At 65.2% G+C, this 49,311-nt stretch carries 48 protein-coding genes and 1 pseudogene; 24 read left to right on the plus strand and 25 right to left on the minus strand.

The window, feature by feature from the left end:
- The coding region (locus tag MLGJGCBP_RS52150) for a hypothetical protein (RefSeq protein WP_160100623.1) at positions 1 to 215 on the minus strand (215 nt) is incomplete at its 3' end.
- Between MLGJGCBP_RS52150 and MLGJGCBP_RS32060 the strand changes: the two genes are divergently transcribed.
- Together MLGJGCBP_RS32060 and MLGJGCBP_RS32065 are read left to right on the plus strand one after the other, a co-directional pair.
- Positions 208 to 681: a MarR family winged helix-turn-helix transcriptional regulator gene (locus tag MLGJGCBP_RS32060; protein WP_087558282.1), complete on the plus strand. Its 474-nt coding sequence runs from the start codon at positions 208 to 210 to the stop codon at positions 679 to 681. The two genes, MLGJGCBP_RS52150 and MLGJGCBP_RS32060, sit on opposite strands and share 8 nt — an antisense overlap.
- The gene (locus MLGJGCBP_RS32065; protein WP_160100625.1) at positions 678 to 1,589 is read left to right on the plus strand and encodes a LysR family transcriptional regulator; all 912 of its coding nucleotides are present in this window, start codon (positions 678 to 680) and stop codon (positions 1,587 to 1,589) included. Before MLGJGCBP_RS32060 ends, MLGJGCBP_RS32065 begins: the two co-directional genes overlap by 4 nt.
- Positions 1,590 to 1,604: 15 nt before the next feature.
- Here MLGJGCBP_RS32065 and MLGJGCBP_RS32070 read toward each other — a convergent pair whose 3' ends face one another.
- The 5 genes from MLGJGCBP_RS32070 to MLGJGCBP_RS32090 all read right to left on the minus strand — a co-directional run bounded on the left by MLGJGCBP_RS32070 (position 1,605) and on the right by MLGJGCBP_RS32090 (position 6,606).
- Positions 1,605 to 2,819 carry a CaiB/BaiF CoA transferase family protein gene (locus MLGJGCBP_RS32070; protein ID WP_160100627.1) on the minus strand — a complete coding sequence of 405 codons (1,215 nt, stop codon included), beginning with the start codon at positions 2,817 to 2,819 and terminating at the stop codon, positions 1,605 to 1,607.
- A 14-nt stretch (positions 2,820 to 2,833) separates the two neighbouring features.
- Positions 2,834 to 4,336, minus strand: coding sequence for an aldehyde dehydrogenase family protein (locus tag MLGJGCBP_RS32075; protein WP_160100629.1), 1,503 nt, complete (start codon positions 4,334 to 4,336; stop codon positions 2,834 to 2,836).
- Positions 4,337 to 4,406: 70 nt separating this feature from the next.
- Positions 4,407 to 4,976 carry an adenylate kinase gene (locus MLGJGCBP_RS32080; RefSeq protein WP_087558278.1) on the minus strand — a complete coding sequence of 190 codons (570 nt, stop codon included), beginning with the start codon at positions 4,974 to 4,976 and terminating at the stop codon, positions 4,407 to 4,409.
- Between the two features lie 37 nt (positions 4,977 to 5,013).
- Positions 5,014 to 5,940: a 3-hydroxyisobutyrate dehydrogenase gene (mmsB, locus tag MLGJGCBP_RS32085; RefSeq protein WP_328799650.1), complete on the minus strand. Its 927-nt coding sequence runs from the start codon at positions 5,938 to 5,940 to the stop codon at positions 5,014 to 5,016.
- A 198-nt stretch (positions 5,941 to 6,138) separates the two neighbouring features.
- The gene (locus MLGJGCBP_RS32090) at positions 6,139 to 6,606 is read right to left on the minus strand and encodes an SRPBCC family protein (protein WP_160100633.1); all 468 of its coding nucleotides are present in this window, start codon (positions 6,604 to 6,606) and stop codon (positions 6,139 to 6,141) included.
- A gap of 273 nt (positions 6,607 to 6,879) precedes the next feature.
- Here MLGJGCBP_RS32090 and MLGJGCBP_RS52155 point away from each other — a divergent pair.
- Together MLGJGCBP_RS52155 and MLGJGCBP_RS32095 are read left to right on the plus strand one after the other, a co-directional pair.
- A pseudogene (locus MLGJGCBP_RS52155) lies at positions 6,880 to 7,638 on the plus strand (serine/threonine-protein kinase); the annotation flags it as partial.
- Positions 7,639 to 7,701: 63 nt separating this feature from the next.
- Positions 7,702 to 9,891, plus strand: coding sequence for an ATP-binding protein (locus tag MLGJGCBP_RS32095; RefSeq protein WP_236581492.1), 2,190 nt, complete (start codon positions 7,702 to 7,704; stop codon positions 9,889 to 9,891).
- Positions 9,892 to 9,910: 19 nt separating this feature from the next.
- Here the strand turns inward: MLGJGCBP_RS32095 and MLGJGCBP_RS32100 are convergent, their stop codons facing one another.
- Positions 9,911 to 10,789 carry a FadR/GntR family transcriptional regulator gene (locus MLGJGCBP_RS32100; RefSeq protein WP_160100637.1) on the minus strand — a complete coding sequence of 293 codons (879 nt, stop codon included), beginning with the start codon at positions 10,787 to 10,789 and terminating at the stop codon, positions 9,911 to 9,913.
- A 230-nt stretch (positions 10,790 to 11,019) separates the two neighbouring features.
- Here MLGJGCBP_RS32100 and MLGJGCBP_RS32105 point away from each other — a divergent pair, with 230 nt between their 5' ends.
- Entirely contained in the window at positions 11,020 to 11,901 is an 882-nt protein-coding gene (locus MLGJGCBP_RS32105) for an SDR family NAD(P)-dependent oxidoreductase (RefSeq protein WP_160100639.1), read from the plus strand.
- 97 nt (positions 11,902 to 11,998) lie between these two features.
- On the opposite strand, the gene MLGJGCBP_RS32110 is transcribed toward MLGJGCBP_RS32105, so the two are convergent.
- The 3 genes from MLGJGCBP_RS32110 to MLGJGCBP_RS32120 are packed head-to-tail and all read right to left on the minus strand — an operon-like array spanning position 11,999 to position 14,689.
- Entirely contained in the window at positions 11,999 to 13,063 is a 1,065-nt protein-coding gene (locus tag MLGJGCBP_RS32110; RefSeq protein WP_160100641.1) for an acyl-CoA dehydrogenase family protein, read from the minus strand.
- Entirely contained in the window at positions 13,063 to 14,220 is a 1,158-nt protein-coding gene (locus MLGJGCBP_RS32115) for an acyl-CoA dehydrogenase family protein (RefSeq protein ID WP_160100643.1), read from the minus strand. Before MLGJGCBP_RS32115 ends, MLGJGCBP_RS32110 begins: the two co-directional genes overlap by 1 nt.
- 52 nt (positions 14,221 to 14,272) lie before the next feature.
- Positions 14,273 to 14,689, minus strand: coding sequence for an SRPBCC family protein (locus MLGJGCBP_RS32120; RefSeq protein ID WP_160100645.1), 417 nt, complete (start codon positions 14,687 to 14,689; stop codon positions 14,273 to 14,275).
- Positions 14,690 to 14,913: 224 nt separating this feature from the next.
- On the opposite strand from MLGJGCBP_RS32120, the gene MLGJGCBP_RS32125 reads away from it, so the two are divergent.
- The 4 genes from MLGJGCBP_RS32125 (at position 14,914) to MLGJGCBP_RS32140 (ending at position 19,008) form a co-directional block, all read left to right on the plus strand.
- A complete protein-coding gene (locus tag MLGJGCBP_RS32125) occupies positions 14,914 to 15,663 on the plus strand; it encodes an SDR family NAD(P)-dependent oxidoreductase (protein WP_160100647.1) in 750 nt (249 codons plus the stop codon).
- 11 nt (positions 15,664 to 15,674) lie between these two features.
- On the plus strand, positions 15,675 to 16,463 hold the full coding sequence (locus tag MLGJGCBP_RS32130) for an amidohydrolase family protein (protein ID WP_160100649.1): 789 nt from the start codon (positions 15,675 to 15,677) through the stop codon (positions 16,461 to 16,463).
- Positions 16,464 to 16,730: 267 nt separating this feature from the next.
- Positions 16,731 to 17,930, plus strand: coding sequence for a cytochrome P450 (locus MLGJGCBP_RS32135; RefSeq protein WP_201453246.1), 1,200 nt, complete (start codon positions 16,731 to 16,733; stop codon positions 17,928 to 17,930).
- Positions 17,931 to 17,976: 46 nt separating this feature from the next.
- The gene (locus MLGJGCBP_RS32140) at positions 17,977 to 19,008 is read left to right on the plus strand and encodes an NAD(P)-dependent alcohol dehydrogenase (RefSeq protein WP_160100653.1); all 1,032 of its coding nucleotides are present in this window, start codon (positions 17,977 to 17,979) and stop codon (positions 19,006 to 19,008) included.
- 171 nt (positions 19,009 to 19,179) lie between these two features.
- On the opposite strand, the gene MLGJGCBP_RS32145 is transcribed toward MLGJGCBP_RS32140, so the two are convergent.
- The 5 genes from MLGJGCBP_RS32145 to MLGJGCBP_RS32165 all read right to left on the minus strand — a co-directional run bounded on the left by MLGJGCBP_RS32145 (position 19,180) and on the right by MLGJGCBP_RS32165 (position 24,146).
- Complete coding sequence (locus MLGJGCBP_RS32145; RefSeq protein ID WP_160100655.1) at positions 19,180 to 19,536, minus strand: Rieske (2Fe-2S) protein; 357 nt, start codon at positions 19,534 to 19,536, stop codon at positions 19,180 to 19,182.
- 61 nt (positions 19,537 to 19,597) lie between these two features.
- A complete protein-coding gene (locus MLGJGCBP_RS32150; protein WP_160100657.1) occupies positions 19,598 to 20,770 on the minus strand; it encodes a thiolase family protein in 1,173 nt (390 codons plus the stop codon).
- Positions 20,767 to 21,945, minus strand: coding sequence for an acyl-CoA dehydrogenase family protein (locus MLGJGCBP_RS32155; protein WP_160100659.1), 1,179 nt, complete (start codon positions 21,943 to 21,945; stop codon positions 20,767 to 20,769). The genes MLGJGCBP_RS32150 and MLGJGCBP_RS32155 overlap by 4 nt, the downstream gene beginning before the upstream one ends.
- Positions 21,946 to 22,024: 79 nt before the next feature.
- On the minus strand, positions 22,025 to 22,996 hold the full coding sequence (locus MLGJGCBP_RS32160; RefSeq protein WP_201453248.1) for a PDR/VanB family oxidoreductase: 972 nt from the start codon (positions 22,994 to 22,996) through the stop codon (positions 22,025 to 22,027).
- 16 nt (positions 22,997 to 23,012) lie between these two features.
- Positions 23,013 to 24,146 (minus strand): amidohydrolase family protein, encoded by a 1,134-nt coding sequence (locus MLGJGCBP_RS32165; RefSeq protein ID WP_160100661.1) that lies wholly within the window; start codon positions 24,144 to 24,146, stop codon positions 23,013 to 23,015.
- A gap of 214 nt (positions 24,147 to 24,360) precedes the next feature.
- On the opposite strand from MLGJGCBP_RS32165, the gene MLGJGCBP_RS32170 reads away from it, so the two are divergent.
- Positions 24,361 to 25,848, plus strand: a complete 1,488-nt coding sequence (locus MLGJGCBP_RS32170) for an aldehyde dehydrogenase family protein (protein ID WP_160100663.1) — start codon at positions 24,361 to 24,363, stop codon at positions 25,846 to 25,848.
- Between the two features lie 169 nt (positions 25,849 to 26,017).
- Here MLGJGCBP_RS32170 and MLGJGCBP_RS32175 read toward each other — a convergent pair whose 3' ends face one another.
- From MLGJGCBP_RS32175 to MLGJGCBP_RS32185, 3 genes are all read right to left on the minus strand, one after another.
- The gene (locus tag MLGJGCBP_RS32175; RefSeq protein WP_160100665.1) at positions 26,018 to 26,809 is read right to left on the minus strand and encodes a FadR/GntR family transcriptional regulator; all 792 of its coding nucleotides are present in this window, start codon (positions 26,807 to 26,809) and stop codon (positions 26,018 to 26,020) included.
- A 61-nt stretch (positions 26,810 to 26,870) separates the two neighbouring features.
- Positions 26,871 to 27,656: a crotonase/enoyl-CoA hydratase family protein gene (locus tag MLGJGCBP_RS32180; protein ID WP_160100667.1), complete on the minus strand. Its 786-nt coding sequence runs from the start codon at positions 27,654 to 27,656 to the stop codon at positions 26,871 to 26,873.
- Complete coding sequence (locus tag MLGJGCBP_RS32185) at positions 27,653 to 28,417, minus strand: SDR family NAD(P)-dependent oxidoreductase (protein ID WP_160100669.1); 765 nt, start codon at positions 28,415 to 28,417, stop codon at positions 27,653 to 27,655. Before MLGJGCBP_RS32185 ends, MLGJGCBP_RS32180 begins: the two co-directional genes overlap by 4 nt.
- Positions 28,418 to 28,680: 263 nt before the next feature.
- Between MLGJGCBP_RS32185 and MLGJGCBP_RS32190 the strand changes: the two genes are divergently transcribed.
- From MLGJGCBP_RS32190 to MLGJGCBP_RS32225, 8 genes are all read left to right on the plus strand, one after another.
- Positions 28,681 to 29,544 carry a hypothetical protein gene (locus MLGJGCBP_RS32190; RefSeq protein WP_201453247.1) on the plus strand — a complete coding sequence of 288 codons (864 nt, stop codon included), beginning with the start codon at positions 28,681 to 28,683 and terminating at the stop codon, positions 29,542 to 29,544.
- Positions 29,544 to 29,969, plus strand: coding sequence for a Zn-ribbon domain-containing OB-fold protein (locus MLGJGCBP_RS32195; RefSeq protein WP_160100673.1), 426 nt, complete (start codon positions 29,544 to 29,546; stop codon positions 29,967 to 29,969). Before MLGJGCBP_RS32190 ends, MLGJGCBP_RS32195 begins: the two co-directional genes overlap by 1 nt.
- Positions 29,966 to 31,507, plus strand: coding sequence for a class I adenylate-forming enzyme family protein (locus MLGJGCBP_RS32200; RefSeq protein WP_160100675.1), 1,542 nt, complete (start codon positions 29,966 to 29,968; stop codon positions 31,505 to 31,507). Before MLGJGCBP_RS32195 ends, MLGJGCBP_RS32200 begins: the two co-directional genes overlap by 4 nt.
- Positions 31,504 to 32,679 (plus strand): thiolase family protein, encoded by a 1,176-nt coding sequence (locus MLGJGCBP_RS32205; RefSeq protein WP_160100677.1) that lies wholly within the window; start codon positions 31,504 to 31,506, stop codon positions 32,677 to 32,679. Before MLGJGCBP_RS32200 ends, MLGJGCBP_RS32205 begins: the two co-directional genes overlap by 4 nt.
- A gap of 44 nt (positions 32,680 to 32,723) precedes the next feature.
- Positions 32,724 to 33,506 (plus strand): enoyl-CoA hydratase/isomerase family protein, encoded by a 783-nt coding sequence (locus tag MLGJGCBP_RS32210; protein WP_160100679.1) that lies wholly within the window; start codon positions 32,724 to 32,726, stop codon positions 33,504 to 33,506.
- A 66-nt stretch (positions 33,507 to 33,572) separates the two neighbouring features.
- Complete coding sequence (locus MLGJGCBP_RS32215) at positions 33,573 to 34,883, plus strand: MFS transporter (RefSeq protein WP_160100681.1); 1,311 nt, start codon at positions 33,573 to 33,575, stop codon at positions 34,881 to 34,883.
- A gap of 165 nt (positions 34,884 to 35,048) precedes the next feature.
- Positions 35,049 to 35,708: a TetR/AcrR family transcriptional regulator gene (locus tag MLGJGCBP_RS32220; RefSeq protein WP_160100683.1), complete on the plus strand. Its 660-nt coding sequence runs from the start codon at positions 35,049 to 35,051 to the stop codon at positions 35,706 to 35,708.
- Positions 35,701 to 36,669, plus strand: a complete 969-nt coding sequence (locus tag MLGJGCBP_RS32225) for a helix-turn-helix domain-containing protein (protein WP_160100685.1) — start codon at positions 35,701 to 35,703, stop codon at positions 36,667 to 36,669. The genes MLGJGCBP_RS32220 and MLGJGCBP_RS32225 overlap by 8 nt, the downstream gene beginning before the upstream one ends.
- A gap of 5 nt (positions 36,670 to 36,674) precedes the next feature.
- Here the strand turns inward: MLGJGCBP_RS32225 and MLGJGCBP_RS32230 are convergent, their stop codons facing one another.
- The 4 genes from MLGJGCBP_RS32230 to MLGJGCBP_RS32245 all read right to left on the minus strand — a co-directional run bounded on the left by MLGJGCBP_RS32230 (position 36,675) and on the right by MLGJGCBP_RS32245 (position 40,920).
- Positions 36,675 to 37,895 carry an MFS transporter gene (locus MLGJGCBP_RS32230; protein ID WP_160100687.1) on the minus strand — a complete coding sequence of 407 codons (1,221 nt, stop codon included), beginning with the start codon at positions 37,893 to 37,895 and terminating at the stop codon, positions 36,675 to 36,677.
- Between the two features lie 34 nt (positions 37,896 to 37,929).
- Entirely contained in the window at positions 37,930 to 38,352 is a 423-nt protein-coding gene (locus MLGJGCBP_RS32235; protein ID WP_160100689.1) for an ester cyclase, read from the minus strand.
- 46 nt (positions 38,353 to 38,398) lie between these two features.
- Positions 38,399 to 39,997: an amidohydrolase gene (locus MLGJGCBP_RS32240; protein WP_236581488.1), complete on the minus strand. Its 1,599-nt coding sequence runs from the start codon at positions 39,995 to 39,997 to the stop codon at positions 38,399 to 38,401.
- 65 nt (positions 39,998 to 40,062) lie between these two features.
- Positions 40,063 to 40,920, minus strand: a complete 858-nt coding sequence (locus MLGJGCBP_RS32245; protein WP_160100691.1) for an SDR family NAD(P)-dependent oxidoreductase — start codon at positions 40,918 to 40,920, stop codon at positions 40,063 to 40,065.
- A gap of 205 nt (positions 40,921 to 41,125) precedes the next feature.
- On the opposite strand from MLGJGCBP_RS32245, the gene MLGJGCBP_RS32250 reads away from it, so the two are divergent.
- From MLGJGCBP_RS32250 to MLGJGCBP_RS32265, 4 genes are all read left to right on the plus strand, one after another.
- A complete protein-coding gene (locus MLGJGCBP_RS32250) occupies positions 41,126 to 41,668 on the plus strand; it encodes a TetR/AcrR family transcriptional regulator (protein ID WP_236581490.1) in 543 nt (180 codons plus the stop codon).
- Between the two features lie 227 nt (positions 41,669 to 41,895).
- A complete protein-coding gene (locus MLGJGCBP_RS32255) occupies positions 41,896 to 43,344 on the plus strand; it encodes an aldehyde dehydrogenase family protein (RefSeq protein ID WP_160100695.1) in 1,449 nt (482 codons plus the stop codon).
- Between the two features lie 56 nt (positions 43,345 to 43,400).
- Positions 43,401 to 44,228: a MoaF C-terminal domain-containing protein gene (locus MLGJGCBP_RS32260; RefSeq protein ID WP_160100697.1), complete on the plus strand. Its 828-nt coding sequence runs from the start codon at positions 43,401 to 43,403 to the stop codon at positions 44,226 to 44,228.
- A gap of 86 nt (positions 44,229 to 44,314) precedes the next feature.
- Positions 44,315 to 45,775: an APC family permease gene (locus MLGJGCBP_RS32265; protein ID WP_160100699.1), complete on the plus strand. Its 1,461-nt coding sequence runs from the start codon at positions 44,315 to 44,317 to the stop codon at positions 45,773 to 45,775.
- 93 nt (positions 45,776 to 45,868) lie between these two features.
- Here the strand turns inward: MLGJGCBP_RS32265 and MLGJGCBP_RS32270 are convergent, their stop codons facing one another.
- From MLGJGCBP_RS32270 to MLGJGCBP_RS32280, 3 genes are all read right to left on the minus strand, one after another.
- Complete coding sequence (locus MLGJGCBP_RS32270; RefSeq protein ID WP_160100701.1) at positions 45,869 to 46,288, minus strand: hypothetical protein; 420 nt, start codon at positions 46,286 to 46,288, stop codon at positions 45,869 to 45,871.
- Positions 46,289 to 46,532: 244 nt separating this feature from the next.
- Positions 46,533 to 47,312 carry a nucleotidyl transferase AbiEii/AbiGii toxin family protein gene (locus MLGJGCBP_RS32275; RefSeq protein WP_160100703.1) on the minus strand — a complete coding sequence of 260 codons (780 nt, stop codon included), beginning with the start codon at positions 47,310 to 47,312 and terminating at the stop codon, positions 46,533 to 46,535.
- Complete coding sequence (locus tag MLGJGCBP_RS32280) at positions 47,309 to 47,959, minus strand: type IV toxin-antitoxin system AbiEi family antitoxin domain-containing protein (RefSeq protein ID WP_160100705.1); 651 nt, start codon at positions 47,957 to 47,959, stop codon at positions 47,309 to 47,311. Before MLGJGCBP_RS32280 ends, MLGJGCBP_RS32275 begins: the two co-directional genes overlap by 4 nt.
- Positions 47,960 to 48,064: 105 nt before the next feature.
- Between MLGJGCBP_RS32280 and MLGJGCBP_RS32285 the strand changes: the two genes are divergently transcribed.
- The gene (locus MLGJGCBP_RS32285; RefSeq protein WP_160100707.1) at positions 48,065 to 48,841 is read left to right on the plus strand and encodes an alpha/beta fold hydrolase; all 777 of its coding nucleotides are present in this window, start codon (positions 48,065 to 48,067) and stop codon (positions 48,839 to 48,841) included.
- 90 nt (positions 48,842 to 48,931) lie between these two features.
- Positions 48,932 to 49,311: YciI family protein (locus MLGJGCBP_RS32290; protein WP_160100713.1), on the plus strand; the 380-nt coding region annotated here is incomplete at its 3' end.

A 49,311-nucleotide genomic window follows, 5' to 3' on the forward strand; every position in this document is an offset into this window, starting at 1 on the left:
TGCGGCGCCAGATGCTCGGCCGCGAAATCACGGGCCGTGTCACTGATCGCCCGCTCGTCATCGGTCAAGGTGAACATACAAATCGACCCTTTCAGGTTCGGGTAGTTGGAAGTACTATAGTTGGATATCCATGTAAATTGCCAGTGGGATGTGACCCGAAAGTGGTCGTTCATTGGATTCCCGAGTACGAACCACGAGGAGGTACCGGTGGCCACTACGCAACCACCCCACCCGGCGCCGGCCACGGCGCTGATCGCCGCCGTCCTGCAGACGCAGAAGCTGATCACCCATCACCTCAACTCCACGTTGCGCCCACTGGGCCTGTCGTTCGCGCGGTACGAGGTCCTGGCGATGATGGTCGCCGCGAACGGCCCGCTGCCCATGGTGCGGATCGTCCGTGCCCTGGACCGGCACCCGACCACCATCGGAACGCTCGTCGACGGCCTCGAAGAGGCGGGGCTGTGCGTGCGGGCGATCAATCGCTCCGACCGTCGCTCGACCCTGGTCACGGTCACCGACAAGGGCCTCGAGGTGGGGGCGTCGGCGAGCCGAGCCCTCGACGGCGTCGCGCTCGCGGACCCACAGGACATGCACCGTCTCCACGAGGGTCTGCAACAGCTACTCGCCGCAACCCGGCGGGCATCGACCGCGGCCGCCGAACTGTCGGGAGACCGGCCGTGATCGACGTACGCAATATTCGCTCGGATGATCTGCGGTACCTGCTCGCCGTGGCGCGGACGGGTCGCCGCCAATCCGCTGCGATGGACCTGGGCGTCGATCACACCACCGTCTCGAGGCGCGTGCGCGCGCTCGAGAAGGTTCTCGGCGTCCGACTGCTGCAGCGCAGTGCCGACGGGTGGGAGTTGACCGATGTCGGCCGATCGATCGCGGAGAAGGCGCAACACATCGAGGAAGCCGTTCAGGAAGCGGCCGACGTGGTCCTCGGCATCAGCGAGGATACACTCCGGGGAACGGTCCGGATCACCGCTCCGGACGGGTTCGGCTCGTTGTTCGTCGCTCCGGCGCTGGCCAAGCTGAGAATGAATCATCCGCATCTCGTCGTCGAATTGGTCACCGATACACGGCAACTCAATCTCTATCAATCGGGGTTCGACCTGGCCGTGGCGGTGGGGACGCCGATCACCAGTCGGCTGGTCTCCGAAAGGGTGTGCCAGTACTCGCTCGGGTTGTACGGCAGCGAACAGTATTTCCGCGACCACGGTGAACCCGGCAGCATCGAGGAGCTGACGGCGCACCCGCTGGTCTTCTTCGTCGACTCCCTGCTGCAGGTCGGGGATCTCGACTTGAACCGTCATCTGCCCGGTGTTGCGGCAAAATTTATGTCCACCAACATCTTCGCTCACGTCGCGGCCACCCGGTGCGGTGGCGGCATCGGACTGCTGCCGGCATTCATGGCCGACCAGCACGCCGATCTGCGCCGAATCCTGCCCGACACCGTCGACGTCCGACTCGCCTTCTCCCTGGCCGCTCGCCGCGAAAGCCTGACCAATCCTGCGGTACAGGCTGTGCGACAAGCGATCCAGGAAGAGGCTCTCAGCCGTCGAGAAGAACTGGTCCCCACCAGGTAGTTCCGTCGGTCGGCGTCACGCCTGCGCGGGCACCCTGGTATCGAGCGGATCGGCGGCGTCCACCGCGTCGAGCCAGTCGAGGATCTGTTCGGTGTGCTGCCCGAGCACCGGTGGTGCAGCGTGCTCGGCGCGCACCAGCGAGTCGCCGCCTGCCGTTTCCATCCGCAGGGACGGGCCGGGCAACTGCACAGGTCCCACCACCGGGTGCTCGACCTCGAGCAGCAGGCCCTGGCTGCGGGTCTGCTCCCACTCGTACACCTCGTCGATCGTCCGGATCGACCCCGCGGGAACACCCGCGGCCTCGAGCGCGGCGAGCACATCGACCCGAGTACGGCCGGCGAAGTCGGCCTCGATCGCGGCGATCAGTGCATCCCGGGCGGCGACCCGGTCACGGTTGACCGCGAACCGTGGATCGTCGGCCGACAGGCCGGCCACCGGGGCGAACTTCGCCCAGATCGCCTCGCTGCCGACCGCGATCTGCACGTAGCCGTCCGCGCAGCGGAAACTGCCGTACGGGGCGATCTGTGGATGGTGATTGCCGGACCGCTGCGCGACCTGACCGCCGACGGTCCACTTCGTGCCCTGGAAGGTGTGCGCGCTGACCGCTGCGGCCAACAGCGACGTCCGGACCACCATGCCCTTGCCGGTCTTCTCCCGGGCCGCCAGCGCCGCCGACACCCCGGCCGTGCCGTGGACACCGGCGAGGACGTCCGCGACGGGCACGCCGATTCGCGTCGGTTCCCCGTCGGGGTCACCGGTGACCGACATGAGTCCGGCCTCGCCCTGGGCGATCTGGTCGTAGCCCGCACGCGATCCTTCCGGTCCGTCGTGCCCGAACCCGGTGATCGACAACGTGATCAGCCGCGAGTTGAGCTCTTCGAGCACCTCCGGCGAAAACCCGAGGCGATCGAAGGCGCCCGGCCGGAGATTCTCGATCAGCACGTCCGCCTGACGGATCAGGCGACGCAGTGCGTCCTTGCCGTGCTCGGATTTCAGATCCAGCACGATCGATTCCTTGTTCCGGTTCGCCGACATGAAGTACGACGACTGCGGGTCGTCCTGCGGCCCGACGAACGGCGGCCCCCAGGTGCGGGAGTCGTCGCCGGTGCCCGGGGCTTCGACCTTGATGACGCGGGCGCCGAGGTCGCCGAGCATCATCGCGGCGATCGGCCCGGCCAGTGCCCGGGAAACGTCCAGCACGAGAATGTCATTGAGAGGTCCGACAGTCATGATGCGTTCCCTCCTCAGAGTGTGCGCAGGCGCACGTTGACCTGCTTGGTCTGGGTGAATCCGGCGATCATGCCCTCGAGGGACACCTCGCGGCCGAGGCCGCTCTGCTTGTACCCGCCGTAGGACTGGCCGACCATCTGGCCGCCACCCTGGTTGACCTGCACCCACCCGGTTTCGAGTGCGTGGGCCGTGGACAGGGCCAGGTCGAGGTTGTGCGTCCACACGTACGCGGCCAGGCCGTAGTGCGAGTCGTTGGCCATCGAGATGACGTCGGCGTGGTCGTTCCACGGGATCGCGACCAGGGCGGGTCCGAAGATCTCTTCCCGCGACAGGCGCCAGGTGTTGTCGGCGCCGGAGAAGACGGTCGGGCCCATGTAGTAGCCGTCGGTGTTGCCGATCGTGTCGGGGGAGCCGTCGAGGACGGTGGAGACCTTGGTCGAGCTCAGGCCGTCCTCGAGGAATCCGTTCACCGACGCGAACTGCTTGTCGTTGATGATGGCGCCCATGTCCGTCGCCTCGTCCAGCGGGTTACCGACTTTCAGGCCGGCGAGGGTGGTGACGAGTCGGTCGAGGACCTGGTCGTAGATGTCCTGGTGCAGGAACATGCGGGAGCCGGCGGTGCAGCTCTGGCCCTGCCGGTGCACCCGGGTGGAGAGCAGCAGCTGGTTGATGAAGTCGTCGTCGACGTCGACGTCGGGGAACACGATGGACGGGTTCTTGCCGCCGAGTTCGAGGGAGACGTGGGCCAGGCGGCCGCCGGCTTCGCGGGCGACGTGGCGGCCGACCTCGGTCGAGCCGGTGAAGGAGACCTTGTGGACGTCCGGGTGCTGCACGAGCGCCTCGCCGGCCACCCTGCCGGATCCGGTGATGACGTTGAGGACACCGGCGGGCAGGAATTCGGCGCAGATCTCGGCGAGCAGCAGGACGCTGAGCGGTGCGGCTTCGGCGGCCTTGACGACGACGGTGTTGCCGGCGACGAGGGCCGCGGGGATTTTGAAGCCGGCGATCATCAGCGGGGAGTTCCAGGGCAGGATGGCGCCGATGACGCCGAGCGGCTCCTGCCGGGAGTACTGCAGCTGGTCGTCGCCTGCGGGCAGCACGGTGCCCTTGATCTCACCCGCGACGCCGGCGAAGTAGCGGAACAGGTTCGCCAGGGTGATGACCTCGGGGCGGGCCTGGGTGCGCAGCGCGTTGCCGGTGTCGAGGGCGGTGAGCCGTGCGAGTTCCTCGGAGCGGGCGTCGATTGCGTCGGCGATCTTCGCCAGGATCCGGGCCCGTGCGGTGAAGTGCTGGGAACGCCACTGCGGGAACGCCTTGTTCGCCGCGCGGACCGCCCGATCGACATCCTCGGTGCTCGACGACGGGACCCGGCCGATCACGTGCTCACGCAGGACCGGGGTCGTCACGTTCGTCCATTCGCCGGAGCGGGCTTCGACCCAACCGCCGTCGACGAACATGGGGTAGTCGCGGGCTTCGGGAATCGCGAGATCAGCGAGTGTGGACTGTGTGGAGGTCATGTCGGAATCTCCTTGATAAGGGATAGCTCTGCTGCGAGTGCAGCGAAGACGGAAGCAATTGGGGGCAGTGCTAGGGAGTGGGCGCGACACTTCCGCGCTCGGACAGCGCGTCGATCGCGTGGGCGTAGACGTCGTCGACCTCCCCGTCCGCATCGACCGTCAGCAGCAGTGCCGAGTAGTAGTCGAGCAGCGGGCGGGTTTCGTCGTGATAGACCCGCAGACGTCGACGGATGACGTCCTCGGTGTCGTCGGCGCGTCCGCGGGCGAGCATCCGCTCGACGACGGCATCGTCCGCGATCGAAAAGTCCAGGACGGCGTTGATCTGGATCAGCTGCTCGGCCAGGAATTCATCGAGGGCAACTGCCTGAGCCACGGTGCGGGGGAAGCCGTCCAGAATGAATCCGGCGGTCGTGTCGTCGTCGGCGAGTCGCTCCACCACCATTCCGATGGTGACGTCGTCCGGCACCAGTTCGCCTGCGTCGAGGAACGACTTCGCTCGCAGGCCCAGTTCCGTGCCCTGCGCGATATTGCTTCGGAACAGATCGCCGGTCGAGATGTGGGGGATCTGCAGTTCCGACGAAAGCGACTGCGCCTGAGTTCCTTTACCCGCTCCGGGCGGTCCTGTCAGAATGATGCGCACAACGAATTCCTTTCGCGTCGAGCGGGGATGACGACGGTTATGCCTGGGCGTCGAGGGCGCCGGAACGGATCGCCGTCACGATCGCGGAGAAGTCACGGCCCGGGCCGTCCTGAGCGACGAACTGTTCGTAGAGTTCGGTCGCGCGCCGTCCGAGCGAGGTGTCCACCCCGTTGTCGGTTGCGGCGGCCTGCGCGAGGCGAAGGTCCTTGAGCATCAACGCACTCCCGAATCCACCCGCGTAGTCGCGGTTGGCGGGGCTGGTCGGAACGGGACCGGGGACCGGGCAGTTGGTCGTCAACGCCCAGCACTGACCGGACGCGGTCGACGAGACGTCGAACAGTGCCTGGTCGGTCAGGCCCAGCTTGGCGCCCAGCGCGAATGCCTCGCTGACGGCGATCATGGAGATTCCCAGGATCATGTTGTTGCAGATCTTCGCGGCCTGTCCGGCTCCGGCGTCGCCGCATCGGACGATGCGGGACCCCATGGCATCGAGGAACGTGGCAGCCTGGTCCACCGCGTCGGCCGGACCACCGACCATGAATGTGAGGGTTCCGCCGTCCGCACCGACGGTGCCGCCGGAGACGGGGGCGTCCACTGCACGGTGCCCGGCGGTGACGGCGAGTTCGGCGGCCGCCCGCGCATCGGCGACATCGATCGTCGAGCAGTCGAGGAACAGGGTTCCCGCCCGCGCAGCCGGGACCAGGTCGGCGTAGACGTCGAGCACGTGCTTGCCGCTGGGCAGCATCGTGATGATCACGTCGGCCTCCTCGGAGGCGGCGACAGCACTGTCAGCGAAGGCGATTCCGTGTGCTTTCGCCTTCTCCGCGGCCGCCGGGGAGGGATCGAATCCGACGACCGTGTGGCCGGCTCGCGTCAGATTCGTGGCCATTCCCAAGCCCATGTTTCCGAGCCCGAGGAAAGCGATCTTGCTCATCTGTACTCCTTGTGGTTGCCGACGTTCCACGCACGCGCATCGATCCGGACAACAGGTCGTGGGTGAATCCCGGGCAGCGGGCCGCTGTGCGTCGCTCTCCGCCGGGAACGGTTTCGAGTGTGCCCGCGCGGGGACGATCGCGGAATCACCGAACCTGCAAGGGGGATGTGCAAAATTGCATCGCCGCGGCTCACCGGCAACTCTCAGGCGCCGAAATGCGGGCGAGGTCTAGCCGGACGTTTCGACGTACGACGCCAGGTTGGCCAGCGAGGACGCGATGCCGGCCTCGTGGTCCGTCTGGTCGATGCCGGGTGGCACGTCCGTGGCGGTGACGGTCACCTCGGTCCCGTCACCGGTGGCGGTGAGTTGCCACGTCATCGTCATGGTGCCCGCGAACGACGGGTCGTCGGCCTCGAACACGGCCTGCTGCACCACCCGCTCCGCCGGCACCAGGTCGGCGAACCCGACGTCGACGACATCCGTCGCTGCCGAACTCTTGCCGGGACTGTCGGCGGGGTCGAGGTAGGTGAGGACCATCCGGAACCCGCCACCGGGCCGCGGGTCCCACTGCTCGATCCGGCCCCGCATGCCCTCCGGCGGCAACCAGGCCTCGACGGATTCCCGATCGAGCAGGGCGTCGTACACAGTCGTCGGTGATGCCGCGATCACCCGGCTGGCGCGGTCGGTCCTTCCCATGGGCCGAGTCTAGGGCGGGGTACCCGCGAACTCGGCGGTATCGGGTGAGCTGTCCCCAAGGTGACCGACCGCGCGTCTCGAGGCGGACTGCCCGATCCTCGATGCGGCTACCGACGCCGCCGGTGCGATCGGCGAGGACCGTCGCGGTTTCCATCAGAGGGTAGATTCACAGTGATGTTGTGACGACGATCTCAGTCGTGGCAGCAAACTCGCAAGACTGTGACTGGTGTGATGGTTGAGGATGGTCGGTTGAAGACACGGCAAGACGACACCATGAAACGTGATCTGAGTGCGGTCGGATTGACGGAGGCTCACGAGATCGGCAGTGGTGGATTCGGAGTGGTCTATCGGTGTCTGCAACCCTCCTTGGACCGAACGGTCGCGGTCAAAGTACTCATCGGTTCGATCGACGACGAGAATCGGGCCCGATTCTTCCGCGAGCAGCGTGCGATGGGTCGCCTGACCGGCCACCCGAACATCGTGAATGTCCTCCAGGTGGGTTCCACATCGAGCGGGCACCCGTTCATCGTCATGCCCTATCACCCGTTGGACTCGTTGGAAACATTGATCCGGGACGACGGTCCACTACGTCCCGATCAGGTGTTGAGAGTCGGGGTCCGAATCGCCGGTGCGGTGGAGACCGCTCATCGGCTCGGGATCCTGCACCGCGACATCAAGCCCAGTAATATCTTGCTTTCGAGCTACGGCGAGCCGGCGCTCACCGACTTCGGAATCGCGCACATCGTGGGCGGGTTCGAGACTGCGAAAGACACGATTACGGCTTCGCCTGCGTTTGCGGCTCCGGAGATCCTCAGAGGTGATCCACCGACCCCGGCGTCGGACATCTACAGCATCGGCGCGACCCTCTTCTGCGCGTTGACAGGCCACGCGGCGTTCGAACGCCGATCAGGAGAGAAGGTCGTGGCGCAATTCGTCCGGATCGCGCGGAATCCTCTTCCCGACCTGCGCGAACACGGAATTCCGGACGATATCGCCGGAGTGATCGAACACGCCATGGCACGCGATCCTCATGACCGTCCCGGCACCGCTGTCGACTTCGGTGACGAACTACGCGCCGTCCAAGCGCGGAACGGCATGGACGTCGATGAGATGGCGCTCCTGGGGGAGCAGCCAGTGGCGCCGCTCGGGCGACGCGATGCCGTTTCGACAGAGTCCACCGAGGACACAGGCCGCCGAACCGCGCGTCAGAGTCGCGCCGGAAATCTGCCCCTGGAGTTGACCAGCTTCGTCGGCCGCCAGGTCGAGCTGTCCGACGCGAAATCTATGTTCGACACCGCGCGGCTCGTGACGTTGACGGGGATCGGCGGAGTCGGGAAAACACGGCTCGCGTTGCGACTCGCCGCTGACCTGCGGAAGAATTTTCCGCACGGTGTCTGGCTGGCGGAATTCGGTGAAGTCTTGGATGAGTCGGTCCTCATCGACGTCATCGCCCGAGCCCTCGGTTTGCGAACTGGTCACACGGATCCCATGGACGAGATCGTCCAGTTCCTGATCGATCGGAAGTTGCTGATCGTGCTGGACAACTGCGAGCACGTGATAGCGCCGGTAGCGCGATTTGCAGAGACGGTTCTCCGAACCTGCCCCGAGGTGTCGATCCTGACGACGACTCGCGAGCCCCTGAACATTGCCGGTGAGTCCGTCTTGCGGGTGCCATCCCTGAGCACTCCCGCCGAGGACCATGAGCCCGCATTGATGGCATCACCGAACTACGACGCGGTCGCGTTGTTCGAGGAACGTGCCGCCGACGCGGTGCCGGGATTCGAGCTTTCCGATGACAACATCGACACCGTTGTGCAAATCTGCCGTCAACTGGACGGCCTGCCTCTACCCCTCGAATTGGCGGCAGCGCAGTTACGGGCGATGTCGCTCACGCAGATCGCTCAGCGGCTGACCGATCGATACAAACTGCTCACCCATGGAAACCGTGCGGCACCGGCTCGTCAGCGCACCCTTCTCCTCTGCGTCGAGTGGAGTTACGACCTGTGTTCGGTGCTGGAACAGCAGATATGGATCAACCTGTCGGTGTTCGTCGGCATCATTGAACTCGACGCGGCAGAGGGCGTCTGTGAGGAGATCGATCGAGACGAGCTACTCGACGGCATCTTCTCGCTCGTCGACAAGTCGATTCTCATTCGGGAGGAGCACGGAAACGCTGTCGGATTCCGAATGTTGGAGACGATCCGTGAATTCGGGCGAGTAAAAGCACGCGAATCCGGCGATCACGCGAAACTTCGGCGTCGGCATCATGATTGGTATCGCCAGTTGGTACTCGATGCCGAGAGCGATTGGATCAGCGTCAGGCAACTCGAATGGATCGCCCGACTCGGCCGCGAACAGTCGAATCTCCGCGAGGCCATCGAGTTCGCGGTACTCGAGTCCGACGAACGAATGAACGGCTCCGCGCTCGAGATTACGGCGGCACTGTTTCCGTTCTGGCTTTCCCGCAACCTGCTCAGCGAGGGGAGATTCTGGCTCGATCGCGCCCTGGAAACGCGACCTGTGTGCGCGTCGGCAGATCGAGTCAAAGCCCTGTATGCCAACAGTGTGCTCGCTGAACTGCAAGGCGACCTTTCAGCTGGTTCGAACCTTGTCTCCCAGGGCGAGTTGCTGGTCGCCGAGATGTCAGATCCCGTCAGTGATGCCCGAATGGCCCACGCCAGGGGAATCCTCGAGCTCTACAGCGGAAACATGCTGCCGGCGTCCGAGCGGCTCGAAGAAGCTCTCCAGACCTTCGGCGAACATGCGGACGTCGGGGTGCGTGTATGGATTCTGATGATGCTGGGGCTGGCTTACGAATTGGGTGGCAACAACGAGCGGGCGATCGCGTGCCACAACGAGGTACTCCGCATCACCGAGGCACGCGGCGAATCGGTTTACCGCTCGTACTCGTTGTGGGGTATCGGTATCGCGGTGCTCAGGCAAGGAGATGCCGTTCGCGCAGAGCAATGCATGCGCGAGTGCCTGGAGTTCTGCCGTCTGATCGACGAGCCGCTCGTCACAGCGTTGTGTCTGGAAGTTCTGGCGTGGATCTCTGGTCGGAACAGCGACTTCGACCGAGCCGCCTTGCTGTTGGGCGCGGCGGAGTCGCTTGGATCTGCAGTGGGAAGCTCGCCTCTATTGTTCGAGGAACTTCGCAGTCACCACACCGAGTGCGAGGCATCGGCTCGCAGCAGCCTGGGTGAACGAGGTTTTCGATCGCGGCACCGCAAAGGCTCGCGGTTGGGTGCGAAGGAAGCCATCAAGCTGGCTCTCATCGAGTCCTAGACGATCTCGCCCGGGCCGATTACTGGCCGTACATCTCCCAGGTCAAAGCCTGGTTCATCACCTGAGGGTGCTTTCGCTCGAAGAAGGCGCGGGTGTCGCGCATGTGCTCGCTCATGGCATCCCGTGCACGGTCACCGTCTCCGTCTTCGATTGCTTCGCAAATCTGATCGTGAATTACCGCAACCTGCTTGCGTGAGGCCTTGCTGTACACAACACCCAAGCGTGCGCCGTCGATGATCCAGTCGAGCGAATTGAGGAAGTAGGAGATCAGCGGATTCCGTGCCCCCTCCGCGATCAACTCGTGGAACCTGTGGTTCTCGTAGAGAAACGAATCTTCGTCGGAGAGGTTCGCGCGCATGGCGTCGACCGATTGGCGGAGTCCGTCGATGACCCGATCATCACCGTTCTGCGCGCAGAGGGAAGCAGCGATGGGCTCGATGTATTCGCGGGTCTCCAGCACGGACCGAAAAGGAGTGTCCGAGAACTGCATCAGGAGGGCAAGCGTGCTCGCCAGGTGCCGTGAGTCCGGCAGTCCTACGGTAGGCCCGCCTCCTCGGCCCGGGCGGATCACAATCACGCCCTGCTGCTCCAGCACACGTAGTGCCTCACGAAGAGTGCTTCTCGCGACGCCGAAAGTTTCGTACATGTCCGATTCGACCGGCAGGGGGTCGCCTGGCTTCAGGCCTTGTTCCTGAATCATGTGCACGATGCGCTGAGCGACCATCTCGGCGCGTTTGAGGGGCATCGCGGGAAGGCGTGTCAGTGGGGTGACGTCCCGGAACAGTGGCAGGATCTGGGTGACGGTCTCGCCTGTTGTAGGCGGGCGAGCGGAGCGTGTGCGACTACTGGCCGTAGCCGACCCCGTCACCTTTTTACCTGGCATATGTTCATCATACATTCGGGACCCCTCTCTCATGGGTGCTGCCCCGGCGTCGAGTCCGCCGCCGCCGAGGGTGCCGGCCGAACGTTGATCCCGACCGGGGGTTGACGGAGTGCCTTTTTGGCAGTAAACATAATTATGTTATGCATCTAATGATGTGTTCCGGCTAGTTGGTACCCGAGACCGGCACCTGCCGAGGCGTGATCAGAACCGACACGGAGTCGCTGTCGAGTTCGAAGGGAGTTGGCATGCGAACTTATCGGCCGCATCCGCAACAATCGGGGCGGGCCTGGGAGGTCGCCGATGTGAGGGTGCTGCAACCGCTGCTCCTCGCAGACACTCATGCTGTGGTGACAGGCGCCGGAAGCGGTATCGGGCAGGAAATTTGCGTTCGTCTGGTCGAGCTCGGGGCGACGGTGACGGGGATCGGTCGTAACGAGTCCGCGCTGCAGCGGACAGCGGAGCTTGTGGGAAGTGAACAGGGCAGCTTCCGGTGGTTCTCGGCCGATGTTCGAGACTGCGCGCAGGTTCGATCCATCATCTCCGAGGCGTCGGCCGAGTTGGGCATCGATCTTCTCGTCAACAACGCGGGCGGACAGTTCTATGCTGAGGCAGACCAGATCTCCGACAACGGATTCCGCGCCGTGGTCGACCTGAACCTCAATGCGGTATTTACCGTCATCTCCGAAGCCAAGCAGTTCCTGGCCCGGCGAGGCGGCAGCATCGTGAACATCTCCCTGTCGGGTGTCGAGCGGGGGAGCGTGGGCCTCGCGCACTCGCTGGCGGCCCGCGCGGGCGTGCTGGCGATGACGAAGACACTGGCACTGGAGTGGGCTCATCTCGGCATTCGTGTCAATTGCCTAGCGCCGGGGGTAGTGATTTCCGACTCGCTGCCCGACGATATTGCGTCATCCCTACGGGATCACGTCGTTCCCGAGTCGGTGCCGGCAGGCAGGCCCACCCCGACCGCGGACGTCGCCGAATTCGTCGCGTTCATCGCGTCGCCGGCGGGTCGGATGATCACTGGGCAACTGTTGCAGATCGACGGCGCCGCGCATCTCGGACGCGGTTTGCACATGGTCGACGAATGGCCGCCGACGGAGGAGAGTTGCGACGAATCGCGACGATGACATCCTCGCATTCGCCGTCAGGTGGTGTTGCGCCCGCTGAGTCAAAAGAACCGGTTGTGCCGAAAGCGTTTCGGCACAACCGGTTTTCGACGGTCGTCTACCCGATGATGTCTGATACTCCCGGCACCGGACGTCCCTCGGTGATCAAACTCCATGCCTGATCCCGTCCTGCGTCGACCGCGGTTCGGGTGAGCAACTGATCCCACTGCGAAACGGATCCGAACTCCGAGCGCCATGCGAGCACAGGCAGGGTGTACCGGTGGAGCTCGTGCTCATGCGTCGTGCCAATGGCGCCGTGGACCTGATGGGCACTGCGGACCACTGTCGAGGCGGCATGACCGGCACAGGACTTGGCCACCGCGACGCTGAAGGCAGCGCCGGATGTGTTCCAACCCTCTCGCTCGACTCGGGCGACCGCCGAGTCTGCGGCGGCGCGTGCGAGCGCGGTCTCGGATGCGATTTCGGTGACCAGGCGTTGTACTGCCTGGAACTTCGCCAGCGGCCGGCCGAACTGGACGCGGCTGGACGCGTGCTCGATCGACAACTCGACGATCCGTTCCATCGCCGCGCACGTTTGCACGACGCGGGCGAGGGCCCCTCGCAGGATATAGGTCTCGGCGACGTGGTGCGGGACTGTGGTCCAGTGCGCATTGTCGACATCGATTGTGACGCGGTCCCGCGGCTCGCCGGCAACATTCTGCGCCGTGATGATGGTCGCCCGTTCTCTGGCGATGTCGGAAACCATCCACGATGATTCGGTGCGGCGAAGAGCCACCAGAAATTCGGCGTCGCGTGCCCACGGCACCACGCTCGCCTCCCGAGGGTCGTTGAGCAGGAGGGCTGTTCGCAAGCGACCGTCCATGGGAAGGCCCGCCGTCTCGAGAAGCCATCCGGCCAACAGGTCATGTTCGGCAACGGGGACGTGGACGGCCGCTGCTGCGGCGGCACCGAGCAGCACCGCGGAGGCGTGCCAGTCAGCACCGCTGCCACCATGGGATTCGCCCCCGGTCAGCCGCGCGAGACCGAGATCGCCGAGTACCGCCCACAGCTTCGGATCGAATGCTGCGGCATCTCCCGGGTGCGGAAGGGCAGTGCGATGGGTCGCGAAGACCGATTCCATCATCTCGACGAGATCCGGATCGACCGTCGTATGTGTGTTCATCAGCGCAGTCCTAGTTCTCGTGCGACAACACCCTCGAGGATCTCATTGGTGCCGCCCCGCAGGGTGAAGCCGGGTCGTTGGACGATTGCCTGGTCGACGAGGTCGGTGAAGAGATCGGCGTCGAGGCCGCGGGCGTCGCGATTCATGAGGACATCCGCGTAGTCTGCGATGTCGCCTTCGGTCGCGGTGCCCAGCAGTTTGACCGCGGCGGCCGCACTGTCAGCCGGCTCGCCGCGGTGCAGGGCTCCGGCGACGGCGGAGGACATCTGGTGCAGTCCTGCAATTCGGGCAGTCAGGCGACCCAGGTCGCCGTCGCCCCGAATTCGTTCGGTCCGGACCTGCTCCACCGTCTCGGCAAGCAGGGCGAAGGTCGACAGAAAACGCTCCGGACCGCTGCGCTCGTAGGCGAGTTCGGACGTCACTTGCCGCCAGCCGTCACCGATCCGGCCGAGTACCATCTCGTCGGGAACGAAAACATCCTCGAGGATCACCTCGTTGAAGTGATGGCTTCCCCCCATCGAGATGATCGGTCTGATGTCGACTCCCGGTGACCTCAGCTCGATGATGAGTTGGCTGAGGCCGGCGTGCCGGGCGTCCGGGTCCTTCGGTGATGTCCGGACGAGAGCGATGAACGCGTCCGCACGGTGAGCTCCGGACGTCCACACCTTTGTTCCGGTGACTCTCCAGCCGCCTTCGACACGAGCGGCTTTCGTGCGAACGCTCGCCAGATCCGATCCGGAGTCGGGTTCACTCATACCGATGCCGAAGAAGCACTCGCCCCTCGTGATGGCAGGGAGGAACCGGTGCTTCTGTTGTTCGGTGCCGAATTTCAACAGTGATGGAGCGATCTGCCGGTCCGCGATCCAGTGGGCCGCGACCGGGGCGCCTGCGGCCAGAAGTTCCTCGGTCACGGCGAATCGCTCCAGGTGCGACCGCCCGTGTCCCCCGTATTCGGTGGGAATGGTCATGCCGATCCATCCGCGTTCGGCCAGCAAGCGCGTGAACGCGGGGTTCCACCCGGTGAGCCAGGTGTCGACTCCCGGTGTGAATGCTGCGTCGTCGAGACACTCGCGGAGGAAGCCACGCACCTCGGCGCGAAGCGCATCGTGTTCGCTCGGATCGTCGACGGCGGGCGGGATGAGTCGAATCTTGCTCACCGGGAGCTCCTTCCAGAACAGGCGAGACGCACACGGCGCCGGACCGGCGACGTCACGACGGACTCGCTGCCACCAGCGCGGCGAGACTGGTCAAGCCTGCCTGGTACATGCCGCTCACTGCTTGGGCCAGCTCGGCACCGTGCGCGTCGTCGACGGCTGCGAACTGCGCGGACCACACGATCTTCGATCCGCCGTCGGCCGTGGAGTGCACCGCGAACCGTGAGGACATCGCATCGAGTACGAGCGGGCCGTCCACGTAGTCGTAGGTGTAGTAGCGTTCCGCGTCATCGTGCTCGGTGATTCGTTCCCGCGCCTGTCCGGCTCCGGTGAGTTCGACGTGGCGCACATCGCCGTCCATCCATGACTTCCCTACGGCGGGAGACCACTCGGCGATCGAGGCGGGGGCGCCACACAGCTTCCAGACGTCCCCGGCGGGCGCAGGGGAAAGGGTGGTCTCCTCGACAGTCATCGGGACACTCATAGGTTCCTTGCCTTTCGTGAGGTGTGGTGGGTGTCATCGGCCGCCGAATCGTGGCGCCTCTCGCCGGGGCGAAGTGGGTCTGGCGCGGGCACCGCTTGACGTTTAATATGGCAAATATAATTATAATTTCGTTGCCTGGCAAGGGCGCGACGCCGGTGCTTCCGTAGATGTGGTTGCGCCGAGGCACTTCAGCACCGAAAGGGATGGGATCAATGGACCTCCAGCTTCGCGGAAAGGTCGCGATCGTGACGGGCGCAAGCCGTGGACTAGGTTGGGCGGCGGCCGAAGCCCTGATACAGGAAGGCGCGTCAGTCCTGTTGGTGGCACGCACGCGGGAGGCGCTGGAAGATTTGCACGGTCGATACCCTGACCGCACCGCGGTGCAGACCTGCGACATGCGCGACATGGATGCGGTGGCGGCTCTCGCCGACGCTGCGGTCGAGGTGTTCGGTCGCCTCGACATCGTCGTCAACAACGCCGGCATCGCCCCGGCCGGGCGTTTCGACGAGCAGCCTCAGAAACTGTGGGACGAGGTCTTCGACGTCAACGTGCGCGCGCCCGCAGTGTTGACCCGTGCGGCGGCACAGCACCTGCTCCCGCAGGGGTCCGGCAAGATCATCAACATCGCGAGCACGTCCGGGCTCAAGGGAAAGCCGACGTTGGTGGCGTACTCGTCGTCCAAGGGCGCGCTCGTGCAATTCACCAAAGCGCTCGCAGGCGAGTGGGCAAAGAAAGGCATCCAGGTCAACGCCATCGCCCCCGGTGCTTTCACCACGGACGCGCAGAGTGCTGTCACCGACTCGCCGGACGTGCTCGCGAAGCGACTGAGGAAGATCCCTGCCGGCCGTATGGGCGACCCCGCGGAGTTCGGTCCGCTGGTGGCATACCTGGCGTCCCCATTGTCCGATTTCGTTACCGGTTCGGTCGCCGTCATCGACGGCGGCGAGGTCAGCCGGCTCTGAGAGGTTTCCCTATGATCATCGACGCACATACGCACATGTGGCCGGACGCGGTCGCCAAACGCGCCCTCGCCGGATCGGTACCGGATCTCGAACGTCGCGGTGACGGCACCGCGAACGGCCTCAAGAAATCCATGGCCGCAGCCGGGATCGACCGCTCGGTCTGCTTGGCCGTCGCGAACGACGGCGCGGCCGTGGACAAAGCCAACAAGTTCTCCGGATCACTCGATCCCGACTACTTCATCGGATTCGGGTCCGTTCATCCCGAGCTGTCGGCGGAAGAGAACGTCGAGAGCCTTCGCCGGCACGGTCTGAAGGGAGTGAAAATCCACCCCTTCTTCCAGAAGTACGCTCTCGACGACCCGCGCATGGACCGACTGTTCGACGCCATGCAAGGTGAGTTCGCAGTCATCATTCACATCGGTTCCATCTCCACTGCCAGTTCGGAAGGTGTCTGTAGCCCGTCGATGCTGGCAGAACTGATCCGCAAATTCCCCAGGCTCGACGTCATCGCCTGCCACTTCGGCGGCTACCGTCAGTTCCAGGCGGCGGTCGACACGGTCGTCGGACTGCCGGTCTACCTGGACACCTCGTGGCCGCCGAGCCTTGCCGAGCTCAACCCCGCCGACGTACGGAAGGCGATCGAGGCGCATGGTCCCGAGCGGATCATCTTCGCCTCGGACTGGCCGATGGCGGATCAGGGGCGGGAGATCCAGGCCGTGCGTGAGCTGGGTCTACCCGACAGCGACGTCGACAACATCCTCGGGCTCAACTTGGCGCGGTTGTTGAAAATTTCATCCTGATCGGCACCAAGGCCGAATCGCGATCTTCGGTCCGAGACACGACTCGTGTCTCGGACCGAAGCCGTCCTTAGGAGTGGTGCTGTCCAGCCGCGGGGCGCGAAAGCACTTTCCCCGCTGAGGATTCCAATATTTGTTTCCTTCGAAATACGCTCCGACCTTGCGCAGATAACATGATTATGGTTACGTTATTTCAGTACGTGTTGTGCGTCACAGAACGAACCGTCCGAGCACGACTCACAAGAGTCTGCCGGTCCTGATTTGGAGGTTATGGTGACAACCGCCACCGGTTTCGATCCGCTCGACTACCTGGTTCAGCAGAACCCTTACCCCTTCTACAAGGAACTTCGCCAGAACGCGCCGGTGCAGTATCTCGAGTCGGTCGGCGCGTGGGGAATCTTCCGGTACGCCGATGTGGAGAGCACCTTCAAGCATCCGGAAACATTCTCCGCCAAGGATTTCACCACGAGCGCGTTCGGTGAGTTCGATCCCGTCCCCGAGGTGAAGTCCATCATCGCCACGGACCCGCCGGAGCATTCACGCATCCGCCGCCTGGCCAACGCCGGCTTCCGGCCGGGTGCCATCAAGTCCATGGAGCCGAAGGTCGATGCCGTGGTCAACAGGTTGCTCGACAACCTGGAGAACAAGCGTTCGGAATTCGATCTGGTGTCGGATTTCGCCGCCTACGTCCCGGTCAACGTCACCGCGGACCTGCTCGGCGTCGAGGACCCGGACGTGCGGGAGGACTTCAAGCGCTGGACGATGGATCTGTTGAAGTCGCCCAGCCGCGGAGTTCTTCCCCAGGACGAGCTCGACCAGATCAGCAAGAGCGTCGCCGAACTCCGTGCCTACTTCACCGAGCAGATCGAATACCGTCGAACCCATCCAGGGACCGATCTGGTCTCGGATCTTGTTCGCGCCGAGGAAGAAAGCCAGACCCTCACCGCCACCGAAATCTTGAGTCTGGTCGCGTTGATGCAGTTCGGCGGCTCCGAGACGCCGTCCCACCTGATCAGCTCGACGATCTACAACCTGTTCACGCACCCGGACATCCTGGCCGAGGTGCGGCGCGATCCGACCCGGGCTCTGGCAGCGGTCCAGGAGACGCTACGTCAGAACTCACCCGTGCAGATGGTCTTCCAGACCTCCACGCGCGACGTCGAGGTCGCGGGCGTCACCATCCCGGCGGAGTCCATGGTGTTCGCGTACCTCGCGTCGGCCAACCACGACGACACGGTGTTCGACGAGCCGGAGCGGTTCATCCTCGACAGGCCCAACCTCAACAAGCACCTGTCCTTCGCCACCGGCGCGCACCACTGCATCGGTGCACCGCTCGGCCGCATGATGTGCGCGAAGGCCGTCAGCGGACTGCTGACGCGCTTCCCTGATCTGCAGCCGCTGGAGTCGGATCCCGAGTGGATGCCGTCCTACTGGGTGCGGGGTCTGGCTCGGTACCGGTTCACTGCCTGAATGTCGACGGTTGCCGCAACAAGCACCATACGAAGGAAGGATTCCAATGCGCGCTGCTCGACTGCCGTCCACCGGCTCTGATCTCGTCGTCGAGGAGATCCCGGACCCCACGCCGGGGCCGGGTCAGGTCGTGGTGAAAATCGCGGCGTCCGGTGTGTGCCACTCGGACGTCACTATCCAGAACGCCGGACCCGGCATGCCCTCCGTGCCGTATTTTCCATGGACACTCGGGCACGAAAACACCGGATACGTGCATGCACTCGGCGACGGCGTGACCGACTTCGAGGTGGGGGATGCGGTAGCGGTATGGCCGGGGTGGGGTGATGGCACCTGCCGCGTGTGCAGGGCCGGTCATGAGCACATCTGCCCGAACGTCAGCTATGTAGGCGTGACCCAGCCAGGAGGGTGGGCGGACTACCTACTCGTTCCTGCCGCCCGGCACCTCGTTCCACTGGGCGACCTGGACCCCGTGGAGGCGGCGCCGTTGACCGACGCCGGACTGACCGCCTACGGGGCGGTCTCCAAGGTCCTGGACAGACTGATCGAATCCGATCGAAGCGTGGCCGTGATCGGGGCCGGGGGACTGGGTCAGTTCGCGATCAAATACTTGTCGGCTCTGACGTCGGCACGGATTGTCGCTGTGGACATCGACGCAGGCAAGCGCGAACACGCTCTCACGATCGGGGCTTCCATGGCGGTGGATTCCACATCCGATGATGCTGTGAGCCAATTGTTGAACGTGTCCGGTGACGGCCTCGGTGTCGACGCGGTCATCGACTTCGTCGGAGTGGACAGCACGCTCGCCCTCGCTGCCGGCGTCACCGCGCCCTGCGGTGCAATCATCCTGGTCGGAATCGGCGGTGGCACTCTGCCCTTCGGCTACACGAACCCGAACCAGCAAGTGCAGGTGAGTACGAGCTCGCTCGGGTCGCGTGCCGACTTGGCTTCGGTCATCAGCCTGTGGAAGGAACACGGAATCAACGCCGACGCCACGCGTTACAGTCTCGACGACGTCAACCAGGCGCTTCAGGATCTTGCCGAACACAAGATTGCGGAACGCGGGGTCCTCGTCATGTGAGTCTTCGGCGAGGCATCTGCTCTTCGTCACCGGCGGCCCTGGTTCGATCTCGCGCAGAGATCGAACCAGGGCCGTTTCGATTCCCGCTCGAGATGTGTGGAGAAATCACAAAGCGATCCGGACCGGTTGTCACCGGCCCGGATCGCATGTGCCCCGAATGTTCCTACTGGGTCAGACGTAGAGCGCCACTTCTTCACCCTCGATGTCGATGTTGTAGACGCGGGCGCGCAGTTTGAGCTTTGGGGCGATGACCGACTTGCCGTCGGACAGGTTGAATTCGTAACCGTGCCAGGGGCACCGCACGATCTCACCGTCACGTCCCCATTCGTAGACGTCGGGTGCACTTTCGAGCATCATGCCGGTGGGAGGGAGTGTGCACAGCGAGGCGCCCTTGTGGGGGCATGCGTTGCGCATCGCGTGGAAGGCGCCGCCGACGTTGAAGACGGCGATCTCCACGCCGTCGATGTCGACGACGCGGCGGGTCTCGTCGGGAAATTCGTCCAGTTTGCCGATCACGTGGCGTGTCATTGTGGTGCTCCAGTTGTGCGATGAGACCGTTTCCGTCGGAGGGAACGGTGGGGGTGATGGGTCAGATCCGCTCGATCAACGTGGCAGTGCCGAGGCCTCCGCCGCAGCACATCGTGACGAGGCCGAAGCGGGTGTCGGTGCTTTCCAACCGGTTGACGATCGTGGTGAGTAGCCGGGCCCCGGTGGTGCCCAACGGGTGCCCGATCGCGATCGCACCGCCCCAGGAGTTGACGCGGTCCATGTCGGGCTGGAATTCGCGCTGCCAGGCGAGCACGACGGAGGCGAATGCCTCGTTGATCTCGATGGCGTCGATGTCGCGGATGCTCAGGTTGTTGCGTTCGAGGATACGTGTGGTCGCAGGGATGGGGCCGGTCAGCATATCGACCGGGTCGACCCCGAGAACGACCTGGTCCACCACGCGTGCGCGCGGCCGGAGTCCGTTTTCCTGCGCGAACCGGGCGCTGGTGAGCAGGACGGCGGCGGCTCCGTCAGAGATCTGAGACGAGTTGCCGGCGGTTACTTTTCCGTCGTCCGCGAAGACCGGTTTCAGGGCTGCCAGTGACTCCGCTGTCGCCTCCGGCCGGATGCCCTGGTCGGCGTCGATCTTGGTGCCGTCGACCTCGATCGGATGGATCTCCCGGGCCAGGTGTCCGTCCCGGACAGCCGCGGCGGCGCGTTGATGGGACCGGGCGGAAAACTCGTCCATTTCGGCGCGACTGATCTCATAGCGGTCGGCCAGACGCTCGGCCGCCACGCCCTGGGAAACCAGGGGGTACCGGGAGCGTAGTTCCTCGGTGAACGCCTGACCCCACTGCTCTTGCGAGCCCTGGTGTACCCGGAAACCGTTGCGGCCCATGTGCTCGATCCCGGCGGCGATCACGGCACGATCGATGCCTGCCGTGATGGAGGACGCCGCGAAGTGGGCTGCTTGCTGGCTGGAGCCGCACCGGCTGTCCACCGTCGTTGCGCCCGTCGTGGCCGGCAGACCTTTCTGCAACCAGGCGGTGCGGGCAATTCCGGAGGACTGTTGTGCGATCTGGTTGGCGCATCCGGTAATGACGTTGTCTACGGTGGCCGGATCGATGCCCGCTCGTTGAAGGACACCTTCGTAGCACTGTCCCAGCAGGTCGGCGGGGTGCACGTCCCGGAGAACGCCCTTCTCGGCGTGCCCGCGGCCGACCGGTGACCGCACCGCGTCGATGATGACGGCCTGATGCGCGGTGTCGGTGCTCATCGTCGGACTCCTTCCGGGGTCGTCGCTGCCTGGGCCGCACCGTCGGCGAGGACGTTGTTCACGAGCGTCTTGGAAATGCCGAGGCGGAGGATTTCCGAGGAGCCCTCGTAGATCCGCATGGGGCGGGCCTGACGGTAGAGTCGCTCGAGCTTGGAGTCGCGAACGAGCCCGAAGCGGCCGGAGATCTGCACGGCGCGGTCGGTGATGCGGCCGGCTGTCTCACTGGCGACCAGTTTCGCCATGGAGCTGAAGTGCAGAGATGCCGCCGGGTCTGCCCGCGCCATGTCGGCGGCCTTGTAGGTCAGGAGGCGGGCCGCTTCGAGTTCGGCCCAGGACGCGCCGAGCATGTCGGCGACTGCGCCGAGCTTGGCGAGCGGGCGCCCGAACTGCACTCGTGTCCCCGCGTGCCGGGCCGCCTCGTCCAGCGCCGACTGAGCGAGGCCGATCGATGCTCCCGCGACCGAGACGCGGAACACCGCCAGGGTGGCGAGCACGTGCTCGAGACCCTTGCCGATCTCGCCGATGCGGTTGTCCTCGTTCACCTCGACGTCGTCGAACGTGAGCTCGGCCAGGATATGCGGAGCAATGATCTCCGGGGTGGGGGTGATCGTCAGGCCTGATGCGTCCGCCGGGACGAGGAACAGGCTCAGGCCCTGGTCCTCCCGGGCCAGCACGCAGTAGAAGCCGGCCGCGCCGCCGTTGGAGATGAAGGACTTGTTGCCGTTCAGCACCAGACGTTCACCGTCCCGGTGCACCTCGGTGACGATGTTCTTCAAGTCCGAGCCGGCGTCCTGCTCCGTCAGCCCGAGTCCGGCGAGGACCTCGCCGGACGCGACCTTGGGCAGCCACTCGTCGCGGAGCTTGTCGTTACCGGCCCGCGCCAGTCCGAAGCTACCGATACCCTGCAGCGCGAAGAGTGAGTCCAGGTGCGCCGAGGTACCCATCAGAACCTCCCGCACGACGCACACCGCAAGCGGGTCGACGGTCTCGAACCGCCCTCCCCACCTGGCCGGCACAGTCAGGTCGCACAGGCTGCTGGCAGTCAGCACCTTCCGCATGCCCTCGTGCACAGTGCTCATCGCGTCGGCCTCGACGGCGAATGGTTCGGCCGCGGCCGCGACCGCGGCCGCTTCGTCGCGAATAGCGAGGTACTTCTCATCCAGTTCAAAGGCCATTAGTTTTCCTTGTCCAGCCGGGCATTGTCGACTCCGAATCCGGGACGTTCAGAGCCCACTGATTGCCGTGCAACGATTTTCACAGGTCCAACTTGAGGAATTTGCTCTTGGCGCGTGAGACGCAGATCATCATGCACTCGCCGCTCTCGCGCTCACTTTCGGTGAGCACCACGTCGTGATGCTCCGGAGTGCCCTCGAGCACCATCACTTCACAGGTTCCGCAGGTGCCTTCCTCACACGAGGCATCCACCTCGACACCGGCTTCGGTCAACACCTCGAGGATGCTCTTCTCGGACGGTACCGTCAGCGTCATCCCCGACTGGGCCAGTTCGACCTCGATTGGACTGGCATCGGCCAGGTCCGGCAGATCGGCGCGGAACCGTTCCACGTGTAGCGCACCCACAGGCCAGGTCGATTCGCAGTGATTCTCGATCGCGGCCAGCAGCGGCTCGGGACCACAACAGTAGACCGCGGCCCCGGGCCCGGGATCGGCCAGTTCGGTTGCCAGGTCCAGCAGTCCGTGGGTGTCCTGCGGGTGGAGGCGCACCTTGTCGCCGAAGCGCGCCAGTTCGTCCTGGAAGGCCATCGATTCGAGTGAGCGCCCGCCGTACAGGAGCGTCCAGGGGGTGCCGGATGCCTCCGCAGCACCGATCATGGGCAGCATCGGGGTGATGCCGATGCCGCCGGCCACGAACTTGTATTCGGTCGCGGCCTCGATCGGGAAGTTGTTGCGCGGGCCCCGGCACTGCATCTTCGCGCCCGTGGACAGTTCCTCGTGGATATAGGAGGACCCTCCCCGGGTGTTCGGTTCACGCAGCACCGCAACGGTCCAGGTCTGACGATCGGCCGGATCTCCGCACAGTGAGTACTGCCGGGACAGCCCGTTGTCGAGGTTCATCTCGACGTGGGCGCCTGGAGCCCACGAGGGCAGCAGCGCACCATCATTCGCCCGAAGTTCCAACGCCACGATGTCCGGCGTCAGCATCCGTCGGTTGTGCACGACGAGGTCGAGATCGACTTCGTCGTCGTTTGCAGTCAGCAGCAGATTCATGACCGTGGGATCCCAATCAGTTGATGCGGTCACCGTAAAACTCCCGTGGATTGTCGAACATGATCCGGCGCTGGAGTTCCTCCGGCAGGCCGGCGAGGGCGTTGGTGGGGTCGTTGTAGTTCCAGTGCGGGTAGTCGGAGCTGAACATGAGCACCTTCTCCGCGTTGATCATGTCCATCAGCGAGGTCAGGTGCTCGCGCTTGGGCGGTTCGACGAACGGCTGTGTCGTGAACCGCATGTTCTCGTTGAGGTAGTCGCTCGGGTGCCGCTTGACCCAGGGGATCTCGTCGCGCAGCCCGTGCCAGTCAGCGTCGAGCTTCCAGGCGAGCTCCGCGATCCAGGCGATTCCACCTTCCGCGATGACCACCTTCAGCTCCGGGAAGCGTTCGAAGACACCGTGGCACAGCAGGCTCGCGGTGTTCGCCTGATGAATCTGGCCGAGCAGGGCGTGCCATTCGATGTAGTACGTCGGGGTACCGGCCATCCTGGGGGCGCGCGCGTAGACGTTCTCGGTGCCACTGGGGTGCACACAGATGGGGAGCCCGTGGCGCTGCGCGGCCTCGTAGATCGGGTAGTAGTGCTTCTCGCCCATGAGGATTTCGTGCAGCGGCATGAAGATCTCGACGATTCCGGGGCGATCGGCCATCCGGTCGATCTCCTTGACGGCGAGCTCGGGATCCTGGGGGGCGATGACGAGCCCACCGCGGTACCGCTGGTCGAACTGGAGCCACCGCTCGCACATCCAGTCGTTGTACGCCGACGCGATGGTGGCGGCGACCTGCGGGTCGGGCATGGCGCCCAGTCCGAGCAGGTGTCCGGCCAGCAGAATCGCGCGATCGATGCCGGCTCCGTCGAGTAGCTGCGCGGCGGTGAAGGCAGGATCGGTCGCCGGGGACATGCCGGGGCGGGCGGTGTCGGCGCGCATCCCACCGGAGGAGTTGATGTACAGGTAGTCCAACGGCAGGTGGAACTGAGATGCAACGGTGTGGCCGCCGCCCAATCCGCTGCCGATGCGTTTCTGCCACGCCGTGCTCATGTAGGGCACGAGAGTCGCGAGCCCGTTCTCCATGTAGGGATGGACGTCTGAGTCGATGATCGCCAACGATTGCTTCTTTTCGGTGGTCTGAGCGGCTGCATACGCGGTGGTCATGGGCACATTCCTTGGTTGGCGGTGCGGGATTAAATAGGATTATGTTATCTACCTTACAGACCGCCCTTGGGGTTGTCGAGATCTGGGTCACAGGCTCGCCGTCCGGCGGCGTAGCGTCGTCGTTGACTTCTAAAACATATCTATGTTAGATACGTTATAGTGTTATTCCCATCACAGGGACGCACCACATCTCACGCGAATCCGAGAGGTTCTGATGACAACTATCGCGACCACTGACGAGCTCGACGTCACCATTCCCGAACTGGACAAGGTGTTCATCGCCGGTGAGTGGGTCACACCCACTGGTGCCGGAACCATCGACGTGGTCATGCCCTCGACCGAACGGGTCGTGGCCACGGTTCCCTCGCCCACCACGGCGGACGCGGACGCCGCCGTCGCGGCGGCGCGGGCGGCGTTCGATCAGGGTCCCTGGCCGAGCATGCCCGTCGAGGAGCGGGCACGAATCTGCCGCACCTTCGCCGACGAGCTCGAAGCCCGGTTGGACGCGATGAATCATGCCTGGATGATCGAGTCCGGATACACCCGCGCGCACGGCGAGATGATCAATTCCGGTGCCGGCAGCGCGATCTGGGGGCATGTGATCGACATCGCGCCTACCCTGCCGTGGGAAGAGATCCGCACCAACGCCACCAGTGAGGTGCTGATCCAGCATCAACCGATCGGCACGGTCCTGGCGATCCTGACCTACAACGGACCGGTGCCGCTGATGGGCATGAAAGTCATCCCGGCACTGCTCGCCGGATGTCCCGTGATCGTGAAATTCGCCCCCGAATCGCAGCTGACTTCCCGCCTGATCATGGACGCCGCCAAGGCCGCCGGGTTCCCCGTGGGAGTCATCAGCGGTCTCGCCGCGGAACTCGAGACCAGCAAGCATCTCGTGCAGCACCCGGGAATCGACATGGTCCACATGACCGGGGGCACCGCAGTGGCCAAGGAAGTGGTCCAGCAGACCTCGCAACGCCTGGCCCGGACCGCCCTCGAACTCGGCGGGAAGTCGCCGGCCATCATCGCCGACGACGTCGACATCGACGAGGTGCTGGCGACCCTCGTCCCCGGCGCCACCGGCGGCTGTGGGCAGGTGTGCGTCGCGCTGTCGCGAATTCTCGTCTCCCGCAAGCGTTACGACGAGGTCGTTGCCAAGCTCGCCGCGGCGTTCGAGGCCATCAAGGTCGGCGACCCCTTCGACCCCGACACCGATCTGGGTCCGCTGGCCAACAAGCGTTCCGTCGAACGGACCGAACGGATGCTGGCCAAGGCGCTCGAAGAGGGCGCGGTGGTCGCGGCCGGCGGCAAACGGCCGGACGGTCTCGAACGCGGCTACTACTTCGCGCCGACACTGCTGCGCGACGTCACCAGCGACATGGAGATCGCCCAGGAAGAGGTCTTCGGCCCGATCACCGTCGTGATCGCCTACGACGACCTCGATGATGCGGTTCGGATCGCGAACGACACCAAATTCGGTCTCGCCGCGTCGGTCTATGCGCAGAACCGGGACACGGCACTCGAAATCGCGAAGCGTATCCGGTCGGGTGGAGTGGCGCTCAATCTCGCGGGTTGCTCGCTCACCGAGCCCTTCGGCGGCGTCAAGCAGTCCGGGTGGGGTCGCGAATGCGGTGCCGAAGGGATCCTCGAGTTCACCGAATTCAAGCAGATCTTGCTCAGTGGGGCCTACTCGGGATAGTGCCGCACGGCCAATGTGGTGGGGAAGAGTCGGTGGACGCTTCCCCACCACTTGGCGTGCCGTGGCCGCGACATCCGAGATACCGGTCGCCGCAATGAAAGCCTCGCCCGCACAAAAGGACCGTATCCGCCCGGATGGGCGGATACGGTCCTCGTGTGTCGAAGGAAATTCAGAGGCCGTACATTTCCCACGTTACGACTTGCCGCATGACATTCGGGTACTTCTTCTCGAAGTACGCCGCAGACTCGGACATGTGGCGTCGCATGGCCTCCGCCGCCGCATCGGGCTGACCCGCCTCGACCGTTCGGCAGATCAGTTCGTGCACCGCGAGCACCGAGCGGCGAGCGTTTCTGGTGTACTGCACGCCCAGTGGCGCGCCGTCGAGCACCCAGTCGAGGGAGTTGGAGATGTACGTGATCAACGGATTGCCGGCGCCGGTGGCAACGAGGATGTGGAACCGGTGATTCTCGTGCAGGAAGGTGGCTTCGTCGTCGATGTCGGCCCGCATGTTGGCCACCGACTCCTGTAGGGCGAGGACCGTCTGCTCGTTCCGGTGTGCCGCGCACAGCGATGCGGCGATGGGCTCGATGTATCCCCGCAACTCGATGACGGAACGAAACGTGGTCTCCGAGAACTGCATCAACAACGCCATGGTGCTTGCGAGATGACGTGAATTGGGTGCAGCGACGACCGGTCCGCCACCGCGTCCGGGACGGATTTCGATCACTCCGAGAAGCTCGAGGATTCGCAGCCCTTCCCGCAGGGTGCTCCGGCCGACACTGTGGGAGGCGCACATGTCGGCTTCCGTGGCCAGCGGATCACCGGGACGAAGCCCGCGGGTCCGAATGTCCTTGGCTATCCGCTGGGCGATGACCTCCGAGCGTTTCGGCGGCATCCGCGGCTCGTAGGCCTGCGGTGTCATGTCGTTCAGGGTGATGCCATTGCCATTCGTTTTCAGCATCCGATGCTCCTTGGGCCTGGTGCCGCTGGTGTAAGTGCGGAGACGGGAGTGTCGCCTCCGGTCAGCAACCGGTCCAGACGGGCTGCCGCTTCTCGGCGAAAGCCGTCGCACCTTCACGTGCGTCGGCGGAGTGGCGAACCGGGTCGACAATGGCTTCTTGACGCTCGAACGCCTCGTCGATGGCCCAGTTGCCGGACTCGATGATCACCTTCTTCGACGCCTGGACGGCCAGGGGGCCGTTGCCGCTGATCTCCTCCGCGAGGGCGAGTGCAGTATCGAGGGCACGACCGGACGCTGCGGTTCTGTTGATCAGGCCGTGTTCGGCGCACCACGCGGCGGTTAGCCGTCGTCCGGTCAGGACCGCTTCCATTGCCAGGTGATACGGGATGCGCGAGGGCAGTCGCAACAGCCCACCGCCGGCGGCGGTAAGTCCACGCTGCACCTCGGGGAGACCGAACACAGAATCCTCGGCCGCCACGATCAGGTCGCACGACAATGCGATCTCGAATCCACCGCCCACGGCAGCACCCTCGACAGCGGCGATGATCGGCGTGGTCGGCGGCATGCGGACCAGGCCGAAAGGGCCACGCTTTTCGTCGACCGGGCGTTCGCCCGTCGCCCGGAAGGCTTTCAGGTCCATTCCTGCAGAAAAATGACCACCCGCGCCGGTCAGCACGATCACTCGGCAATTCGGGTCGTCGTCGAGCGTGTCGAGGGTGCGGCTGATCGCCCGGGCGGTGGCCAGATCGACTGCATTGCGGGCTGCCGGCCGGTTGATCGTCAGCACGGCCACACCACTCGCCAGGCGATCGACCGTCAACGATTCCTCGGCTTCGGTGGTGCTCATCGCGGCGCCATCCGGATGGCACCGTCGAGCCGAATCGTTTCACCGTTGATCATCGAGTTCTCCATGATGTGGACTGCGAGCTCGCCGAATTCCGCCGGATCGCCGAGACGGCTGGGGTGCGGCACGGACTGTCCGAGCTTGTCGCGCACGTTCTCCGGTAGCCGTGCGAGCAGCGGAGTGTCGAAGATGCCGGGTGCGATCGTCGCGACCCGGATCTGGTGGGTGGCGAGGTCTCGTGCGGCGACGATCGTCATACCGACCACGCCCGCCTTGGACGAGGCGTAGGGAATCTGCCCGACCTGACCTTCCCAGGCCGCGACCGATGCGGTCATCACGATCGCGCCACGATCACCGTCGAGAGGTTCGTTGCTCACCATGCGGGCGGCACTGAGGCGGAGCACGTTATAGGAGCCGATGAGATTGGTCTGGATGACTCCCGCGTAGTTTTCGAGCGGGTTGGGCTGCCCTTCCCTGTCCAAGATTCGCATCGTGTGACTGCGTCCGGCGCAGTGCACGACCGCGCGCAGGGGCCCGTGTGATTGCGCGATGTCGAGCGCGGCCGACACCGATTCCTCGTCGGTGACGTCGGCGGGCGCGAAGCCGGCGCCCCCACCGAAGCTCGCTGCCACCGCCTCACCGGCGGAGCTGGGCAGGTCCAGGAGAGTCACGTGTGCTCCCCGTTTGGCCAGTGCGCGCGCGCTGGCCAGGCCCAGGCCCGACGCCCCTCCCGTGACCAGCGCGGATGTTCCGTCAAGATTCACAAGATTCTCCTTCGTCTGAAAGCCCCGGTCGGCCCAGTTCGACCGAGACACCGGATTAATATCATTAATATAAGCAGTTTTACTGCCCGCCGTCGAGGCCGCAACCGGCCCAGAGCGTTCGGCCGTTGACGTCCGACCTACGTGATGCGCCAACTATGTTGGTTTGGCGGGAGCTCTTCTCAAGCGGCTTTAAATATGCTTATGATATCACCACATTTTGTAACAGTTGTGTGATGAATACCGAACTGGCGAGGAGAAGTGACGTGGGAGAAACCCTGCTCGAGCGGGAGAAGGACCATCCCCAGGAAGTTGTCGCGGAGCGCGACGGACGACGGATCATCATCATGGACTCCGCCCGCTGGGTCGACGAACGGAACACCGACCGGGACGTTGTCCTGCCGGCGTCGTATATCGGCGTCCTTCCCGCGCGCATGTGTGCGATCCACCGGCCCCGCGGCGTCATCGGGCACGACGCCTGCGTCGGGAAGGACGGGGCCGGGATCGCCGGGCTCTGGTACCTGGAGGCGCTGGGCATCCCCGCCGCCACTGCGGACGGCATGTCCGTGGAAATGGGTAACGGACGCGACCTCTACGACAACGGCCTGATTTCCCACGTGAACTATCACGCCGAAATCCTCGGCGTGTCAGTCGGAATGCCGGTTCGCGAAGCGGCCGAGCTGCTGCGCGACACCGAACTGGCCGACACCACCGTGGGAAACAAGATCCGGCGCGAGGTCGTCGAGGAGTTCGAGGGTCGCCGGACCGTCGTCACCGACTCCATCGTGTGGGCTCTGCCGGAGGACGCCCGCCGCAGCGTCATGGTGACCGCGGGCCACACGGGTCGCAGCGGCGCGAAGTTCCTACTCGAAGCCGACCCGTGGGCCTTCATCTGCCACGACGGCGGTATGTCGAAAAACGACTCCGGCATCGTCGGATTGCGCACCGCCGAGGGGGCCGGACTGGCCGGCGCATGCATCGACGGCCGCACTGCGCCGATCGGTGACGCCTTCCGCGGCTACCAGGAGGGCCTGATCAGCGCCTGTAACGGTCCGGCACGCGACCGCGGCGTCACCATCGGCATGCCCGTCGCTCGAGCCGCTCACCTCCTCCTCGTCGGTGGCGAGTGATGGATTTGCAGCTCGAGCGGCCACTGCCCACCCCGAGCGAGCTGACCGCGCCGTTCTGGGCTGCAGCCCGCGAGCATCGTCTGGTCCGTCCAGTCTGCGAAGACTGCACCCGCAGCTTCTTCACACCCCAACTGATCTGCCCTCACTGCCTCGGCGAAAAATGGAGCTACCAGACCAGCACCGGTCGCGGAAGCGTCTACAGCAGCACGATCGTGCACCGCCCGCCGTCTCCCGCACTGCCTGCGCCCTACGAGCTCGCCATCGTCGACATCGACGAGGGGTGGCAGTTGCTGACCAACATCGTCACCACCGAGGGCACCCCGACGCCAATCGGCACCCGTGTCGAGGTCGCATGGGTCGAGATCGACGAGAACTGGAACTTTCCCGCTTTTCACGCCACTGACACAGAGGACTTGCCGCGATGAACATCGGACTCGCCTTCAGTAGAAACGCCCGCCGAAACCCGCATGCGCTCGCCACCTTCGCGGGCTCCGATTCGCGCACCTGGGAGCAGGTCGACGACCGCGCGTGCCGCCTGGCGAATCTGCTCATCGACCGGTACGGAGTCCAACGCGGCGACCGGGTCGCAGTACTGGTCGCCAACCGAGTGGAAGTCGTCGAACTCGTCGGCGGCTGCGCAAAGGCCGGAGCGGTGTACGTCGGTCTGAACTTCCGCCTCGGCGAGCCCGAATACGACGAGATCTTCGACAACTGCACTCCCAAGGTGATCCTCGCCGACGCCGACCTCGCCCCGATGGCGCGACGACTGACCGACGGCACGGACGTGGTGGTACTCGATATCGACGATCCCACCCAGTACGAGGCGCAGTTGAGCACCGCCTCGCCGGCGGCGCCCGCCACCGAGCGATTGGTGAACTCCGAGGACGAGTTCTGCATCGTGTACTCGAGCGGCACGACGGGCCGGCCCAAGGGCATCCTCTTCAGCGTCGGTGCGACCCTCCAGCACGCCGCAGTGGCGGCATCCGAGTACGAGCTGTCCGAGAACACGAGGTGGCTGATCGCCATCCCGCACAACTCCAGCATGCAGATCACCCTTGCACCCTTGGCACTCCTCGGCGGGGCTGTCGGGTTCTCGGATTCCAGGGGATTCAAGCCCGAACGGTTCGTCGAGGAGGTGCGCTCGAACGCCGTGACGCATACGTTCCTGGTGCCGACCATGCTGATCCGTCTCCTCGAATCCGGGATCGACCGAGACACGATTCCCAGCCTGCAGACGATCGGGTACGGATCCGCCCCCATCGCCCCTGATCGAGTCGCGGCGCTCGTCGAGCGCTTCGGCCCCATCTTCGTGCAGTTGTACGGGATGGCGGAGATCGCCTCGATCGGCACCATGCTTCTCAAGAGTGACCATGCCGCCGCCGCGGGTGGTCGTCCGGAACTGTTCACCACCTGCGGGAAAGAGTCGATGGCAGTGATGGTGCGCCTGGTCGACGAAACCGGTGCGGACGTTCCCGCGGGAGAGCGCGGCGAGATCGTTTTCGGCACGCCCTACACGATGATCGGCTACTACCGCGAACCAGAGCGCACCTCGGAGGCACTCATCGACGGCTGGATGCACTCCGGTGACATCGGGCAGTGGACATCCGACGGCTATCTGAAGATCGTGGGCAGGAAGAAGGACCTGATCATCCGTGGTGGGTTCAATATTGCACCCACCGAGATCGAAAACGTGCTGACCCTGCACGAGCAGGTACGCGAGGCAGCCGTCGTCGGCCTCGACGATCCCGAGTGGGGTGAGGCGATCGCCGCGGTAGTCATCGCAAGTGGGGCGCAGGCACCGTCGGCGGACGAACTCACGCAGTGGTGCCGACAGCAGGGCCTCCCGAGCATCAAGGTTCCCGAACGGATCGAAGTGTGGCAGGACCTCCCCCGCAACGCGGTCGGCAAGATCACCAAGGCACAGGTGCGCGAAAGGCTGTCCTCCCCGGCGGGTGTCGTATGACCGCGCGCCACCCTTTTCACGATATTGCCGTCGTCGGCGTCGGGATGACCCAGCAGGCCCGACGACTGGAGATGAACTCACTGACCGCAAGTGTGCACGCGGCGAAGGCCGCCCTCGCGGACGCCGGGATCGACCGTACCGACGTCGATGGCATCTGCGCCCGCTGGCCCGGACCCGGCGGCACCGTCTTCCAACCCGGATCAGCGGATTGGGCGGGACTGCTGGGAATCCCGGTGCGATGGATCGGCGACACCTACCCGCAAGGCGTGCCTGCGGTTCTCGACGCGGCCGCGGCAATCGCAACCGGGCAGTGCCACACGGTGCTGATCACCGGCGGACAGGCAGGCGTGATGAGCGCCGAAGCCGGCCGTGTCGCGTCCTACACCCGTCCGGAGAACGAGTTCGTCGAACCCTTCGGCTCATTCACCACGGCACAGTTCGCGTTGGTCGCGCAACGGTACCTCCACGAATACCCCCACGCGAGGGACGGTATGGCCCACGTCGCCGCCGCCATCCGCAACACGGGATCGGCCAATCCCGATGCAGTGATGGCCGGTCGCGGTCCCTACACCGCCGAAGATGTTCTGGCCGCGCCGAAGGTCGTCGATCCATTCACTCGGCTGGAGGTCTGCCTGGCAAACGAGGGCGCTGCCGCACTGGTCGTCACATCGATGGAGCGCGCCCGCGACCTGCCGTCGACCCCGGTCCGCATCCTCGGCGGCGGCGCAGAATGGATGCGCCAGCAATACGTCGACCCGCCGCGCTACGACGACGTCTGGATGATCGGCGCGGGTGCGTCACGCCGCGCCTACGCCACCGCAGGCCTCGAGCCCGAGGACCTCGACTTCGTCCAGCTGTACGACGTCAATTCCGCCGAGGTCCTCCGGCAGTACGAGGCACTCGGATTCTGCAAACAGGGCGACGGTGGACCGTTCGCCATGGACACCGGAATCGGGATTGACGGGGGACTGCCAACCTGCACCGACGGCGGCGTCCTCTCGTTCAGTCACATAGGTTGGGGTGCACCAACGTTGAAAATAATCGAGGCGGTGCGTCAAATCCGCGGGGACGGCGGCAATAGGCAGGTACCCGGAGCTCGGACCGGCCTGGTCGCCGGTGCCGGATCCGGGGCCCAGTACTACAACGTCCTCGTCCTCGGCGCAGCGGACTGACCGGGACATCGCGGTCACCAGCTACGCACACCGAAGGAATCACCATGGCAGACATCGACTATGCAGTGGCCGACCACATCGCCACCATTACGCTCAACCGGCCGCAACGCAAGAACGCCTTCACACTCGAGATGATCGACACCTGGGCGAATGCGCTAATCGAGGCGGAACACGACCCCAACGTCCGCGTCGTCGTCCTGACCGGCGCCGGCGGATCATTCTGTTCCGGAGTCGACCTCACGGTTCTCGATAGCATCGAACCGACACCCCTGGGTGCGAAAAACCTCCTGACCAGGCATGTGCACAAGGTCGCGCACGCTGCGGAAGCGCTCAACAAGCCGTACCTCGCCGCGGTCTCCGGCGATGCCTTCGGTGCGGGAATGGACATGGCACTTCTCGCCGATATCCGGCTGGCCTCCGAGTCTGCCCGGTTCTCTCAGGCATACATCCGGGTGGGTCTTGTTCCCGGTGACGGGGGATGCTATTTGCTGCCCAGGATCGTCGGCACCGCCACCGCCCTGCAACTGATGTGGACGGGACGCGTTGTCGGGGCTCAGGAAGCGCTCTCGCTCGGACTGGTCAGTGCGGTGCACCCCGACGACGCGTTGGAGAAGGAGGTGCTCGAACTGGCAACCCAGATCGCGCGCCAGCCTCCCGTTGCGGTGCAGATGATCAAGCGCAGCACCAGGCTCGGTGAAAAACATGATCTCAGAACAGCACTCGACCTGATCTCCTCGCATCACGCGGTCGTCATGTCGACCGAGGATTCGCACGAAGCCCGGCGCGCCATGGTCGAGAAGCGGCCGGCGCACTACGTCGGCCACTGAAGCCGGTCTCCTCAGCGCATCTGCACGATTGCATCACACTGTGAATCCCGAACGAGAGGTAGGACTATGCGTGTCCGAAGCAAGGATGCTCCCTCGAGCGCACAGCGGACCGAGTCGCGAAAGAAGCGCAAAGCGCTGGTCGCGGGCTCGGTCGGAAATACCGTGGAATGGATCGACTGGGCGCTGTACAGCGCGCTGGCACCGATCTTCGCGACACAATTCTTCCCGCCTTCAGCGCCCGGATCGGGTTTGCTGGCAATACTTGCCGTCTTCGCGGTCGGCTTCGTCATGCGGCCTGTCGGCGGTGCCGTGATCGGCGTCTTCACCGATCGTCACGGCCGGAAGAAGGGGCTGACGCTGACCATCGTGATGATGGCCGGGTGTGCGTTCGTCATCGCACTGTGCCCGACGTACGACCAAATCGGTGTGGCGGCACCGATCGTGCTTCTCCTGGCCCGGCTCGTGCAGGGATTCTCGGCCGGCGGTGAGTTCGGATCCTCCTCCGCTCTCCTCGTCGAATCTGCGACGGGTATGCGACGCGCCTTCGCTGGTTCATGGCAACAAGTGTCGGCAGGGCTGGGTGTGTTGATCGCCGCCGTGCTGGCACTGATCCTCACGTCGACGCTCGATCCGGAGGTGATGTCGGCGTGGGGATGGCGGGCCGCGTTCATCGCCGGTGGACTGCTGGGTTTGGTCGGTTTGTGGCTGCGGATCGGGCTCGAGGAGACCGACGGCTTCCGGAACGCGCAAGCCGATGGACGAATCCCACGAAACCCGATGACCGAAATGTTGCGGAAGCATCCTGGTGCAGCTTTCCGAGTGATCGGAATGGCGGCCGCCGGAGTGCTGATCTACTACATCTGGATCAACTACATGCCCGGGTACGTCAGCGCCGCACTCGGCACAATGTCATTGCAGACGGCGCTCCTGGCGAACACGATTGCGCTGGCATACTTTCTCTGCCTCCTGCCGTTCGCCGGGATCATCGCCGACCGTGTCGGGCGCAAGCCGGTGATGTTGACCTTCGCGATCGGCTTCCTCCTGTTCGCCTACCCGGCGTTCCGAATGCTCGAGACCGGCGGCTTCTGGACTCTTCTCGCCGTCGAGATCGTAGGCGTCACCTTGTTGGCCGGTTACGCAGGACTCATTGCGACGGTAATGGCCGAACAGTTCCCCGCGGAAGTCCGCACAACAGGTATCGGGTTTCCCTACGCCATCGCCGTTGCTCTCTTCGGTGGGACGGCTCCGTACATCACGACCTGGTTGGCGACCAACGGTCTCCAAGACTGGGTGTGGCTCTACGTCGCGGCAGCGGCTCTCGTGGGAGTGGTCGTGTACGCGCGGATGCCTGAGACTCGTGATCGAGTGCTCGCCTGAATACGGGACAGGAGCTTGACTGGTATCTCCTGCTTTCATGTCAGCGGCCGGGTGAATTGGCGAGGAGTCTTCATCCGGATCAGCAACTGTCCATCTGGACAGCGAGCCGACCTGCGTCTACACTTCTGGAGAAACTGGCCAAGTGGACAGCGAGGAGTTACCGCGATGACCGTCTCCGAAGAGGGCTCGGCCCGCCAGGCGCCCCGCTATGGGGAGGGGCGCGCCGCCCTCCTCGCCGCGGCGGTGCGTGTGGTCGCCGAGCAGGGACTGCGGAAATTGACGTATCGAGCGGTGGCGCGTGAGGCCGGAGTCGCGCACGGGCTGGTGGCGCATCACTTCGGGTCCCGCGACGCACTCCTCGAGGCGGCGCTGCAGTTCTCCGTTAACAACACCGTGACCTCGATCAGCACCCGTCCGGGCAGCGGTGACCTCGACGCCGTCTTCGCCGGATTGGCGACGATGGTGGAGAGCAACCCCGAGGACCTCGCCTTCCAATACGAGCTGATCCTCGAATCTCGACGCCGTCCGGAGTTGCGCCCCTACGTCGAGGCGATCTACCGGGCGTACGTCGATCGGCTGCAGTTCGAACTCGAGTGCGCCGGGATGGACCCCGACCCGGCGTTGAGCCACCTCATTTATGTGGCAGCGGACGGTCTGGTGTTCCATCAGATCACCCTCGGTCCCCCCGAGCTGACCGAGAGGGCTCTCACCCATCTGCGGGAACTGCTCCGGCAGAACAGTTCCGGACGAAACAAGTCGCCGTCCTCGTCGGAATCGGCGACGCAGTTGTTTTCCGGCATCGAGGACCGAGTCAGCCATGGGTGAGATCGTCGAAATTCGGAATCGATCACTTGATCTCGACACGTTCCGGGAGTCGGTGACCGACAGTTTTGTCCCCTTGGAGACGTCGATCGCCCCGGATACCGATTTCGCGGGCTATATCCACGGTGCCTCCCTCGGTCAGGTCCAGGTTGCCGATGTTGTCGCGTCGGCGCACACGGTGCGCCGCACCCCGAGGACGATCCGCGCCAGCGATCCGGGTTTCTACAAGGTGGGGTTGCAGGTCCGCGGCTACTGCGTGCTGACACAGGACGACCGCGAGGCGGCGTTGACGCCGGGTGACTTCGCGATCTACGACACGACCAGGCCCTATCAACTCTCGTTCGACGATCGATTCCGGATGCTGGTCATGATGTTCCCGCGGGAACTGCTCCGGATTCCCCCCAACGGGATAGCGGAGCTCACGGCACGGCGGATCTCCGGTCGCCAGGGCATGGGCGCCCTGGTCGCGCCGTTCGTCAAAGACCTGGGGGAGCGGGTCTTCGACACCGAGCCCGCGGTGGCGGTGCATCTCAACGACGCGGTCCTCGACGTGCTCGCCGCGGCGTTCGCCGAGCAACTGCAGATCACCGACAGCCTGTCGCTCGAATCACGGCATACGGCACTCCGCGTCCGGGTCGGCACGTTCATCGAGGAGCATCTGACGGATCCGGGTCTCGATACGGCGATGGTCGCTGCCGCGCATCATATTTCGGTGCGGCATCTGCAGAAGATCTTCGAGGAGGACGGCACCCCCGTGGGCGGGTGGATCCGGGAGCGCCGACTCGAACAGTGCCGGCGCGACCTCGTCGATCCGCGAAACTGCCACCTCTCGGTGGCTGCTGTGGGCGCTCGGTGGGGGTTCCCCGATCCGGCGCACTTCTCGCGGTTGTTCAAGACCCGCTTCGGAGTTACCGCCGGCCGTTATCGGACTGCCGGCGGTGCTCTCGATCAACCTGTCGACTGAAAGTGCTACTCGGCCATCTGCGGAACTGGGGCGGTGGCGGCAGGTGCGGTGGTCCGCCGGGGTTGGGCAGCCATGATCAGTGCCAGCGACAGGACCAGTCCCGCGGCGCTGACCGCGATCAACGTTCCGTATCCGCCCGCACTCTCGACGAGGCGTCCTCCCATGAACGGGCCGATCGCGAAGCCGCCGCCGATGGCGATGTTGGCCAGGTTCACCACTCGCCCCGACCGGTCCAGGCCGGAGAGGGTGGACATGATGTAGGGAAGGATGAACGTCCAGGTGAACTTGAAAAGCAATGCTGCAACGGTGAATCGGAGCAGTCCGGGCATTCCGGCGAGCAGACCGACCGACAGCGTCATCGCCACATACCCGACGAGGAGGTTGGTTCTCGTGCTCGGCCGGGCGCCCAGGACCGTGGCCAGTGCAGAACCGGCGATACCCAGGACGGTGGCGATCGACAGGATCGCACTCGAGGTTTCGGTGCCGATGGTGGATGCAGCGGCGACGCCGCCGACGAACGTCCAGATTCCGCTGAGGCTCACGTAGAAGGCGAGCACCGCGACGAGCCCGAGTGCGGCGCGCAGCACGTAGTTGTTCGTCGGTCCGGTCGCTTCTGTGCCGGCATGGTCGGCCGTGACGTTGCGCTCCGGCAGGAATCGTGCGAGCGGCAGAACGAGGATCATCAGCACGGCAAGGGTCCAGTACACGATGCCGATTCCGAAGGTGTCGAAGAAGTGTGGAAGTACCGCCAATCCGATTGCTCCGAAGGACAATTGCCCCATCACCCACAGTCCGTACACGCGGTTGCGGTCTCGGGTCTGTGCGGCGAGCGACATGCACAGGACCATCAGCGAGCCGCCCGCGAGGGAGGTGAGGAAGCGTACGGCGAGCAGGGTGCCGTAGTCCTCGATGTAGGCGGAGCTGACGTTGCCGGCGATGAAGATCACGCCGAAGATCGTGGACATCGTCCGGATGTTGAATTTCTTCATCCACCACAGTGCGGGGAGCGAGGCGAAGCTCATCGCACCGAGTTCGGCCGAGAACAAGTCACCCGTCTGCGAGGGATTCAGTCCCAGCTGAAGTTGGAGCTGACTGGCCACGGCGGGGGCCATCAGAAGGAGCGTGCCGACAACGGAGGAGAAGAGAACGATCAGTGCCACGCGTCCCTTGGAGTCGGGATCTGTGCTGTCGAATGGGGTGCGTCGACCGTCGAGAGTGTGAGGCATCGGGTGGTCCTTTGTGAGTGGGGAAAGTCCAGGCTCAGTGCAGTCCGAGCTGGGTGAGGACGGTGAGCTGATCCCAATATCGCCGGGTCGAAGCGATCCGGCCGTTCTCGACCCGGTGGATGTCGCAGAAGGGAACCGACAGTGTGCGACCGGTGGGGCGGATGTCCTCTCCGTCCGGGGTCGGGAGGGGGCCGGTGTGGGTGCCGACGGCAACGAACTCGGTGACGACCAGCCCGTCACCCCCGGTGAAGGTGAGCTTCTCGCACGTTCCGTCGCGGAACGGCCCGTCCCAGTGCCGGTAGTTGTCCGCCATCCCGTCGTGGCCGGCATGGACCTCTCCGGTGGGCAGATTCGTCCAGGTCGCATCGGGGGTGAACGAATCGACCCAGGCCGCGATATCTCGGGTGTTCCACGCCTCGTACAAGGCTGCGACGGTGTCGAAATCAGGGTTGGACACGGTGAGTCCTCCAGTGTTGGGCAACAGGCGGAAGGGTGTACTGCGCTCAGGGCTGATGCAGATCGGCGGCGGTCGATGCCTCGGCGTCGAAGACGGTGCGTCCCTCGAAGAGAGTCCGCAGCACCTGTGTGGATCCGACCTGCTCGGGCGGGACCTCGAAGATGTTGCGGTCGAGCACGATCAGGTCCGCGGACTTCCCGGCGGTGATCGTGCCCTGCACGTGATCACGGCCGACGACCTGAGCGCCGCCGAGGGTTATCAGATGCACAGCGGTGGTGAGATCGACGGTCTCGTCTCCGCGCTGCAGCATGCCCTGCAGGGCGGGGAACAGGTTCGGATTCGGCGTGATGATCCAGTCCGAGCCGACGGTCATCGTGGCACCCGAGTCGAGGATAGTGCGGAACTTGAATGCATCGTCGTGCCCGGGAATGTCGAGATGCCAGATTGCGGGAGACATCTCGGCGATCACGTCGAGTTGACCGAATCGCTTGTAATCGTCGTCGTGGATGAACGGGCAGTGCGCGATCTCGTGGGCCGGGCCGCGTGTGCCGTTGGTCTGGCGGACGGTCTCGAAGGCGTCGAGTGCGGCTCGCACGGAACCCGCACCGGCGCAGTGGATCTTCACCGACAACCCGGCCGCGTCGAATCCGCGCAGCACCTCGGTGAGTTGATCTTCGTCGACGAGAATGTTGGTAGGGTCGACGCTGCCGTGTGCGTCGAGGTCCGCCTGGGTCATGTGCGGCGGCAGGGGTGACCCGTCGAGCCAGATCTTGATGCGTCCGGTGTCGAGGTGTTCGCTGGCGAATGCCGCCCGTTCGGCGATGGTGCGGTCGAGTTCGGCGGTATCGGCCATCCCGAAACCCTCCTCCTTCCAGACCAGGTGCGCGGCGACGTGCAGGTTCAGGTCGCCGTCCCGGTCGAGGTCCCGGTAGGCCGCGAGCGCCTGCGGGGACGCGGAGGCCTCCTGCACGGACGTGATGCCGTACTGATGGCACACCGACGCGGCCCAGCCGACCGCGTCACGGTAGATGTCGGCACGGTAATCGGACATGGCGCGCATCACGGGCCAGCGGGCCTGCTCGACGAGTTCCCCGGTCAGCTCGTTCGTCCCTTCCCTGCGGACCAGTCGGCCACCGGGCGGGTCCACCGAGTCGGCGGAAAGCCCGGCGAGGTCGAGTGCGGTGGAGTTGGCCAGGGCGTGGTGAATGGTGTAGTCGTACAGGAACACCGGCTGATCGGGAAACGCTTCGTCGAGGAATTTGCGGTCCAGTTCTCCTGCGGCGAAGTCGGCGGGCACGAACTCGCCGCCGACGATCCAGGGCTGCACGTCCTCGTCGACGAGTTCGGCGCATCTGCAGTGACTGAGGTCGTGCACGATCTCCTGCGGGGTGCCGCCCGGTGTCAGACGGGCCTCGTAGCGAAACTTCAACCCGCTGAACAGCAGATGGGTGTGGGCATCGTGCAGCCCGGGCATCGCCATGCGACCGTCGAGGTCGATGAACTCGGTTCCCTCCGGGGCTGCGTCACGGACGTCGTCGTCGGACCCGACGACCGTGAAGATGCCGTTGTCGATCAGAACGGCTTGCACCCAGGGCGTGGCCGGGTCGACGGTGTAGATGCGGCCATTGAGCAACGCGGTTGGCATCGGTTCTTCTTTCCATCGTGGGTAGGGCGTCGAGTGAGCAGTTCGTACTGTGCGGGTGTGGACCGTCAGGACAGGGAGACAGCGAGCGAGAATCGTGGGTCGAGGGCGACGGTGCCTACGTCGACCGCGCTGTGCCCTCCGTCCACGGGTAGCACCGCGGCGTTGATGTAGGAGGCTGCGGGGGAGAGCAGCCACGCGATGGTGGCGGCGACTTCGGCAGCGTGCGCGGGCCGCGGCAGCGGGACGAGTGCGGAGGCGAGGCGATAGGCCTGCTCCGCGTCGAGGCCGCGTTCACCTCCGAGTTCGGCCATTTCCTCGTCGGCCATCTCGGTGCGGGTCCAACCGGGGCAGACGACGTTGGCACGTACTCCTCGCGGCCCGTAGTCGACGGCGACCGACTGCAGCAGCATGCTCAAACCGGCTTTGGTGGCGTTGTAGCCGGGGGTTCCGCCCGAGGCGCGCAGCCCGCTGACCGAGGACACCCCGACCACCGCCCCGCCGCTCCTGACAAGGTGCGGCAGGGCGGTGTGCAGCAGACGGTAGGGCGCGGTGAGATTGGTGTCGACCATGGCCGTCCAATCGCTGTCAGACAATTCGCCGACCGGGCCGGGCCGGACGATTCCGGCGTTGAGGACCAGTCCGTCCAGGCGCCCGAAATGGGTGACGGTGCTCTCGACGAGGCGGGCTACGGCGGCCGCGTCGGTGGTGTCGGCGACGATCGGGTGTGCCCCGGTGGCGTCGGCCACCCGCTCGAGCGCGTCCGCACGCCGTCCGCAGATCACCACCGACCAGCCGGCGGCAGTGAGCGCCTGCGCGGTGGCGGCACCGATCCCGCTCCCGCCGCCGGTGACTATGGCGACTGCGCCGGACGCCTCCCGGTCAGCGAGCGTGGCCTGCGGTTCGTTATCCGCTGTATTCGTCATGGTGGGGGTGTCCTTTTGCGTGCCGAGGGCAGTGGTGCGGCCGAAGCGGACCGCGAACGAAGAGATGCGAAATATCCAGATGGATAGATGTGATCGGTGGCACAAATATGCCCCGTGCTGTACAACTAGTCAAGTGGATAGATGAAAAGAATCCTGGAGGACACCGATGACCGCTGTTGCGTCTACACCGGGTCGGAGTTCGCCAATGTACGGCGAGGGTAGGCAGGCTCTGCTCGCCGCCGCCGTCCACGTCGTCGCCGCCCAGGGGCTGCGAAAACTGACCTACCGCGCCGTCGCTCGCGAGGCGAACGTCACTCACGGCCTGGTCGCCCACCACTTCGGGAGCCGGGACGCCCTGCTCGAGGCCGCCCTGCAGTACTCCGTCGAAAACAGCGTCACTTCGATCAGTACCCGGCCGGGCACCGGCGACCTCGACGCGCTCTTCGCCGGACTGATCGGGATGGTCGTCGTCAACCCCGACGAGCAGGCGTTCCAGTACGAACTGATCCTCGAATCGCGGCGGCGTCCCGAACTGCGTCCGCACGTCGAGTCGCTGTACGGCACCTATCGGCAGGCCCTGCGCGAAGAGTTGGCGCACGGCAGAATCGACTGCGACGAGGCGATGGCTCAACTGTTCATCGCGGCCGCCGACGGACTGATCTTTCAGCAGATCACTCTCGACCGCCCCGCACTCAACGAGGCCGCGCTCGCGCATCTTCGCCGGTTTCTGCGCTCACTTGCCGAGTGAGGTGGGCGACGCGTGAACTCCCAAATATACTTTGCTGAAACGGAATTCGACTTTCGTGCCGCGCGACTCGTCGGCCGCGACCGCTCTCGATTGACTCGGCGCCACCGAAGGTATGCGGGATTAGTCAATGTTTGTACGGTTTCGGGCAATGCGGTTCCGCGAATCCCGGAGCAGAGTGAGACTCACGTCACGTGACCTGGTCACGAGTATTTCGAGGAGTTCTCACAATGGATGTGCGCGAGCAGTTGCTGATCGACGGCCGCTGGGTTCCGGCCCGGTCCGGTGCCGAGTTCAAGACCTACGATCCGGCGACGGGTGAGCCTCTGGGCACGGTCGCGGATGCCGGCGCCGCCGACGTGGACGCCGCGGTCGCGGCGGCGCGGCATGCCCTGACAGATCCGGCCTGGAAGGCCCTGGTGCCTGCCGCCCGCGCACGGCTGCTGTGGAAGGTCGCCGATCTGATCGAGCAGCACGCGGACGAACTCGCCGAACTCGAAACCCGCGACCAGGGGCAGCCGCTCGGGGTCGCGAAGACCGTCAGCCTCACCATGGCCGCCGAGGTCTTCCGCTACTACGCCGGTTGGTGCACCAAGATCGAGGGCAAGAACTCGGCGGTGTCGATCCCGAACACGATGCACTACACCCGCCGTGAACCGGTCGGCGTGTGCGCGCTGATCACCCCGTGGAACTTCCCGCTGATGATCTCCGCCTGGAAGCTGGCCCCTGCGCTGGCCTGCGGCAACACCGTGATCCTCAAGCCCGCCGAGCAGACGCCGCTGAGCACCGTGTTCCTGGCCGGGCTGTGCGTGGAGGCCGGGTTCCCGCCCGGTGTCGTGAACTGCCTGACCGGTGGTCCCGAGGCGGGCAAGGCCCTCACCGAGCACGCCGACGTCGACAAGGTGTCGTTCACCGGGTCGACCGCGGTCGGTAAGCAAATCGTCGTCGCCGCTTCGGGCAACCTCAAGCGGGTCACCCTCGAACTCGGCGGCAAGGCGCCGAGTGTCATTGCGCGAGATGCGGATATCGACGCCGCGGTCGCGGGGAACCTGCAGGGCGCCCTGCTCAACAGCGGTCAGGTCTGCGCCGCCTACACGCGGTTCTTCGTCGACTCGAAGCGGGTGGACGAGTTCACCGAGAAGATCGCGGCCGCGGCGAGTGCGCTGCCGATCGGTCCCGGCATGTCGCCCGAGACGGTGATCGGCCCCCTGGCCTCGCCCGAGCACGCCGACCACGTCGAGCGGCTCGTCAACGCCGGGGTCGCCGAGGGCGCGCAGCTGGTGACCGGCGGTAGCCGCGTCGGCGGAGAGCTGTCCGGCGGGAACTTCTTCGCGCCCACCGTGTTCTCGGGTGTGCGCGACGACATGACCATCGCCCGGGAGGAGATCTTCGGGCCGGTGCTGTCGATCCTGTCCTATGACGACGCCGACGAGCTCGCCGCCCGCGCCAACGACACCGATTACGGTCTGGCCGCATGTATTTGGACCAAGGACCTCGAGCTGGCACACAACCTCGCCGCCTCGATCCACGCCGGCAGCGTTTTCGTGAACATGCTGCCGTTCCTCGATCCCGCTGCCCCGTGGGGCGGATTCGGTTCGAGCGGATGGGGCCGGGAGATGAGCTCCAACGCCATCGACGAATTCACCGAGACCAAGGGCGTCTGGGTCAACCTCGGCTGACCCGGCCCCGAACGACTCACCAGAAACCTTCCACAGATTCAAGGACACCTGACATCATGAGCACCTCCACTACCTCGGCCTTCAGCTGGAACAAGGACGACTGGGCCTCGCTGAGCGAGATGGCCGACGGCTTCGACGAATACCGGCCCGCCTATAGCCGCGCCCTCGACGGCCGGGAACTCACCGTGAACGCCCGCTTCGTGGATTCGGGTGACGAGTTCACCCTCACCCACGCATTTTCCGAAGCGGAACTGAGCTGGCGCACCGGCGAGCAGGCCGGCACCGAGACCTACGAGCTGTTCGAGATGCAGCCCGGACTGTTCTACCTGCACTACCGGCGCAGCGGCGAGGACCACCCGGTGGTCGTCAGCGCCGCCCTCGATATGACGACCGGTCAGGTCACCGGCGCGGTCGGCGAACTCGGACTCGGCCCCAACCCCCACCTCGCCCGTCAGCGGTGGTTCCAGGGCCAGATCGCCGGCAGCGCCGCCACCACGGCCGATGCCCACGAGCCGACCGACGAGCTGATCGGACGCCGGGTGCGCTACGCCTACAGCGGCGACGACGTCTACGACCACGTCTACCTCAACGAGAACCTCTTCACCTGGCTGTGCATCGGCGGTGCCGAGCTGGGCGTGGGTGACACCGACAGCTGCACCTACTGGAAGCTGCGTGAGAACACGTACCTCTTTTCCTGGCTGGAGAAGAACGTCGGCGTCGAGGGCATGGTCCTGGTCGACCTGAACGCCCTCCGCACCGTCGGCATCCAATTCGGCATCGACCAGCAGAGCGGTGACCTGGTGAACATCACCATGGGCTCGTACGCGCGCGAATTCGAGCGCACCCCGTCCGTCGACGACGCCCGACCCGGCCCCACGGCCTGACGCGAATCCGTCCGCCAACGGTCACCCACGAACACGCCGCGACACCCACCCGCACTACCCCGCGAATCCCTTCTTCGGAGGCTCCAATGTCCACCCCTCCCCACCAGGCCGTCCCACCACAGAACACAGGTCACAACGAGCCCCCTGGGGATGGGAGGGCGGGGCTGCGGGCAGGCAGGCTCGGGGTCGCCGCGATCGTGTTCTTCGTCGTCGCCGCAGTCGCCCCGATGGCCGCGATCGTCGGCGCCTCACCCGTCGTCTTTTCCGTCAACGGTGTCGCCGCCCCCGCGACGTATCTGCTGGCGGCCCTGTTGTTCGTCGTCTTCTCCGTGGGGTACGTGACGATGAGCAGGCACATCACCAATGCCGGCGGCTTCGTCGCGTACATCGCGCAGGGATTCGGGCCACGGCTGGCCACGGCCGCCGCCGGGTTGGCCATCCTGGCCTACACCGCCTTGCAGGCGGCCCTGTGGTCCCAGTACTCGGTGTTCGCGCAACAGTTGATCACCGACAAACTCGGTGTCGACGTGCCGGCGTGGGTACTGCTGTTCGCCACCCTGGCCCTGGTCACCGCACTCACCGTCCGCGGCGTCGACGTGAGCCTCAAGGTGCTGGGACTGCTCGTGTTGCTGGAGATCGCCGCGTTCGTCGTCCTGGACGTCGCGATCATCGTCGGGGGCGGCACCTCGGGGAACTCGCTGGCGGCCTTCGATCCGTCCGCGCTGGTCGGTCCGGGGCTCGGTGTGGCGTTCCTGTTCTGCATCACCTGCTTCACCGGGTTCGAGGCCACCGTCGTCTTCTCCGAGGAAGCAAAGGACCCACACCGCACCATTCCCCGCGCCGTGTACACCTCGATCGCGTTCATCGGCGTCTTCTACGCCCTGACGACCTGGGCGCTGGGCAACTCCGTCGGCGCGGATGCCGTCCAGGCCGCCGCCACCGACGACCCGGCCGGATTCGTGTTCGCCATCGCCGAGGCTGAGGTCGGTTCCTGGTTGAGCACGGTGATGGAGATCCTGGTCGTCACGAGTTTCATCGCCATGCTCATCGGCTTCCAGAACATGCTCTCCCGCTACCTCTATGCGCTGGGACGAGCGAAGGTGCTGCCGCACCGCCTCGGCGAAGCCAACGCCAAGACCGGCACCCCCGCAGCGGCAGCCTTGGTAGTCGGCGTCGTGCTCGCGATCATCCTCGCTGCCTTCGAACTCGCCGGCGCGGACCCGATCACCGTCACCTTCAGCTGGTTGCTGTCCCTGGGCACCGTCTCGCTCATCGTGATCCTCGCCCTCACCTCGGCATCGATCATCGCCTTCTTCGCCCGCACCCGCCTGGAAACGAGCATCTGGAAAACCAAGGTCGCACCTGCCGGTGCACTCGTCGGGTTCGCGGTGGTCGTATGGCTCGCCGTGCAGAACTACGGCGTCCTGCTCGGCGGGCAGGGCGGCGTCGCACGATGGCTGCTGCTGCTGATCCCGCTTTGCGCGGCACTGGGATTCGGCTGGGCGGCGCTACGCCCGAACATCGACTACCAGGCCGAACTCGTCTGAACGTCTTGCCGAATCACCCGCCGCCGTCTCCGACAGGCGGTGGGTGATTCGGCATCGGCGGCCGACTCGTGCCCGCCGCCGATGTCGGTCACATCAGGCCGGTGTCGCACCGGCCCGGCGGAGGTGGCGGGCGAAGAACCGCGCCGAGCTGTCGCGCTCGTATTCGGGCAATTGGTTGTACGCGCCCGGGTGGGCGTGCAGTGTTTTCTCCCTCAAGCCGAAGGCGTCGAACAACGCGAGACCGGCTCGGCAGTCGATGTATTCGTCGTTCCAAGGAATCCGGTACTCGACCGGAACGGTGATCTTTCGTGCCGTCTCGATCAGAGCGTCGTCCACGAAGACCGTACCGATCTCGGGCAGCGCCTGCAGGGCGTCGAGGGTTGACTGCCATTCCGGCAGGGCACGCTCCGCCAGCGAGGTGTTGTAGTCGTACCAGAGCACGCCGGTGATCTCGCCCAGGATGAAGTATCGTTCGATGACACCGTTCGACGATGCCTCAGAGGTGAAGTGCATGGTGTTGCCTTTCGGGATTGCCTTGTTGTCGAGGCGCTCCCGGCGACACATACATCGATCGCCCAGCCGTGAAGAGGGGGAGCACCCACTTGCGTACTGCGGTCATGGGTCTCACCTCCTCGCTCGAAGTCACGGTCGTCCGAACGCTAGCAGTGCGGGCGTCGTGCCCGCCAACCATTTTCCGGCCGCCCGTCGGGTCTCACGACCGCGGATCGGCGACTTGGCCCGCCAGCCGACCGTCGGTTCATATTCCGGCACGCGTCGCAGTGCTGTCCGGGCGGAGGTGCGACCAGGCGGTGCGGACGGTGTGGAGGGCGTCGTTTGCGGTGACGATCAGACGGGTCTGGCCGGCGAGCTGTGATTGCCACTCGTGGTCGCTCGGTGGTTTCGCAAACGCGTATTCGCCGGGGTTCCTGCCGGTGGGTCCGTACTTGCGGAACAGCGTGGCGGCGTCAGGGTCGATCGCGCCGATGTTGTTCAGCGCCCATAGGTCCCAGAGATCGCGGGCGGCCGCGCGGTCGCACCAGGTCGCGGTTTTGGAGGCGGCGAACGCGGCGAGCGTCGGTACGAGCAATCGGGCAGGCGGGGCGTCGCTGTAGCGCTGGATGATGTGGCGGTGCTCGGTGGGCCAGAGGATGCGGTCGGTGGAGGAGAGGAGTTGGATCTTTACCGCGAGCCCACTGGAAGTGTAGAGGGTGGCGGGGTCCACGCTCGAGCCGGTACTGAGCGACGGCGCCCAGTCGAGTCGGCCGTGCGACCGCTGTAGGGATCGGGGGAGTGCTGTGTCGAGGTCGGCGGCCAGCGCGCTGCGTCGTGGGTCGAGTGAGATGAGATCGATGTCCTCGCTGAGCCGCCCGTCGGGGAGGTGTGTGCGGGCGAGTGCGGTGCCACCGATGAAGTGCATTCGATCGGCGAAATGTTCACTGAGGTAAGCCAGGAGTAATGAGATGAGGTGGTCTCGCTCGACCTGCTCGGACGCGACCCCGAATTGATTTGCGACACTGTCGCGTTCGTCGAGGTTCACGACCGTGTCCTCGACCAGGCTTCAGCTCGGGTGAGGGCGGCGGTCATACCGTGTTGTTCGGTGGCGAGGGCGGCTAGACGCGTGGGGTCGCTGCGTTGGTGGAGGGCCGCGATCGCGGTGGGGATTTCGATCTCGACGTCACCGAGTTGCGGCCACCGTGCCAGATCGAGGATGGTTTGCTCGGGGGTGGTCACCAGTGTGGCCCCGAGTGGGGTATCGATGCGTTCGGCGTCGAGTTCAGTAGTGTCGCGGCGGAGGAAGGCAATGGTGGCGGGCCGGTCGGTGAGGGTGATCGGTCGGTGTCGACGGGGGACGGCGACGACGGCGGTGGCCAACGCTCGGGGTATCGCGTGATGCAGGCGTGCCGCGCTGATACCCATCACGATGGCCTCGTCGGGTCCGTAGATGGTGGTGGCGATCCCGGCAGCGGTGGCTTCGAGACCCGGGATCCAGGGACGGCCGGCTTGTTCGGGGGGCGTGACGATGTAGTAGCCGGGGGCGGCGCGATGCAGGACGCCACGGGCGACCAGGCGAGCGAGTTCGGGCCGTGGGTGGGTGTAGACGCCTGTGGCGTCTTGGGGGCGGAAGGTTCGCAGCGGTCGCCGAGCAAGGGGCGCCGGTACGGCGGTGGTGTGTGCTCGTGTCACAGAACTCCCACCCTTCCAATGCGCATTTCGTAGGGTCTAAGCCTACGAAATGTTCTTATGGCTCGCAAACGACTGTGGTACGCCGTGGATCGTTAGGGTGTTGTCATGGAGCGCCGGATCGACGAAGCCGTGGTCCATTGGGTCGAGCACGGCAGTGGCGTGCCGATTGTCGCCCTGCACGGTGCCGGCGTGGATCATCGTGAGATCGAGGCGGCCATCGAGGCCGTCGTTCCGGCCACGGGGTATCGGCGGGTCTACCCGGACCTGCCGGGGATGGGCCGGTCGACAGCGGACGGACTGACCGGCAACGACGATGTGGTGACGTTGCTCGGCGACTTCATCGACGGCCTGGGGGCGGGCCCGGTGATGCTGGTCGGGCATTCTTACGGCGCCTATCTGGCTCGTGGTGTGGCCGCGCAGCGGCCGGACGTGGTGCTCGGCCTGGCGTTGCTGTGTCCGGTCGCCGAGCGGTCGCGGAATGTGCCCGAGCACAGTGTGGTTCGTCGGGACGCCGAAGCCTACGACGAACTCGACCGTGCGCTGTGGGCGGGGTTCGACGAGTACTTCGTCGTGCGCACCCGGGCCACCGCTCGCCGCTACCGCGACCACGTGGTGCCGGGGGCGACGCTCGTCGACGAGGATGCGCTCGGACGCATCTTCGCCGGCTGGGCGGTCGACGTCGGATCGAGTGCGTTCGCGGGGCCGACGGTGATCGTGGCGGGCCGGCGCGATTCGGTCGCCGGGTACGCCGACGCGTGCGAATTGTTCGAGCGCTATCCGCATGCCACCCTGGCCGTCCTCGAGGACGCCGGCCATGCGCTCGTACACGAGCGGCCCGAGCTGCTCGCCGCGCTGTTCGGCGACTGGCTCGATCGAAAATAGTTTTGGGGGCGTTGTCGAGAACCGATGATCGGCTCCGTCCCCGTGGTGAATGTGACCAGAATGGGTCGCACCAGTACCAAGGAGCACATGATGGCCAAGTACTTGCTGCTCAAGCATTACCGCGGCGCGCCGGCGGCGGTCAACGACGTCCCGATGACCGAGTGGACGCCGGAGGAGATCTCCGCGCACGTGCAGTACATGCAGGATTTCGCGACCAAGCTGGAGGGGACCGGGGAGTTCGTCGACGGTCAGGCGCTCGCCCCGGAGGGCACGTTCGTCCGCTACGACGGCGAGGGACGGCCACCGGTCACCGACGGCCCGTTCGCGGAAACGAAGGACCTGATCGCCGGCTGGATGGTGATCGACGTCGACACCTACGAGCGGGCGCTCGAACTCGCCGGCGAGCTGTCCGCGGCGCCGGGCGCCGGCGGGAAACCGATCCACGAATGGCTCGAGCTGCGCCCGTTCCT

The sequence above is a fragment of the Rhodococcus sp. T7 genome (assembly GCF_009872365.1).
In the GTDB taxonomy this organism is placed as follows: Bacteria; Actinomycetota; Actinomycetes; order Mycobacteriales; family Mycobacteriaceae; genus Rhodococcus_F.

Coding starts and splice junctions, on each gene's coding strand:
- MLGJGCBP_RS32070 (WP_160100627.1), bottom strand. CDS start 2,819: ATGACTGTCGGACCTCTCAATGACATTCTCGTGCTGGACGTTTCCCGG.
- MLGJGCBP_RS32075 (WP_160100629.1), bottom strand. CDS start 4,336: ATGACCTCCACACAGTCCACACTCGCTGATCTCGCGATTCCCGAAGCC.
- MLGJGCBP_RS32090 (WP_160100633.1), bottom strand. CDS start 6,606: ATGGGAAGGACCGACCGCGCCAGCCGGGTGATCGCGGCATCACCGACG.
- MLGJGCBP_RS32095 (WP_236581492.1), top strand. CDS start 7,702: ATGGACGTCGATGAGATGGCGCTCCTGGGGGAGCAGCCAGTGGCGCCG.
- MLGJGCBP_RS32100 (WP_160100637.1), bottom strand. CDS start 10,789: ATGTATGATGAACATATGCCAGGTAAAAAGGTGACGGGGTCGGCTACG.
- MLGJGCBP_RS32105 (WP_160100639.1), top strand. CDS start 11,020: ATGCGAACTTATCGGCCGCATCCGCAACAATCGGGGCGGGCCTGGGAG.
- MLGJGCBP_RS32110 (WP_160100641.1), bottom strand. CDS start 13,063: ATGAACACACATACGACGGTCGATCCGGATCTCGTCGAGATGATGGAA.
- MLGJGCBP_RS32120 (WP_160100645.1), bottom strand. CDS start 14,689: ATGACTGTCGAGGAGACCACCCTTTCCCCTGCGCCCGCCGGGGACGTC.
- MLGJGCBP_RS32125 (WP_160100647.1), top strand. CDS start 14,914: ATGGACCTCCAGCTTCGCGGAAAGGTCGCGATCGTGACGGGCGCAAGC.
- MLGJGCBP_RS32130 (WP_160100649.1), top strand. CDS start 15,675: ATGATCATCGACGCACATACGCACATGTGGCCGGACGCGGTCGCCAAA.
- MLGJGCBP_RS32135 (WP_201453246.1), top strand. CDS start 16,731: ATGGTGACAACCGCCACCGGTTTCGATCCGCTCGACTACCTGGTTCAG.
- MLGJGCBP_RS32140 (WP_160100653.1), top strand. CDS start 17,977: ATGCGCGCTGCTCGACTGCCGTCCACCGGCTCTGATCTCGTCGTCGAG.
- MLGJGCBP_RS32145 (WP_160100655.1), bottom strand. CDS start 19,536: ATGACACGCCACGTGATCGGCAAACTGGACGAATTTCCCGACGAGACC.
- MLGJGCBP_RS32150 (WP_160100657.1), bottom strand. CDS start 20,770: ATGAGCACCGACACCGCGCATCAGGCCGTCATCATCGACGCGGTGCGG.
- MLGJGCBP_RS32155 (WP_160100659.1), bottom strand. CDS start 21,945: ATGGCCTTTGAACTGGATGAGAAGTACCTCGCTATTCGCGACGAAGCG.
- MLGJGCBP_RS32160 (WP_201453248.1), bottom strand. CDS start 22,996: ATGAATCTGCTGCTGACTGCAAACGACGACGAAGTCGATCTCGACCTC.
- MLGJGCBP_RS32165 (WP_160100661.1), bottom strand. CDS start 24,146: ATGACCACCGCGTATGCAGCCGCTCAGACCACCGAAAAGAAGCAATCG.
- MLGJGCBP_RS32170 (WP_160100663.1), top strand. CDS start 24,361: ATGACAACTATCGCGACCACTGACGAGCTCGACGTCACCATTCCCGAA.
- MLGJGCBP_RS32175 (WP_160100665.1), bottom strand. CDS start 26,809: ATGCTGAAAACGAATGGCAATGGCATCACCCTGAACGACATGACACCG.
- MLGJGCBP_RS32180 (WP_160100667.1), bottom strand. CDS start 27,656: ATGAGCACCACCGAAGCCGAGGAATCGTTGACGGTCGATCGCCTGGCG.
- MLGJGCBP_RS32195 (WP_160100673.1), top strand. CDS start 29,544: ATGGATTTGCAGCTCGAGCGGCCACTGCCCACCCCGAGCGAGCTGACC.
- MLGJGCBP_RS32200 (WP_160100675.1), top strand. CDS start 29,966: ATGAACATCGGACTCGCCTTCAGTAGAAACGCCCGCCGAAACCCGCAT.
- MLGJGCBP_RS32205 (WP_160100677.1), top strand. CDS start 31,504: ATGACCGCGCGCCACCCTTTTCACGATATTGCCGTCGTCGGCGTCGGG.
- MLGJGCBP_RS32210 (WP_160100679.1), top strand. CDS start 32,724: ATGGCAGACATCGACTATGCAGTGGCCGACCACATCGCCACCATTACG.
- MLGJGCBP_RS32215 (WP_160100681.1), top strand. CDS start 33,573: ATGCGTGTCCGAAGCAAGGATGCTCCCTCGAGCGCACAGCGGACCGAG.
- MLGJGCBP_RS32220 (WP_160100683.1), top strand. CDS start 35,049: ATGACCGTCTCCGAAGAGGGCTCGGCCCGCCAGGCGCCCCGCTATGGG.
- MLGJGCBP_RS32225 (WP_160100685.1), top strand. CDS start 35,701: ATGGGTGAGATCGTCGAAATTCGGAATCGATCACTTGATCTCGACACG.
- MLGJGCBP_RS32230 (WP_160100687.1), bottom strand. CDS start 37,895: ATGCCTCACACTCTCGACGGTCGACGCACCCCATTCGACAGCACAGAT.
- MLGJGCBP_RS32240 (WP_236581488.1), bottom strand. CDS start 39,997: ATGCCAACCGCGTTGCTCAATGGCCGCATCTACACCGTCGACCCGGCC.
- MLGJGCBP_RS32245 (WP_160100691.1), bottom strand. CDS start 40,920: ATGACGAATACAGCGGATAACGAACCGCAGGCCACGCTCGCTGACCGG.
- MLGJGCBP_RS32250 (WP_236581490.1), top strand. CDS start 41,126: ATGTACGGCGAGGGTAGGCAGGCTCTGCTCGCCGCCGCCGTCCACGTC.
- MLGJGCBP_RS32255 (WP_160100695.1), top strand. CDS start 41,896: ATGGATGTGCGCGAGCAGTTGCTGATCGACGGCCGCTGGGTTCCGGCC.
- MLGJGCBP_RS32260 (WP_160100697.1), top strand. CDS start 43,401: ATGAGCACCTCCACTACCTCGGCCTTCAGCTGGAACAAGGACGACTGG.
- MLGJGCBP_RS32265 (WP_160100699.1), top strand. CDS start 44,315: ATGTCCACCCCTCCCCACCAGGCCGTCCCACCACAGAACACAGGTCAC.
- MLGJGCBP_RS32270 (WP_160100701.1), bottom strand. CDS start 46,288: ATGCACTTCACCTCTGAGGCATCGTCGAACGGTGTCATCGAACGATAC.
- MLGJGCBP_RS32285 (WP_160100707.1), top strand. CDS start 48,065: ATGGAGCGCCGGATCGACGAAGCCGTGGTCCATTGGGTCGAGCACGGC.